Below are 56690 nucleotides of genomic sequence, written 5' to 3'. Positions count from 1 at the left end.
AGCTGCTTCCTGAAGCGACGGCTTTTTGTTGTACGTACTGCTGCGGTGTCATGGGGGCCGATTGTCCCATGCCGTGGCGGGGTGCCGGCACACAGGGGGTTGTTGCAGGGGCGACAGGCCGCCTGTCACAAAGTACGGGCAGCTATGTTTTTTGACGGGGATGCGTTGGCCGCCAAGCTTATAGCCGCTCCACCGCCCAATCACACCAGTTGGCCACGGCCGCATCGCCGGGCGTGGCGCGCTTTTCCAGTTCGGGCCAGCGGCGGTGGCAGGCATTGAGCACGCTCTGCAGCTGAAACAGCGCTTCGCGGCCCACCAGGGCGACCTCGGCCAGGCCTATGGCGTCGCCCTGCAACTGGGCCATCAGGTCCGCCTGGTGCTGGGGGTGCGAGCCGGCTTCCACCAAGGCCTTCTGCAGTGCCATCAGCCGTGCGTCGGCAAACGCGAACGCGCTGCTGGGGGCCATGGCCTTGAGCACGGGCGGGGGCAGGGCGGTCTTGAGCTCGTCCCATTTGATGAAGGCCTCGGCCAGCAGCCCGGCCTGGCGGGGCGCATCGTCGCCCAGTGGCATCAGGGCCGACTCGCGGGCCACCTCCTCCTGCAGCAGCGGCAAAATGTGCACCACCAGGGCGGCCGGGAACTTGCGGTGGTTGAGCCGCAGCACCAGCGACAGGCGCTGCGCCGGCATGTCCTCGTATTTTTCGTAGAAGCCGGCCACCACCTCGGCCAGCAGCAGGATGCGGCCCATGGGCGAGATATCGGCGCCCGCCAGCCCGCGCGGGTAGCCGCTGCCGTCCATGCGCTCGTGGTGCTCCAGCACGGCTGCCTCGGCCGCCTTGGGATAGGCGTTGGTGTCGCGCACCATGAGCATGCCGGTGATCGGGTGCGCCACCAGGTGCTTGCGCTGCACGCCCACCGCCTTGAAATCGGGGTCGTTCCAGGCCGGGTCCATGTGCAGCACGCCCAGGTCGTGCAGCAAGGCCGCCGCAGCCAGCGTGGCGCAGTCGCGCTCGGGCATGCCGGCCTTGAGCCCCAGGAACACGGCCACCATCATCATGCGCAGGCTGTGCTGGTATAGCTCGGGCCGTTTTTCCCGCATCACCGTGAGCTTGCAGGCAATGGGCCCCGGCAGCGCCAGCGAGCGCAGCGGCGCCAGCAGCCGCACGGCGGAGCCGATGGCCTCGGCCAGCAGGTTGGCCAGCAGGTCCTCGCCGGCCAGCTCCTGGCCGGCGGCGATCAGGGCCTCGGCCGTTACCGGGTTCTCGATGGACAGGTGCTTGTCGATGGGCTCGCGCAGCTTGTGCTGCACCAGGCGCTCGTACAGGCGGCTGTCGATGCGCGCGCCCTTTTCCACCAGCTTGATCCCGTTGTCGGTGTAGATGGCGGCACCGGCCACCACCGTGCGCTCGTCGGCCATGTCGGTCAGCGCGCGCAGGTAGTGGGGGCTGTCGCCCGTGTCCACATCGGTGGTCAAAAGGGGATCTGTCGTCGTCATGTAATAGCTACAAATTATTACTATCGACTATAAAACGACCAGGGTCCATCGCCCGCCTGAATTTGGCCAGATGTCAGGAAGTGAGCGTGGGCTTGACGCGGATCAATCCCCCCGTCATTTTGATTGAATCAGAAAGCGATCTGTTCGACGCCAATATCGCTGGGTCTGCGCAGTGCTTCCTTCATGAAGATGCTCATCGGCAGCGTACCCTGGTCCGAGCTGAACCAGCGCTTGTACAGCGTCAGCATGTCGCCGCCCTGGATCATGCGGCGCGTGACGCGGTCCACCAGCTCCTTGAACTTGGGGTCCTCACGGCGCAGGCCGATGCTGTAGGGCTCCACCGAGAGGCGCTTTTCCAGGAACTGGTAGTCGTCCATGGACTTGCCCAGGCGCGTCAGCGGGATCCAGATGCCCGCGTCGTCGGCAAAGGCCGCGTCGGCCTCGCCCTTGGCCAGCGCGTTCACGGCGTCCAGCGTGCTGTCCACCGCCACGTAGTTGAACTTGCGGTTGAAGGTACGCTCGTTGGCCTTGAGCAGGTTCTCGTTGGTGGTCTTGCCCTGCACGGCAATCTTCTTGTTCTGCAGGTCGTCCAGCGTCTTGATGCCCGAGTTCTTGCGCACCAGGAAGGCCGAGGATGCCACGAAGATGTGGTGGCTGAAGGCGATCTCCTTTTGCCGCGCCGCCGTGTTGGCCGTGCCGCCGCACTCCAGGTCCACCACGTTGTCCTTCACGTCGCTGATGCGGTTCTTGCCGTCCACCAGCAGGTACTTGAGCTTCAGGTCCGGGCGCTTCAACTCCTTCTTGATCTCCTCATAGATCTGCAGGCAGATGTCCACGGTGTAGCCCTGCACCTTGCCGCTCGTGGCGTCCTTGTACGAAAAGGGCAGCGACTTTTCGCGGTGGCCCAGGCGCAGCTCGCCCGCGCTGGCAATGCGCGCCAGCGTGTCTTCGGCCCAGGCAGGGGCGTTGGCCAGCAACAGGGCCGCCATCAGCGCCACGTGGCGCAGCATCGAAACAGATTTCATGGAAGGAAGAGAAGAAAAGGAGTCGGGTGGATGCCCGATGAAAAAAGGCGCCCGAAGACGCGCACCCCAAAGCATGCCTTGTGGGCATTGCATGGACCAGCCCCGCTGGTGCGCGGATTGTGATGGGGCTCGGGCAGGTTTGCCACTTTCTCGCTGCCCAGGCGTCGGCATTGCGCCACATGGCGGCCCGGTATGCCTGGCTCGCCGTTTTTTGTGGCGGCGCGGCACCTGCACCAGCCACTGCATCGGCAAAGCACTGGGAGTACCGGGCTACCGCATGTAACATGCTTGGCTGCGCGCATTTTTTGATTGACATGTCCTCCCCCCACGCCAATCACCCCGATTCCGGGGAGGGCCGCGCCGATCTGCCAACGCCGCACGAAGCCACACAGGGTACGAAAGAGGTCGCCAATGCATTTCCCGTCAAAAAGCCCCATCGCCGCGCAGGCGCTGCCTTTCGCCAGCCGGCCCCTGCTGCGCTGCCTGGCAGCGCCCCGCTGACCGACGGACAGGCAGGCGCTGTGGACCGGGCACCGTTCTCCCTTTCCTTGCTTGGCGCATCGGTCCGGCCCGCGGGGGAGCACGCCGATACCCTGGCGGCCGCAGCCACCCCTCGCGCGGCGCGGTCCGGCGATGCCGAGGCCGGGGCCGCCCTGGCTGCACTGGAGTTGGCGCCTGCCGCCTCAGCGCACGCCGTGCAGGACTCGGCCCACGCCATCCTGTCGTCCTGGCTGTCGCTGGAGGTGCTGGCCCCACTGGCCTACACCGACCCGGCAACGCTCGTCGGCGGCGACCGTGCGGCCATCGCCAAGGTCGATGGCGAACCCTTGCCGTGGCAGCGGGGCGAGCAGTCCTACAAGCCGCCGTTCCGGCTGTTCTACCTTGTCGTGCTGGGCGAGGTCAGCATGGAAATGTGCATGACCGACCTGCTGGCCTCGTTCGGCAAGGACGAGGAGACGCGCACCTTTCAAAGGCACCGTGCGCCCATCGCCATGGCCATCGTGGACCAGGACGGCCTGCCCGCTGGCCCTGACACCGTTTCCATCTCCAGCTTTGCGTGGGGCGTGCCTGCGGTGCTGCGCGGCAAGGCCGGCACGCTCGCACGCTGGCCCGATGCCGAACGGCTCCTGCGCGAGCAACTGCACCAGCGCCTCGTGCGGGTGGATGGCGGGGGCCGGCCCCTGCCGCTGGACCTGAAGGCGATCCACGACATCCATGCCTGGCTGTGCAGCACCCTGGGCCTGCGCCCCGACCATGTGCTGCCACCGAGCTTCGTGGCGCGGCTGTACCGCCACCCCAAGCTGGAGGGCGCGCCGGATTTGCCGCCCATCAACTCGTTCTACCTCGACGACCTGGCCAAGGCGCGCGCCATGGTGGATGCCGGGACCGCGCCCGAAACCCTGCTGCGCTACCTGTCCGTGCTGAAGCCAGCGTCGGCAGTCGATTTGCTCAAGGACACCGCAGGCATTGCCGCGCTGATTGCCCCCGCGCGCTTTCCGCCAGCGCGCTGGCCCAGCCGGGGCAGCCACCCGGTGGTGACGCTGCAGCAGGCAGCCGTGAACGCCGCGCGCAGCGAATTTGCTGGTGACAGGCAGGGCATCCTGGCGGTGAACGGCCCCCCGGGCACCGGCAAGATGACCCTGCTGCGCGACCTGGTGGCCCATTGCGTGGAGAGCCGCGCAGCCCGGCTGGTGGAGTTCGACGATCCGAACAAGGCGTTCATCCCGACCGGCCAGCGATTCCAGGTGGGCGATGGGGAGTTTCTCCACCTGCATGGGCTGGACCCGCGGATCAAGGGCTTCGAGGTGCTCGTCGCATCGAGCAACAACAAGGCGGTGGAAAACGTCAGCCGTGAGCTGCCCGCCGGCCGCAGCATCGAGCCCGGCCCCCGGTACTTTGCCTCCACCGCCAGGGCCTTGCTGTATGGCGAGGAAAAGAATATCCCAGCCGACCCCGCCGACCAGCCATGGGGTCTGATGGCCGCCGCGCTCGGCAACAGCCGCAACCGCCGGGATTTTCGCCAGCGGTTCTGGCTGCACGAGGACTTCGGCTTTGCCACCTACCTCAAGGCGGCACGCGGGCTGGACGTGTCGCGGCCGGAGCCCGCCGCAGAAGGCCAGGCGCCCCGCATGGTGGCGCCCCGCATCGTCGCGGCCGAGCGGCCGCTCAGCGGCGATGCGGCGCTGCAGCAGTGGAAACGGGCGCGCAAGTCGTTCATCGAGCTCAAGCATTCGGTCGAGGCCATTCTTGCCCGCCTGGAAGAGGCGCGGACACTGGCCCCCCGGCTGACCCGACTGCACGATGACATCAGCCAGCTGCACGTCAGGCACAAGGCCACCGCCCAGTCGCTGAGCACGGCGGCAGCCGCTTACGCCCTGGCCATCGAGGGCTCCAGCAAGGCCCGCGCCGCCGTCGTGGCGGCCGAGCGCGAGCTGCAGGCCCTGCAGGCGGCCCGCCCCGGCGTCTCGGCGCGGGTGTTCGTCTCGGAGGCGTTTCGGCGCTGGATGTCCGAGGCGTCTGCGCGCGAGGGCGTCCACCGCGAGGCCGTGCGCGCCGAAGCGCAGGTGCAGGCCACGCTGGAAACGGCAGCGCAGCGGCAAAAGGGATTTGCCGAAGAGCTGGGCATGGTCAACGCCCAGCTCGAAACCGCGCAGCGCGAGGAAGAGAATCTGGGCGCCATGCTCAAGGAGGCCTACGCCCGCATCGGTGACCGCTTCGTGGACGAATCCTTCTTCGACCGCGGCCATGAGGCCTGGAACCTGGCCATGCCCTGGCTCAACGACCAGATCCACAAGGAGCGCGAGAAGCTGTTCATCGCCGCGCTGGAGGTGCACAAGGCCTTCGTCACCGTGGCCGCCCACAAGATGGAGCACAACCTGGGCGTGCTGATGGCCGCCCTGCAGTCGGGCACCTTCCAGGACACGGCCAAGCGCCAGTTGCTGCCGGACCTGTGGTCCAGCCTGTTCCTGGTGGTGCCCGTGGTGGCCACCACCTTCGCGTCCGTGCACCGCATGCTGGGCGACCTGGCTCCCGCATCGTTCGGCTGGCTGTTGGTGGACGAAGCCGGGCAGGCCACGCCCCAGGCGGCGGTGGGTGCGCTCATGCGCGCCCGGCGTGCCGTCATCGTGGGCGATACGCTGCAGATCCCGCCGGTGGTCACCATCCCCGAGAACCTGGTGAACCAGATCGCCCTGCAGCAGCGCGTGGACCGCGGCCTGTGGTGCGCCCCCCAGGCATCCGTGCAGACCCTGGCCGACAGCGCCAGCGCCATCCAGGCGCGCTTCAGCACGCCCGACGGCACCCGCGTGGTGGGCCTGCCGCTGCTGGTGCGCCGCCGCTTCCAGGAGCCCATGTTCGGCGTGTCCAACGCGATTGCCTACGACAACCGCATGGTGCCGGCCATGGGGCCGGACAGCGTGGGCGATGTCGCCGACGTGCTGGGCCCCTCCGCCTGGTTCGACCCCGACACCAGCTCCACCGCCAGCGCCCCCAAGTGGAGCGCCGAAGAGGGCCAGGTGGTCATGCGCATGCTGCGCAAGCTGGCCCGCGCCGGCGTGCAGCACCCGGATATCTACGTGATCTGCCCCTTCCGCGTGGTGGCGCAGGAAATGCGCCTGCTGCTGCGCGCCGAACCCCAGCTGTTCGAGCTCTTCGGGGTCGATGCGCGCAAATGGCTTGACGAACGCGTGGGCACCATCCACACCTTCCAGGGCAAGGAAGCCGAGGCCGTGATCGCCGTGCTGGGCGCCCCCATGGCGGGCGAGAAGGGCGCCCGGCAGTGGGCCGGCGGTGTGCCCAATATCCTCAACGTCATGGCCTCGCGCGCGAAGTCGCGGCTGTATGTGGTGGGCTCGTGCACGGCCTGGGGCAGCGTGGGCCATTTTGCGGAGCTGGCCCGGCAGGTGCCCAAGAGGCCGTTCGCCTAATAAGGGCGGCAGCTTGCCTGCCTGTTCGCTTATTTTTCTTTTGCTGCCTCTTTGAGCGCCACCTGCACGGTGTGCAGCATCTCCTCCAGTGGCGAGGGTTCCTCCCCCTCGTACGACACCGCCGCGCCGAAGTCCTGGGCCAGTGCGCAGCTGACCATCATCACGCAGGCCAGGTCCTTCATGCGGCCACCCCAGCTCATGGTGATGCAGTAGTCGCGGCCATCGGCAATGGCGGCGAAGTCCTCGTCGTCCCCCACCACGTCCTGCGCCTCGCTGTAGTGGATCTCGAACCCCGGGCCTTCTGTGCCATTGAGCGTGAAGGGCAGAAAGCCCGAGTCGTCGAAGCGGGTGAAGTCCGGGTGCAGCTTAAGGTCGAACCCGAGCCGGTCCAGCGAGGCCTGCAGCGTGGCGCGGTCGGGAACGGACTGGCGTTGGATGAAGGCGAATTGGCTGTTGGACATGGGGCTTCCTTGGGGTGATGGAATGGTGGCGCCAAACGGGAGAATCACAATGCGCAATAGTGGTTGCCATCTTATGACGATGCCATCGCGCAATGGAAGGAGCCCGACGGCATGACCCTGGTGGTGCATGCCTTCGATGCGCGCGAGGGCGGGCGCTTTCGGGTCTCGCTCACCCGCGAAGAGCCCGGCCTGGCCGGCAAGACCTCGGCGCACACCGATACCTACCATGGCCACTTCAGGGAACTGGTTGTGGATCAGCAGGTGGTCGAGGTGATGGAGTTCGATACCACCAACCCCGACAGGCAGGGCTGGATGACTCTGATGGTGGAACTTTCGGACGAGCCGGGTGGCGTGACTTGGCTGGTCGCGCTGCACGAAGGCCTGCCGCCCGGTGTGGTGCCCGAAGACAACGAGGCTGGCCAAGCTGGCGGCGCTGGTCGCGGCAGGTTGAGCGCGAGCAGCGGCCTATGCGGGCATGCGCGTGAAGCAGGCCCTGCGCTGCAGCATCTCGTCGGTCTGGCGTGTGGCGATTTCCAGGTCGTAGTAGGTGTGCGGCTCCGGGGGCGGCGGCGAGGGGTAGATGGTCAAGGTGCCGTAGAACGCAGGGCACATGAAATCGCCCTTGAGCACCCACCGGCCGTAGGGAGGGCTGTCGGCCGGATCACCGGTCCAGTATCCCCAGAAGATGGCCAGGGAGCCGGTGGACGCCGTGCGGCGTGCCGCAAGCTGGTTGGCAGTGTCCGGCGAGAAGTCCCCCACCGTGCCGCTGCCCGTGCAGTCGCCGTTGGTGTAGGTCAACGCACCATAGGTTTGGGTGAACAGCGTGGTCTCCTGGCGCACCATGCGCATGACGCTGCGCTGGCTCAGGTTGCTGCTGACCACATGGCAGCCCTGGTGCTGCCAGTCGCCCGCGAGCAGGGCCACGTCCAGCTGTGGGGCGTCATCGCTGCCGCCGCCGCAGCCGGCCAGTGCGGCGGCGACGGCGATCAGCGAGAGGCAGGTTGCAAAGGCGGTGGGTGAAGTGGCAGGGAGCAGTGTGGTCATGGCAAAAAGCCCGATTTTGTGGGCCCGTCCGGTCCTTGAGAACCCTACTGGAGTAGGGGTTGGCGGCTGCCAGGCCTCGCCCTCAGCACTCGACGACGTTCACCGCCAGCCCGCCGCGCGAGGTTTCCTTGTACTTGACCTTCATGTCCGCGCCGGTCTGCATCATGGTCTTGATCACCTTGTCGAGCGAGACCACATGCTGGCCATCGCCGCGCAGCGCCATGCGGGCAGCGTTGATGGCCTTGATGGCGCCCATGGCGTTGCGCTCGATGCAGGGGATCTGCACCAGCCCGCCCACCGGGTCGCAGGTCATTCCGAGGTTGTGCTCCATGCCGATCTCGGCGGCGTTCTCCACCTGCTCGGGGCTGCCGCCCATCACGGCGGCCAGGGCGCCGGCAGCCATGGAGCAGGCCACGCCCACCTCGCCCTGGCAGCCCACCTCGGCGCCCGACAGCGATGCGTTTTTCTTGTAGATGATGCCGATGGCACCGGCGGTGAGAAGGAAGGTGGCGATGCCCTCCTCATCCGCGCCGGGCAGAAAGTTCACGTAGTACTGCAGCACGGCCGGGATCACGCCGGCCGCGCCGTTGGTGGGGGCGGTCACCACGCGGCCACCGGCAGCGTTTTCCTCGTTGACGGCCATGGCGTAGAGGTTCACCCAGTCCATCATCGACAAGGGGTCGCCCCGGGCGGCCTCGGACTGGGTGTTCAGGCTCTTGTGCAGCTCGGCCGCGCGGCGGCGCACGTGCATGGGGCCGGGCAGGGTGCCGGTGGCCGCGCAACCGCGCTGCACGGCGCCGGCCATGGTGTGCCAGATGGCCAGCAACTGGCGGCGCAACTCGGCGGCGCTGCGCCAGTGCAGCTCGTTGGCCACCATGATCTGATCCACCGCCATGCCGGTGGCCTGGCATTGGGCCAGCAAGTCGGCCCCGGTGCTGAAGGGGTAGGGCAGGCCGTTGCCGTGCCCGGCGGCACTGGGCCCCGATGCCGCTGCCGGGTTCAGCACGCGCTCGCCGGCCGCATCCGTCACGAAGCCGCCGCCCACCGAGTAGTACTCGCGCTCGGCAATCTTCACGCCGTTGGCATCCAGCGCATGGAAGGCCATGCCGTTGGGGTGCAAGGGCAGGCTGCGGCGGCGAAACAGCAGGTGCTCCTTCTCGACGAAGGGCACGGCGTGCTCGCCCAGCAGGGCCAGGCTGCGGCTGGCGCGGATCTGGGCGATGGTGGGCGCTATCTGGTCGGGATCGATGTGCTCGGGCTCGTGCCCGGCTAGGCCCAGCAGCACGGCGGTGTCGGTGCCGTGGCCCACGCCTGTGGCCGAGAGCGAGCCGAACAGCTCCACCCCCACGCTTTGCACCGCCGCCAGGCCCACCGTGGCCTGCAGGTGGCAGGCAAACTGCCGCGCCGCGATCATGGGCCCCACGGTGTGCGAGCTGGAGGGGCCGATGCCGATCTTGAAGAGGTCGAAAACGCTGACGGACATGGGGTGCTGTGCCTTCAATGGGATACCGGTGGGTTCGGTGAACAACAGCGACGGCCGCATGCCGCCAGCCCATACACAGAGAAGGCAGCGATGGCGCGGGTGGCGCCATCGCTGGCCGGTCGATCATGAACAAGACAACATGCGTCTTCGCACTGCCAGCACTCTTGGCGCTGGAGTGGGGGCGAGGCTAACCGCACGGCTCCGTGGCAGCCCACACGTTATCCCTGAGCGGTTCGACCGGGCACGGGGGGCAAGGCCGGTGGCTGCCGTCGATTGCTATTCCTTGGATAGCAACTTATTGATGCTCCACAATGGCCTGAGGCCATCACGGTGCGGCTTGACAAGGCGTCGCTGGCCCGGCTTGCCACCCATGAATGTTTCTTACAAAGCGCTTCTGTCTGCCCTGTGCGCCACCACCAGCGACATTTCCACCAGGGGTGCTGCTGCCGCCTGGCCTGCCGTGCCGGCCGCAGGGGGCTGTGGCCGCGCCAGCGAATGGGCGTGCACCGCCGGTGGTGCCACCTGCTGGCGGGCCAGGCCGCCGGCCATCCAACTGCACACCATGCGCCTGGCATCCGCCGTGTGGGCGGGGTCGCGCACGAACAGCTCGCACGAGAGGGTGCGGTGCCTGTGGCTGCCGGCCTCGCGCAGCAGGCGGTCGGCGGCGGCCAGTACCTGGGCCAGGCTGTGCTCCAGGCTCTGGGCGGGCGAGGGTGTTGCAGCGGTGTTCAGGCAGGTGATGCGCAGGCACAGCGAGGTGGGCGCGTGGCGCACGGCCACGCGCAGCCGGGCCGCCACGCGCGGTGCTGCCGCGCTTGGGCTGGCGGCGGGCGGGGCGGTGCTGCAATCGGTGGCCATGGCGTTGTGATTCGCGTCGCGTTGTGTTCGTTCCGTCAGTCCAGTGCGCCCAGGCGCCTGGCGCCCATGGCCACGCCCACGAGCAAGGCCACCAGCACCAGCATGGCGGCCACCAGGCTGGTGCCGTGGGCCACGAAGCCGATCAGCGCCGGGCCCATGAGCACGCCCGCATAGCCCATGGTGGCAATGGCGGGCACGGCCAGGCTCTCGGGCATGGCGTGCTGCCTGCCCGCGAGGGAGAACAGCACGGGCACGATGTTGGAACAGCCCAGGCCCACCAGTGCAAAGCCGGGCAGGGCCAGCGGCCAGGTGGGCGCCAGCGTGGCCAGCGCCAGGCCGGCGGAGGCGATCAAGGCACCCGCCAGCACCGCACGCGGCGGGCCGATGCGGCGCACCCAGCGGTCTCCGGTGAGACGCCCCAGCGTCATCGCAGCCGCAAAGGCGGCATAGCCCAGGCCTGCGCGCTCGGCGGGCATGCCCTGCACCTGGGTGAGGAGCACGGCGCTCCAGTCCAGCATGGCGCCTTCGGCCAGAAAGAGGATGAAGCACAGCATGCCGATGAACAGCACCACCCCCGTGGGGCGGGCGAAGACCGACCCACTTTCCATGTCGGGTCGGGCGAAGGCCGGGCTGCTCTGTTCTGTGCCCCGGGCCAGGAAGTGCGGCCCCGCCGCCGCCAGCAGCGCCAGCACCACAGCTGCCACTGCGCCGGTGGCCTGCCACAGCGATGCGCCCAGGCCCAGCAGCCCGATCACACCGCCGGCCCCCGCTACGCCGCCCAGGCTGAACAGCCCGTGAAAGCCCGACATCATGGGCCGGCCGCTGGCCCGCTCGACGAGGACGGCCTGGATGTTGCCCGCGCAGCCCAGCCCGCCGATGCCCGCGCCGAACAGGAACAGCGCCACGCCCAGCCAGGGCGCCGTGGGTGCCAGGGCCAGCAGCGGCAGGCTGGCGCAGACCAGCAGCGTAGACGCCACCAGCACCCGCCGGCAGCCCCAGCGCGCGCTGAGCGCACCGGCCAGCGGCATGGAGACGATGGAGCCTGCGCCCATGCACAGCAACAGCAGGCCGAGTGTGGCTTCGTGGATCGAAAGCCGCGTTTTGGTGAACGGCACCAGGGGTGCCCAGGCCGCCATGGCAAAGCCGCTGATGAAAAAGGCCACGCGCGTGGCGTGCGCCGCTGCCCGGCTGGCGGCCAAAGGGCGTGCCGGGGCCGTGGCAGAGATCGGTGCGGTGGTGCTTGCGCTGGAAGCCGTCATGGTGGGCAGGGGGAGGGCCAGTGTGGCGTCGTTGGATGGCGGGGCGATGGCGGTGCGCGCATGCCCTGGGCCGGCGGGAGGGCTTTGCACCGGTGCTGGCCGGGCGGGCCGCTGCGCAGGCATGTCGCAGGCCCGGCACATAATGAGCAAATCTAACCAGTTGTGTCCTTGCATGCGGCCAATGCTAAGAGACGGCTGTGCGGATGACTATCGACAATAATTCGTGGATTCATGAAATCAGCTCATGCCAAAATCGGGTTGTCCGCAACGGGCTCGCCCCGCCGCCTGCCGCCGCTGAACATGCTGCGCGCCTTCGAGGCGGCAGGCCGGCTGCTCAGCGTGACGCAGGCCGCGCACGAACTGTCGGTGACGCAAAGCGCCGTCAGCCACCAGATCAAGGCGCTGGAGGAATGGCTGGGTGTGGCCCTGGTACAGCGCGAGGGGCGGGGCCTGGCGCTCACGCCGCCGGGCGCTGCCTACCTGCCGGGGCTGACCAGCGCGCTGGACCTGATGGCCCGGTCCACCGCCGGCATCAAGCGGCCCACGCGGCGCAACACGCTGGCGGTGAATGCCACGTCGACCTTCGCCACGCAGTGGCTGATCCCGCGCCTGTCGGCCTTTTGCGCGCAGATGCCAGGGCTGGATGTGCAGCTCGTCACCACCGTAGGGCATCTGGACTTCGAGCCGGCGGACTATGACGTCTCCATCCGTTGCTTTGCCGATGGCGAGCTGGCGGTGCTGCAGCAGCGCACCCCCTGGCGCGGCATCCGTGCGGGTGCGTTTCTTCCCGATGTGCTGACCCCCGTGTGCGGCCCTGCGCTGCTGGCGGGCGCCAAGGCCATCCAGGCGCCACGCGATCTGGCGCGGCACACGCTGCTGCACAGCCGCTCGACCCCGCTGGTGTGGCAGCAGTGGCTGCGGGAGGCGGGCGCACAAGACATCCAGCCCGCCGGCGACCTGGTTTTCGACCATGCCCACCTGAGCGTGCAGGCCGCCATCCAGGGCCTGGGCGTGGCGCTGGGCAACCCGCGTTTTCTGGGCGAGGCGCTGGCCGGCGGGCTGCTGGCCATGCCCTTCCCGGAGCTGCTCTCGGGCGACAAGAAGTATTACTGGATGCTCTCGCCGCGGGCCGCGCAGGATGCGGCGTCGGTGGCGTTCTGCGGCTGGCTAGGAGGCGCGTAGCGCCAGACGGCGTTGCAGAAAGTACGCTGCGGCCGTGAGCAGCATCCATGCGATCAGCACATCCCAGAAAGCCATCACCAGCCATAGCGGCGCCAGCAGCGGGCCCGCGAGCGGGATGACGTAGAGCGTGAGCCGGTGCGTCCAGAAGCCTGGGGCCGACATGCAGGGCGATGAGAAGGGGTCGAACGTGCCGGGTGAGCAACCCAGTGCGCCCAGCATCTCCCGGGCCACCTGGTTGCCCAGGATGGGCGTGCCAAAGGCGATGCAGAACCCGACGAGCCCGAGCAACAGCGCCCAGAAGCCGGCACGTGCCGCCCAGCGGGCCATGTCGGCGCTGGTGACGCCGGGGCGGGCGGGCGGCCTGCTGCCAGGTGCCGCCGCTGCGGCGCTGGCGGCGTTGCGTTCAGCCCTGCGCAGGGCCACCAGGGCCAGAACCCACACGGCGATCAGCGCCCAGAAGTTGCGCAGCAGCACGAATGGGTAGTCGGCCACGCCCTCGGCCGTGAGGAAGGGGACAAGGCGCATGCCCAGTGCGTTGGACAGCCAGGAGCAACTGCGCAGTGCGGGGTCGGCATGCGGCTGGCAGTGCAGCAGCTCCAGTGTGCGCTCGGCCACCACGCCGCCCACAATGGCAAAGCCCAGGCAAAAGAGGATCAGCCCCCATTGGAGGATCTTGAAGAGATGCCTGTAAGACATGGAGCGGGCCCTCCCTCGGTAATGTGCAGGTGCCGCGTTCGCGGTCGTTCGGTAGGTCCGCGAGTGTGCCCGAGCGCGGGTGGAGAGGGCTACATCACCAGCGCCCGCCCCAGCATCACGCACCAGTCCCAGGGGTTGAGCCGGGGGCGCGTGTGCAGGCTGGCCCCTTTCAGGGCCTGCACCTTGTCCAGGATGCGCAGGCCGCCTTGCACCACCAGGCGCAGCTCCCAGCCGGCACGACCGGGCAGGCGGTGCACCAGCGGCGCGCCGCGCAGCATGCTGGCGCGGGCCCAGGCGGCCACCCCCAGGATGAGGCGGGCGTTCTCCGGCGTGCTGCGCAGCTCCAGCAGCTCGGCTTGGCAGGCTCCGTGGGCGGCGCAGTCCTCGCGCGGCAGGTAGTGGCGCCCGCGCGGGATGTCCACGCTCAGGTCCTGCCAGAAGTTGGCCAGTTGCAGCGCGGTGCAGATGTCGTCGCTCTGCGACAGGGCCTTTTCACCGTCCACGCCGTACAGGTGCAGCAGCAGCCGGCCCACGGGGTTAGCCGAGCGGCGGCAGTAATCGAGCAGCTCGGTGCGGTCGGCGTAGCCGTCGGCGTCGCGGGTTTTTTCCACGTCCTGGGCAAAGGCGCTCAACAGGTCGGCCAGCAGCGGCACGGGCAGGTGGTGGCTGACCAGCACGGCCTGCAGCGGCACGAACACATCGGCCCAGCGCGGCGAGGGGGCGTGGCCCTCGGCAATGGCCGAGAGGTCGGCGTTGAACGCGGCCAGATCGGTCAGGCGCTCGGCGGGCAGGGCATCGCCCTCGTCGGCAATGTCGTCGGCCGTGCGGGCGAAGGCGTAGATGGCGGCGATGACGGGGCGCAGGTGCGGCGGGCACAGCAGCGATGCGACGGGGAAATTTTCGTAATGCGTGACCGGCGGGGCCACCGCAGGGGCGGTGGATGGGGCGGCAGCGGGCGAGGTGCTTTGGGTGGGGTTCACGGCGTGGATTGTCGCTTGACAAGGCGGGGGCGTTCTCATAGATTACTAACCAGTCAGTCAGTAACTTGTTTTGTCAGTGTTAACCCTGAGCGCCCTGGCGGTCGTGGGGGAGGCGCTGGCCGACCTTCGTGTTGCCCTTTTCATTCATCGGATTTTCCATGCGAACACCCTCCGCCTCGCGGCCCATTCACCGGCCCTCCAGGTTTTTGTTGCTGGCGGCCTCGGCCCTGGTGCTGGCCGCCTGCTCGCGGCCGGCCCCGCCCGAGGAGCCGGTGCGTTCCGTCAAGCTGATGACGGTGGGCGTGGGAGCATTGCAGTCGCAGGTGGAATACGCCGGTGAGGTGCGTGCCCGGGTGGAATCGCGCCTGGGCTTTCGCGTGGCGGGCAAGATCGTGCAGCGCCAAGCCGAGCTCGGCCAGCGCGTGAAAGCCGGCGACGTGCTGGCCCAGCTCGACCCGCGCGACTACCAGCTGGCGGCCGATTCGGCGCGTGCGCAACTGGCTTCGGCCACCACGCAGCGCGACCTGGCGGCAGCCGACTACAAGCGCTACCAGACGCTGAAGGACCAGAACTTCATCAGCGGCGCCGAGCTGGAGCGCCGCGACGCGACCTTGAAGGCCGCGCAGGCCACGCTGGACCAGGCGCGCGCACAGCTGTCTTCGCAGGGCAACCAGGCCACCTACACGCGCCTGGTGGCCGACGTGTCGGGCGTGGTCACGGGCATCGAGGCCGAGCCGGGCCAAGTCGTCTCTGCCGGTACGCCGGTGGTGCGCATCGCGCAGGACGGCCCGCGCGACGTGGTGTTTTCCGTGCCCGAGGACAAGGTCGCCCAGATCACCGTGGGCTCCGACGTGGCCGTGCGCGGCTGGTCGGGCGGCGCCGAGCTGGCGGGCAAGGTGCGCGAGGTGGCGGCCAGCGCCGATGCGGCCACGCGCACCTTCCAGGTCAAGGTGGCCATCGAGGGCAAGGACGCCCCGGCCTTGGGCGCCACGGTGTATGCCCAGCCCAAGGCGCTGGGCCATGCCGGCGTGGTGGCCATCAAGCTGCCCACCAGCGCGCTGCGCCAGGAGGGCCAGTCCACGGCCGTATGGGTGTACGACGCGGCCACCAGCACCGTCAAATCCCAGGTGGTGCAGATCGCCACGGCCGACGGCAACGATGCCGTGGTGGCCGCAGGCCTGACCCCTGGCATGCAGGTGGTGGCCACCGGCGTGCACGTGCTTTCGCCCGGGCAGAAGGTCATGATCTACCAGCCCAAATCGAATGGTGCCCCTGCGACCAAGGCGCAGACGGCTGCCGGCAATGTGGCACTGCCCGCTGCTGCAGCGGCCCCCGCGCCAGCGGCGACGCCCGTGGCTGCGGCCCCTGCTTCCAAGTAAGGGCCCGCCATGAGCCAGATCCAACCAAAAGAGGGGTTCAACCTCTCCAAATGGGCGCTAGACCACCCGGCGCTCACGCGCTACCTGATGGTGGTGCTGATGCTGCTGGGCTTTGCCGCCTACTTCCAGCTGGGGCAGGACGAAGACCCGCCCTTCACCTTCCGTGCCATGGTGGTGCGCACCTACTGGCCCGGCGCCACGGCGCAGCAGGTGGCGGAGCAGGTCACCGACAAGCTCGAGCGCACCTTGCAGGAGGTGCCCTACGCCGACAAGATCCGCAGCTACTCCAAGCCTGGCGAGTCGCAGATCATCTTCCAGATCAAGGACTCGTCCAAGGCGGCCGAGGTGGCCAACGTCTGGTACACCGTGCGCAAGAAGATCGGCGACATGCGCTACACGTTGCCCTCGGGCATCCAGGGGCCGTTCTTCAACGACGACTTCGGTGACGTGTATGGCGTGATCTACGCGCTTGAATCCGAAGGCTTCAGCTACGCCGAGCTCAAGAACTTTGCCGACGACGCACGCCAGCAGCTGCTGCGCGTGCCCGACGTGGCCAAGGTCGAGCTGTTTGGTGTGCAGGATGAAAAGCTCTTCATCGAGATTTCGCAAAAGCGCCTTTCGCAGTTGGGCCTGGACATGAACCAGGTGCTGGCCCAACTGGGCCAGCAGAACGCCGTGGAAGGCGCGGGCGCCGTGCAGACGCCGCTGGACCAGGTGCAGGTGCGCGTGGCCGGCCAGTTCAATGCGGTGGAAGACCTCGCGGCCATGCCGATCCGCGGCCCCTCCGGCGCGCAGCTTCGCCTGGGCGACATCGCCGAGATCAAGCGTGGCTACGTGGAACCCACCGCCGTGAAGGTGCGCCACCAGGGCAAGGAAGTGATCGCCCTGGGTGTCTCCATGACCAAGGGCGGCGACATCATCGCCCTTGGCAAGGCGCTGCATGTGGCCACCGACCGCATCGGCTCCGCGCTGCCCGCCGGCGTGAAGCTGGTGAACGTGCAGGACCAGCCCAAGGCCGTGGCCACCTCGGTCAACGAATTCGTGAAGGTGCTGATCGAGGCCGTGGTCATCGTGCTGGCCGTGAGCTTCGTCGCCCTGGGTTTCCACCGCCGCCCCGGCAAGCAGCCGCTGTGGAAGCGCTGGTACATCGACCCGCGCCCCGGCCTGGTGGTGGGCATCACCATCCCCATGGTGTTGGCCGTGACCTTTCTGGGCATGTGGTACTGGAACATCGGGCTGCACAAGATCTCGCTGGGCTCGCTGATCATCGCCCTGGGCCTCCTGGTGGATGACGCCATCATCGCCGTGGAGATGATGGTGCTCAAGCTCGAAGAGGGCTACGACAAGGTGCGCGCCGCCACCTTCGCCTACGAGCTCACGGCCATGCCCATGCTCACAGGCACGCTGATCACGGCGGTGGGCTTTCTGCCCATCGGCATCGCCAAGTCGACCACCGGCGAGTACACCTTCGCGATCTTCGCGGTGACGGTGCTCGCGCTGGTCCTGAGCTGGATCGTCTCGGTCTACTTCGTGCCCTACCTGGGCACCCTGCTGCTCAAGGTGCCGGCCCATGTGGCCCACGCTCAGGAGCACCACGGCGTGGAGGCGGGCGGGCACGAAGTGTTCGACAGCCCGTTCTACAACTTCTTTCGCCGCTTGGTCACCTGGTGCGTGCGCCACCGCTGGATCACCATCGCCCTCACCGTGGGTACGTTTGCCCTGGGCATCTTCGGCATGGGCCAGGTGCAGCAGCAGTTCTTCCCCGATTCGAGCCGCCCCGAGATCATCGTCGACGTGTGGTTTCCCGAAGGCACGTCCTTCGCGGGCAACGAAGAGGTCACCAAGCGCGTGGAAGCGCGCCTGCTGGCCGAGCCGGGCGTGAACACCGTGAGCACCTGGGTGGGCTCGGGTGTGCCGCGTTTCTACCTGCCGCTGGACCAGGTGTTCCCGCAGAGCAACGTGTCGCAGTTCATCGTGGTGCCGCAGGACCTGAAGGTGCGCGAGAGCCTGCGCATCAAGCTGCCCGGCCTGCTGGCGCAGGAGTTCCCTGAAGTGCGTGGCCGCGTGAAGCTGCTGCCCAACGGGCCGCCCGTGCCTTACCCGGTGCAGTTCCGCGTGGTCGGGCTGGACCCGCTGGTGCTGCGCGAGCGCGCCGACGAGGTCAAGGCCGCGCTGCGCGAGAACCCCCAGATGCGCGGCGTGAACGACAACTGGAACGAGTCCGTGAAGGTGCTGCGCCTGGAGGTGGACCAGGCCAAGGCGCGCGCCCTGGGCGTGACCAGCCAGTCCATCGCCCAGGCCAGCAAGACCATTCTTTCGGGCACGCAGGTCGGCCAGTTCCGCGAGGGCGACAAGCTCATCGACATCATGCTGCGCCAGCCGCTCGATGAGCGCAACGCCATCACCGACATCGCCAACGCCTACCTGCCCACGGCCTCGGGCAAGTCGATCCCGCTCACGCAGATCGCCAAGCCCGTGTTCACCTGGGAGCCGGGCGTGATGTGGCGTGAGAACCGCGACTACGCCATCACCGTGCAGGGCGACGTGACCGAAGGCGTGCAGGGCGCCACCGTCACCGCGCAGCTGCTGCCGGGCCTGCGCGCCATCGAGGCCAAGTGGCGCGAGGCGGGGCAAGGCGGTTACCGCATCGAGGTGGCAGGTGCTGTGGAGGAAAGCTCCAAGGGCTCGGCCTCCATTGCGGCGGGCATCCCGATCATGCTGTTCGTCACCTTCACGCTGCTGATGCTGCAACTGCACAGCTTCAGCCGCGCGATGCTGGTGTTTCTGACCGGGCCGCTGGGCCTGGCCGGGGTGGCGGGCGCGCTGATCCTGCTCAACCGCCCCTTCGGCTTTGTGGCCCTGCTTGGCGTGATCGCGCTGATGGGCATGATCCAGCGCAACTCGGTGATTCTGATTGACCAGATCGAACAGGACCGCGCCAAGGGCATCCCCGCGTGGGACGCGATTGTGGAATCCGCCGTGCGCCGGCTGCGCCCCATCGTGCTCACGGCGGCCGCTGCCGTGCTGGCCATGATCCCGCTGTCGCGCAGCGTGTTCTGGGGTCCGATGGCCGTGGCCATCATGGGCGGGCTGATCGTGGCCACGGTGCTCACCTTGCTGGCCCTGCCGGCCATGTACGCCGCCTGGTTCCGCGTGAAGCGGCCCGAGGACGAGCGCGCCGCCCTGGCCTGAGAGGCTGCGAATCCCAGCCTCTGAGTACCCGCCGATGGCCATCCCCCTGCTGCTGGCAGGGGCCTCGGGGCAGGGTGAACCCTTGCACGCAATGTGCATGCGGAAATCGGTGTGCGCCGCTTCTCAGGTTAAAATCTAAGGTTGACCGATTTCACACAGGCGGCGGGCATAGCTTGCCGCCTGTTTGTTTGTTAGTTGTAGAACCGCGCGGGTGGCGAAATTGGTAGACGCACCAGGTTTAGGTCCTGACGGTAGCAATACTGTGCGGGTTCGAGTCCCGCCCCGCGCACCATCCATGTGAGACTTTGCGGAACACTGCGCTGCAGACAGCACGATCACATCCATAAGAGGAATAGCCATGTCCGTTACTGTTGAAACCCTTGAGAAGCTCGAGCGCAAGATCACGCTGAGCGTGCCCCTGACCGTGATCCAGACCGAAGTCGACACGCGTCTGAAGCGCTTGGCGCGCACCGTGAAGATGGACGGCTTCCGTCCCGGCAAGGTGCCCATGAACGTGGTCGCCCAGCGTTACGGCTATTCCGTGCAGTACGAAGTGCTCAACGACAAGGTCGGTGAAGCGTTTGCCGTGGCCGCCAACGAAGCCAAGCTGCGCGTGGCCGGTCAGCCCCGCATCACCGAAAAAGACGGCGCCCCCGAAGGCCAGGTGACCTTCGACGCCATCTTCGAAGTGTTCCCCGAAGTCAAGATCGGTGACCTGTCGGACGCCGAAGTCGAGAAGCTATCGGCCGATGTGACCGATTCGGCGATCGACAAGACCATCGACATCCTGCGCAAGCAGCGCCGCACTTTCGCCCAGCGCGCCCAGGGCGCCGCTGCCGAAGACGGTGACCGCGTGTCTGTGGACTTCGAAGGCAAGATCGACGGCGAGCCGTTCGAAGGCGGCAAGGCCGAAGACTTCCAGTTCCTGGTCGGCGAAGGCCAGATGCTCAAGGAATTCGAAGAAGCCGTGCGCGGCATGAAGACCGGCGAAAGCAAGACCTTCCCGCTGGCTTTCCCTGCCGACTACCACGGCAAGGACGTGGCCGGCAAGACGGCTGACTTCCTGGTCACGGTCAAGAAGATCGAAGCCGCCAACCTGCCCGAAGTGAACGACGCCCTGGCCAAGTCGCTGGGCATCGCCGACGGCTCGGTGGACGGCCTGCGCGCCGACATCAAGAAGAACCTGGAGCGCGAAGTCAAGTTCCGCCTGCTGGCCCGCAACAAGCAAGCCGTGATGGACGCCCTGGTGGCCAAGGCCGAACTCGACCTGCCCAATTCGAGCGTGCAGGCCGAAATCGGCCGCCTGCTGGAAGGCGCCCGCGCTGACCTCAAGCAACGCGGCCTGAAGGACGCCGACAAGGCCGAGATCCCTGAAGACGTGTTCCGTCCCCAGGCCGAGCGCCGCGTGCGCCTGGGCCTGGTGGTGGCCGAGCTGGTGCGTGCCAACGAACTGCAGGCCAAGCCCGAGCAGCTCAAGGCCCACATCGACGAGCTGGCTGCCAGCTACGAGAAGCCCGAAGACGTGGTGCGCTGGTACTTCGGCGACCGCCAACGCCTGGCCGAAGTGGAAGCCGTGGTCATCGAGAACAACGTGACCGACTTCGTGCTGGGCAAGGCCAAGGTCGTTGACAAGGCCGTGTCGTTCGACGAACTGATGGGCCAGCAAGGCTAAAGCCGGTGTTCGCCAGCCATCCTTGTGTGGGTGGCCCGGCGATAGCTTGCCGCAGGGGCTTGTGCTTTCATGCACAAGCCCCAATTCATTTCTGGGTACAGTACGTGCTTGCACTGGAGAAAACATGAGTTCACTGGATACACAAGCCCTGGGCATGGTCCCCATGGTCATCGAGCAGTCGGGACGCGGCGAGCGCTCCTACGACATCTATTCGCGCCTGCTCAAGGAGCGCATCATCTTTCTGGTGGGCGAGGTCAACGACCAGACCGCCAACCTGGTGGTGGCGCAGCTGCTCTTTTTGGAGAGCGAGAACCCCGACAAGGACATTTCGTTCTACATCAACTCGCCGGGTGGCAGCGTGACGGCCGGCATGGCCATCTACGACACCATGCAGTTCATCAAGCCCGATGTGTCGACCATGTGCGTGGGCTTTGCGGCCAGCATGGGCGCCTTCCTGCTGGCGGCCGGCGCCAAGGGCAAGCGTTTTTCGCTGCCCAACTCCAAGGTCATGATCCACCAGGTGCTGGGCGGCGCACGCGGCCAGGCCACCGACATCGAGATCCATGCGCGCGACATCCTGCGCACCAAGGACCAGATGAACCGCATCCTGGCCGAGCGCACGGGCCAGCCGCTGGAAAAGGTCAAGAACGACACCGAGCGCGATTACTTCCTCACGGCCGACGAGGCCAAGGACTACGGCCTGGTTGACCAGGTGATCGCCAAGCGCCCCTGATAAGGGTAGCGTGATCGGTCAGCGGCGTTGGTTTCCCTGAAAACGGGGGGCACCCGGCTTGCCTGGTGCCTCCCTCCTGTAGGCTTGGGTGGAGTGCGGTGCATTCCCGCCCTGGAAAGCAGGCAGTTTCCCGGGGAAACAGCGCCGCTTTTTATTTGGTTATCATCTCCCGACAACTTTCCGTAACAAGGCATTGCCCCCATGGCCGAGAAAAAAGGCTCCTCCAGCGAGAAAACCCTCTACTGCTCTTTCTGCGGCAAAAGCCAGCACGAAGTGAAGAAGCTGATCGCCGGACCGTCCGTCTTTATCTGCGACGAGTGCATTGACCTGTGCAACGAAATCATCCGTGACGAGCTGCCCTCCGGCGACCTGGCCAAGGACGCCAAGAGCGACCTGCCCACGCCCCTGGAGATCAAGTCCAACCTGGACAACTATGTCATCGGCCAGGACGTGGCCAAGCGCACGCTGGCTGTCGCGGTGTACAACCACTACAAGCGCCTGCGCCACAAGGACAAGGCGCACAAGGACGACATCGAGCTGTCCAAGAGCAACATCCTCTTGATCGGGCCCACGGGTTCGGGCAAGACGCTGCTGGCCCAGACCTTGGCGCGCATGCTGGACGTGCCCTTCGTGATGGCCGACGCCACCACGCTGACGGAAGCCGGCTACGTGGGCGAGGACGTGGAGAACATCGTCCAGAAGCTGCTGCAAAGCTGCAACTACGAAGTCGAGCGGGCCCAGCGCGGCATCGTCTACATCGACGAGATCGACAAGATCTCGCGCAAGTCGGACAACCCCTCCATCACCCGCGACGTGTCGGGCGAGGGCGTGCAGCAGGCGCTGCTCAAGCTGATCGAAGGCACCATGGCCAGCGTGCCGCCCCAGGGCGGGCGCAAGCACCCGAACCAGGACTTCTTGCAGATCGACACGACCAACATTTTGTTCATCTGCGGCGGCGCGTTCGCCGGCCTGGAGAAGGTGATCGAGAACCGCACCGAGGCATCGGGCATCGGTTTTGGCGCATCGGTCAAGAGCAAGAAGCAGCGCTCGCTGACCGAGGTGTTCACCGAGATCGAGCCCGAGGATTTGATCAAGTTCGGCCTGATACCCGAACTCGTGGGCCGCATGCCCGTGGTGACGGCCCTGGCCGAGCTCAGCGAAGACGCGCTGGTCGAGATCCTGACCGCGCCCAAGAATGCGCTGGTCAAGCAGTACAGCAAGCTCCTGGCCATGGAAGGCGTGGACCTGGAGATCCGTCCTGCAGCGCTCAAGGCCATCGCCCGCAAGGCGCTGGCGCGCAAGACCGGTGCCCGGGGCCTGCGTTCGATCCTGGAGCAGTCCCTGATCGGCACCATGTTCGACCTGCCCAACCAGAGCAATGTCGAGAAGGTCGTGGTGGACGAATCCACCATCGACGAAAGCAAGCCGCCGCTCCTCGTGTACCGAGAAGCGGCCAAGAAGGCCTGACATGTCCCCGTGGTGCCATGCAAGCCCCTTCTTGCATGCACCGCGCCTGGCTACGCCGCCATTCAACCCTTGTGCCAGCACGGCTGGGCACGGGGGTTGAAAATCCCCACATGTGGACCATATTCCACAGAGTTAACTGAGGATTTCCATGTCCGGACATACCCCCCTGCCAGCCACCCCCATTGACCTGCCGCTGTTGCCCCTGCGCGACGTGGTGGTGTTCCCCCACATGGTGATACCGCTCTTCGTGGGCCGCCCCAAGAGCATCAAGGCGCTGGAGCTGGCCATGGAGGCCGACCGCCGCATCATGCTGGTGGCCCAGAAGGCCGCCGCCAAGGACGAGCCCTCGGTGGCCGACATGTTCGACGTCGGCTGCGTCTCCACGATCCTGCAGATGCTCAAGCTGCCTGACGGCACCGTGAAGGTGCTGGTCGAAGGCCAGCAGCGCGCACTGGTGTCTTCCATCGAAGACGCCGAGACGCACTTCAACGCCACCGTGACGCCCGTGGAGCAGTCCGCCGAGGCCACCAAGCCCAGCGAGATCGAGGCCCTGCGCCGCGCGGTGATGCAGCAGTTTGACCAGTACGTCAAGCTCAACAAGAAGATCCCGCCCGAGATCCTCACCAGCATCTCCAGCATCGATGATCCGGGTCGTCTGGCCGACACGATTGCCGCGCACCTGCCGCTCAAGCTTGAGAACAAGCAGATCGTGCTCGACCTGTCGGACGTGAAGGCGCGCCTGGAGAACCTGTTCGAGCAGCTCGACCGCGAGGTCGACATCCTGAACGTGGACAAGAAGATCCGTGGCCGCGTGAAGCGCCAGATGGAGAAGAACCAGCGCGACTTCTACCTCAACGAGCAGGTCAAGGCCATCCAGAAGGAACTGGGCGAGGGCGAAGAGGGCGCGGACATCGAGGAGATCGAAAAGAAGATCAAGCTCGCCAAGATGCCTGCCGAGGCGCGCAAGAAGGCCGATGCCGAGTTCAAGAAGCTCAAGCTCATGTCGCCCATGTCGGCCGAGGCCACCGTGGTGCGCAACTACATCGACGTGCTCACGGCACTGCCTTGGGCCAAGAAGACCAAGATCAAGCACGACCTGGTGAATGCCGAAGGCGTGCTCAACGAAGACCACTTCGGCCTGGACAAGGTCAAGGACCGCATCCTTGAGTACCTCGCAGTGCAGCAGCGCGTGGACAAGGTGAAGGCGCCCATCCTGTGCCTGGTGGGCCCTCCTGGCGTGGGCAAGACCTCGCTGGGCCAGTCGATCGCCAAGGCCACCGGGCGCAAGTACGTGCGCATGGCCCTGGGCGGCATGCGCGACGAGGCCGAGATCCGCGGGCACCGCCGCACCTACATCGGCGCTTTGCCGGGCAAGGTGCTGCAGAGCCTCTCGAAGGTGGGCACGCGCAATCCGCTGTTCCTGCTCGACGAGATCGACAAGCTCGGTACCGACTTCCGTGGCGACCCGTCGAGTGCGCTGCTGGAGGTGCTGGACCCCGAGCAGAACCACACCTTCGGCGACCACTACGTCGAGGTGGACTTCGACCTCTCCGACGTGATGTTCGTCGCCACGTCGAACTCGATGAACATCCCGCCGGCCCTGCTCGACCGCATGGAGGTGATCCGCCTGTCGGGTTACACCGAGGACGAGAAGACCAGCATCGCCATGAAGTACCTGCTGCCCAAGCAGCTCAAGAACAATGGCGTGAAGGACGAGGAGCTGGAGATCACTGAGCCCGCCGTGCGCGACATGGTGCGCTACTACACCCGCGAAGCCGGCGTGCGCTCGCTGGAGCGCGAGCTGTCCAAGATCTGCCGCAAGGTGGTCAAGGGCCTGCAGCTCAAGAAGTACGAGCCGCAAGTCGTCGTCACCGCCGACAACCTGCCCGACTTTCTGGGTGTGCGCAAGTACACCTACGGCCGTGCCGAGGCGCAGAACCAGGTGGGCCAAGTGGTCGGCCTGGCGTGGACCGAGGTGGGTGGCGACCTGCTCACCATCGAAGCCGCCGCCATGCCCGGCAAGGGCGTGATCACGCGCACCGGCTCGCTGGGCGACGTGATGAAGGAATCCGTCGAGGCCGCCCGCACTGTGGTGCGCAGCCGCTCGCGCATCCTGGGCATCAAGGACGAAGCCTTCGAGAAGCGCGACATCCACATCCACGTGCCCGACGGCGCCACCCCCAAGGACGGCCCGAGCGCCGGTGCCGCCATGACCACGGCCTTCGTCTCGGCACTCACGGGCATCCCCGTGCGCGCCGACGTGGCCATGACCGGCGAGATCACGCTGCGCGGCGAAGTCACCGCCATCGGCGGCCTGAAGGAGAAGCTGCTCGCGGCCCTGCGCGGCGGCATCAAGACGGTGCTGATCCCTGAAGAGAACGTGAAGGACCTGGCCGAGATCCCGGACAACGTCAAAAGCGGTCTGGAGATCGTGCCCGTGCGCTGGATCGACAAGGTGCTGGAAATCGCCCTCGAAACCATGCCCGTGCCCCTGACGGACGAAGAGGTGGCCGTGGCGCCTGCGCCATCGACCGACAAGGCTGCTGCGCCTGCGGCAGATGGCCTCAAGCACTGATACCTGGTAGCGAAGCTGCTGGGTAAAAAGTCGATGGAGTGAAGGCATCGCAAATTTTTTGAGGGGACTTTCAGAGACCCCCAAAAAATGCGCTACAATTCACTCCATCGCAGCACACAACGTACTAAACGATGTACAATGTAAGGCTTCGGTAAAATGCGGGAATAGCTCAGTTGGTAGAGCGCAACCTTGCCAAGGTTGAGGTCGAGAGTTCGAGACTCTTTTCCCGCTCCATACATCGCAGGCTGCTCAGGCAGCCGGCAAACAAAAAGGATCCTTCGGGATCCTTTTTTGTTTTTCGCCATCCTCTGCGCTTGGTCATCTCCTTGCCTGTCGGCCGCTGCCGGGTGGCAGCTTCCTTTGCTCAGTCACCCCCGCGCAGTCGTTGCGCCTGCAGCGCTGCACGGCGCTCGCGCTTGCCGATGCGGGTGGCTCCATCGCCGCACGCCGAACCGCATCGCTCAGCCCCTCATACCGTCTCCAACTCCGATGCCTGCGCCAGCACGGCCTGGCAGATGCTCAGGGGCCACCCCATGTGCAGCGGGTGAAGCCGCGGACGGCGGTGATTCGCGCCCGGCGAGGATAGGTTCCTGCCGCAGAGGTGTCGCCGACCAGCACCGAGAAGTCCGACAGCTGTGCCGTGGCCTGGGCCTGCCAGCAGTCGGCGCCGGCCAGTGGGCGCGGCGGGACCACGTTGACCGCAGGTCGCGCAGAGTCGAGCTTGATGCGCTGGAAGTTGGCCCGAAAGAACGGGCCGGTGCCCTTGAATGTTTCCCGTCCGGGTCTGAATTCCAGTTCACCGCCATCGTTGGGCTCGAACCGCAGGATGCCGGTTGCCTGGAGTTGGCCTGTGATTTCCACGGACCCGTAGAGGCTGGCTCTGTCCAGGGAGACTTCCTGGGCCAGGCGCTTCGCGGGGGCGCAATTGGCGGTAGTCGCATCCCCTTGGGTGGCTACGAGCGTGTTGCCGCGAACCGACACTATCGCGAAGGCTGCAGGCATGCGGGCCACCAACTGGGCGGGGCGGATGGTGCAATAGTCGTCTTCGCTGCCTTTGCCGCAGATGAGGCGCACGCAGTGGTCCTGCGCAGCGGCTGGCTGCGCTGATGCGGCCCCCACCAGCAGCAGAACCAGAGCGCCGTGCAGGACCGAGGCGCAGAGCCTTGGCGAGTGTCCGCTTGTGGGCATGGTGGAAACCTCCGAAACAGCTTGCTGATCAGGATAGCGGAGCACGTTACTTGAAGGTGCTGCTCAGAATCACCCACTCGATTCCGTCGCCATCGCCGCCCACGTCTTCGTGCCTGGCAATGTTGATCGCGAGCTCGGGGCAGTCCTGGCCGTCACCCAGCCATTTCGTGTTCCGAAAACTGAGCTTCATCGCCTTGAACTGGCGCTTGAGTTTGGCGAAGCTGGTGTTGCGGTGCAGGTCCACGCCCTGGTACTTCAGCGTGCCGGCGAGGAATTCGATGTCCTGCACCTTGCTGCCGTCGTAGCGCACGCGGATGAAAGTGGATTTGTCGGCGGTGAGGAAGTCGTCCTCGTCGGGGTAGCTGCCGGGCTTGGGTGGCACAAAGCCCGCTGCGCCCATCGCCTTGCGCAGCGCTTCGCGATTCTGGCCCATGCTGACCTGCAAGGTGCCGCAGGTGATGCCCTGGCGCGGGACCAGTTGCCAGGAGGTGTTGGCTAGCATCCCCGTACCGCTGCTGCAGGGGGCGGTGGGTTGGGACATGGCGCTGCCGGCAAGCAGTGCAGTGCACCAGGCGAATATCTTCAAAAGGCGGAGCATGGAGACGCGGTCCTCGTTGTCGCATTCATGGATGGAGCCCCAGTCCCCGGGCGCAGGAGGGGCGCTGGAGGGCGAGCATACCTTCGAGCGCAGGTAACGTCCTACCCCGCGTGGCTGGCAAAACCCACCACCTTCCATTGGCCGTCTGCTGTGCGCCGAAGCGTGATGCCAAACAGGCAGGGGCTGCCCACGAATTCCACGCGCACCTGCGGTTCGTCGAGCGTGCGGCCGGCAGCCCATCGGCGCAACCGGTTGCCATGCGATTGGAATGGGAGGGTGTAGTCCAAGCGGGCGGGAGGACACAGCTGGCGTTGTGCGTTGGTCTGCAGTTGGAGGGGCGTCGTGCCGGTGGCGGGGCCGGCCAGCGTGCGCCCGAATGCCGCTGCGTAGTCGCGCTGCTCCACGTCGCGTACAAAGGCCTGGGCGGTGGCGATGGCCTCTGTGGGCAGGTGCTGCTGGTGCAGCAGCCACCAGAGCATTAGGGCGCCGGTCGCGGCGGCCAGCACCACGGCCAGGACAAGCTGCTTTTTCCAGGACGGCTTCAGGACGCCCACCAGTGCGTGACCATGAAAGGCCGCTGCTGCCCGGGGATGGACACCATGATGCTCCCGCGCCCGCACAGCGGGCCGCAGCGCTGGCCCAGGTAGCGGATGGCCACGGAAGGCACGGGCTGCGTGGCGCCTGCGGGCAGCACGGCCGCCGCGCCGCGCTCCAGGTGGGCGAGCACCACGAACTGGTCTTCGCCGTCCAGTGTTTGTGTGACCTGGTGGCAGGCTGGGCCGCCACCCCGGGCGGGGGCGGCGGCCTGCAGCAGCGCCGCCGCGCGCCGCCCGTCGATCAGGGCCATGCGCTCGGCCTCGGTCTTCCACTGCGTGGGTTTGGCGTGGGCCTGGCGACTGAGCTCGCTGCGGTCCAGCAGCACCGTGACGCCCTCCTGCACCACCGACAGGCAGTCTGCAGGCGCGCGCGTGCGCTGGGCCACGGTGCGGGTTTCGTCCACGTCGGTGCCCGCAGGCGGGCGCGCGGGTGGTGTGCCGTGGGTCTCCGTCCCTGCGCCCATGGTCAGCGCTGCAGCCAGGCAGGTGGCCCGCAGCCATGGGCTCCTGCTGGGGATGGGGTGCTGGTCGCGGAGTGCAACGCGGCGGGGTGGCGGTGTGGCGTCCTGGATCATGGTGGGGTTCAGCGGGACCCGCGCCGGTACGCCGAGGGCGTCAGTCCCAAGGCTTTGAGCAAGGCCGTACCCATGTGCGACTGGCTGGCGTAGCCCGCCGTGGCGGCCACGTCGGCCAGCGTACCGTGCGGTGCGTGCAGCAGATGCCGCGCACGTTGCAGCCGGCGCTCGTTCACGTAGGCGTGCGGCGTCATGCCGGTCAGCTGTTTGAAGTGGCGCAGAAAGACCAGCGGTGTGTGCTGCACCCGGGCGCTCAACGCCGCGAGCGACAGGTCTTCGTCGGGGTGGCCGATCTCGTCATCGATGCGCTCCAGCACGCGCGCGTACAGCGGTCGCAGTGCTGCTAGGGCCTGGGCGCTGGCCGGGGCCGCATGGACGGCGTCGAGCCCGGCCAGAAAAGCCTGCACCAACGCCTCCACCTGCCCGGGCGGTGCCTGCCGCACCAGCAGCCCGCGCAGTGCCAGGGCCTGCAGCAGCAGGGCAGGGGGTGCGGTGCGCTGCGGGCGGGTTGCGGGCTGCCCGGCATCCGCACGGGATGCATCCCAGCGGACCACCAGGTACTCGCCGCCCGTGGCCGATTCCGAGAACACATCCAGGCCCGGCGGCGTGAACGACATCGTGCCCACCCAGGTGTCGAAGTCCTCGCGCCGGTCGGTGCCTATGGCGTGAACGCCGCGCTGGCGCTCCAGCGCAATGCCGAAGGAGGCCCGCTGCGCATCGTCCCGTGCACTGTAGGGCGAGCGCGCGAGCAGTTCCACCGTGAAGGCGGCAGGACCCGGAGCGGCTGAAATTCCGTGATAGACGATGGAATGCACGGTGGGGATGATGGCAGCTTTCAACCAGGAGATCCATGTGAAGACCATAGGTCTGATCGGCGGCATGAGCTGGGAATCGACCGCCGAGTACTACCGCCTGATGAACCAGGAAGTGCGCAAGCGCCTGGGGCCGCTGCGCTCGGCGCAATTGCTCATCCACAGCGTGGACTTCGGCCCCATCGCCCAGGCCCAGCACGAAGGCCGCTGGGACGACGCCGGCGCCCTGCTGGCTGACAGCGCCCGCATGCTGCACGCTGCGGGCGCCGACGCCATCGTGCTGTGCACGAACACCATGCACAAGCTGGCCGGCACCATTGCCGCCGCCACGCCGCTGCCGTTTCTGCACATCGCCGACCCCGTGGGACAGGCTGCGCGACGGCAAGGGCTGCGCAAGCTGGGCCTGCTGGCCACGGCGTTCACCATGGAGCAGGCATTTCTCAAGGACAAGCTGGTGCAGGACTACGGCCTTGAAGTCGCCACGCCTGACGGGCCCACCCGCGCCGAAGTGCACCGCGTGATCTACGAAGAGTTGTGCCAGGGCATCGTGCGCGATGCGTCGCGCCTCTTCTACCAGCAAGCCATTGCGCAACTGCAGGCCCAGGGCTGCGACGCCATCGTGCTGGGTTGCACCGAGATATCGCTGCTGGTGCAGCAAGGCCACAGCCCGCTGCCACTGCTGGACACCACGGCCCTGCATGCGAAAGCGGCGGTAGATTTTGCGCTGCAGTAGCCGGCGGTTGGCAACGGTGCCTGCAAATTCGGTTAGAATCTGAGGCTAGCGGCGCGATAGCAAATCGGTTATGCCCCGGATTGCAAATCCGGTTAGACCAGTTCGACTCTGGTTCGCGCCTCCAGAATTCTTGAAGCCAGTATTGAAAAGCCCGCTATCGCATCGATAGCGGGCTTTTTTGTTATGGCCGTTTCTCGGCAATCCTCCCACCGGGCTGGATGGACGGGGTCGCTTTGTTGGGGGTTCGCATGGCAAGCCCGTGCCCGCGCTCACAGGGGCGCGAGTGCACCCACCAGCGAGGGCGTGAAGTCGGCACCGCCTTCGGGCTTGGCCCCATGGGCCCATGCCAGCAGGGCGGCGGGTGGCATGGGGCGCGCGAACAGAAAGCCCTGCAGTTCGTCGCACTCCATGGCCAGGAGAATGTCGCGCTGTCGCTCGGTCTCCACCCCCTCGGCCACAACACGCAGGCCCAGGGCGTGGGCCAGGCCCACCACGGCGGCCACCACGGCGCGTGCGTTGGTGCTGTGTTCAAGGTCTCCCACGAAACTGCGGTCGATCTTGAGCTGCCGGGCGGGCAACTGGCTCAGGTAGCGCAGGCTGGAGTAGCCTGTGCCAAAGTCGTCGATGGACAGGTACACGCCGATATCGCCGAGCCCCTCGAAGGTGTGCTGCACGGCCTTGATGTCCTCCATCGCCACGGTCTCTGTGATCTCGCACAGCAGCTGCGATGCGTCCAGGCCATGGTCCTGTAGGGTCTGCCCGATGCGGTCGACCAGGCCTTTGTCGCGCAACTGGTGTACGGACAGGTTCACCGCCACGCGCATGCGCAGGCCGTCGCGGCCCCACTCAGCGGTCTGGCGGCAGGCCTCGTCGATGACCCATTGGCCGAGACGGCCGATGAGGCCTATCCGCTCCGCCAGAGGAATGAACACGAGCGGGCTGACCATGCCGTGGAGCGGGTGATTCCAGCGCAGCAGGGCCTCGACACCGCTGATCTGGCCCCGCCGCCCGTCGATCTTGGGCTGGTAGTGCAGGGACAGTTGTCCCCGCTCCAGCGCATGGCGCAGGTCGCTCTGCAGTGCCAGCTGCTCCGACACGTCGGACACCATATGGGGCTCGAACAATGCGTAGCAGCTGCCGCCTGCGCGCTTGGCGGCGTACATCGCTGCGTCGGCATTGGCCACGATCTTGTTGCTCTCGCTGTGGCCCGGGTGCACCACGATGCCGATGGAGCAGGAGATCTCGATGCGCCGCCCCGATGCCTCGAAGGGCTGCGACAACGACGCCAGCACCCTTTGGGCCACAGAAATGCTGGCTTGTTCGTCGGCAACGTCGTTGAGCAGGATCAGGAACTCGTCGCCACCCACGCGGGCCACGGTGTCGCAGTCGCGGGCCTCGTCGCGCAGGCGCGATGCCGCCTTGCGGATCACGACATCGCCCACCGCATGCCCGAACGAGTCATTGATGGGCTTGAACCCGTCCAGGTCCACGAACAGCACGGCCATGCGTTCGACCACCCCGTCGTGGTTGCTGCGCTCCAGCCGGCGGGTGGCCTGGGCCAGGCGGTCCTCGAACAGCAGGCGGTTGGGCAGCCCCGTCAACGGGTCGGCAAAGGCGCGCTGCTGGAGCTCTTCGTTGGCGGCCTGCAGGCGTGCGTTGCTCTCGTGCATGGAATGCGATGCGCCTCGCGCGGCGCGCTGCAGCCTGGAATCCAGGATGGACGTGAGCAAGGTGACCACCAGCAGTGCGCCCGCAATCATTGCCACAGCCGTCTGCAGGCCGGGCCCACCCAGCTCGCCGGCAGTCAGGCAGACCGAGCCCGCCGCGAAGCTGGCGGCCGCCATGCCCAGGTAGTGCGTGCCGCAGATCGCCATGGCGAACACGAATGCCGCCGCCAACTGATAACCCATGCGCCGAGGCCGCTCCACCCGGCGCAGCAGCTTGAAGATGAGCAGCGCCAGCGTGGACGCGAGGAACGACACCAGCACCGACAGCGCCACCAGCGGCATGTTCCAGGTGATGCCGGGCGACATGCGCATGGCGGCCATGCCCAGGTAGTGCATGGCGGTGATGCCGCCGCCCATCGCCATGGCGCCGAGCAGGATGCGCAGTTTGTCGAGCCGCTTTCGGCTGGCCAGTTCCAGGGCCATGCCGGATGCCGCAACCGCCGCCAGCCAGGACGCGAAGGTCAGCCCCTGCGAGTAGCCGATGGGAATGGGCAGCTCCAGCGCCTGCATGCCTACGAAATGCATGGACCAGATGCCGGTTCCCATGACCAGCGAACCCGCAGCCCACCAGGCCAGGCCGATGCCGCGTTGCGAGGTGCGCACCCTGCGGGCCATGTCGAAGCTCACGTAGGAGGCGAACATGGCCATGGCCAGCGACACCGCCACCAGGAAGAGGTTGTAGCTCGAAGGCATGAACGCTGTCACGAAAGCTTCCGATCCCGATCAAAGATGCAGAAATGGCCTGACAGTGGGCAGGCCGGGCGAGCATGGCGCCCTCTCCAGTGCGAACCGTTTGGAACAAAGTTCTGAACACGGCCCGAACGACGGAAAGCGTAACTCTGTCGCATGGAAAAACCGTTAGAAAATGCAAGCTGACCATCTTCCCAGGGGTGTTCGCGCTGCGCTGTAGGTGAAAGGCCCGTCGGGCCGCTTCCGTCTGTGGATGGCTGATCGACAATCACACCATGCAATTCCAGCCCATTCTTGAAGAAATCGTCGAGACAGTGCGCCCTCTGCTGGGCGCACAAGGCCAGGTGGCCAACTACATCCCGGCGCTGGCGCGGGTGCCGGCGGCCCAGTTCGGCATCGCGCTGCGCACCTGCGATGACCAGGAGGCGCAGGCCGGCGACAGCGGTACACCGTTCTCGATCCAGAGCATCTCCAAGCTCTTTTCCCTGACCCTGGGGATGGGTGCTTTGGGCGACACCCTGTGGGACCGCATCGGCCGCGAACCCTCGGGCAACCCGTTCAATTCGCTGGTGCAGCTCGAGGCCGAGCAGGGGACGCCGCGCAACCCCTTCATCAATGCCGGTGCGATTGCCGTCACCGATCGCCTGGTCAGCCAGGGCGACGCCAAGGCCGCCATGCTGGAGCTGTTGTCCAGCCTGTGCAACGAGCCGGTGCACTTTGACGAGGAGGTGGCCGCCTCGGAAGCCGCCACCGGCTTTCGCAACATGGCGCTGGGCAACTTCATGAAAAGCTTCGGCAAGATCGACAACGATGTCGCAGCCGTGCTGGATGCCTACTTCCACCACTGCGCGGTGGGCATGAGCTGCCTGCAGCTTGCGCGGGCCACCGGCTACCTGTGCCGCGATGGCCGCCACCCGTTCAGTGGCGAGCAGCTGCTGACCGAGCGGCAGACGCGCCGCATCAATTCGCTGATGCTGACCTGTGGCACCTACGACGCGGCCGGAGAGTTCGCGTTCCGCATCGGCCTGCCCTGCAAGAGCGGCGTGGGCGGTGGCATCGTGGCGGTGGTTCCTGACCGCCTGAGCCTGTGCGTGTGGTCGCCCGCGCTCGATGCAACCGGAAACTCGCTGCTGGGCATGCACGCGCTGGAACTGTTCACCGCCAGGACCGGGCTGTCGGTGTTCTGATTGCGGACCCTCGGCACGGCCGCGCTGCGCAGCAGGCCAGTGAGGATGTCCTCCACGACCAAGGCCGCCGATCCTGCACACTGCACGCCGGTTCCGTAGTAGCATGGAACCGCCGCAGCACCAGCGGCTTCCTCCCCTCGTGACCATCACGAGTTCAAGCCCGCCTCCATACGGGCTTTTTTCCGGGTGGAGCATGGGCGACTCAAGCTCGATCTGCAGGCACCCGCCCCGTGCCGCGCAAGGCAGACGCAAATTTTTTGGCGCCGAAGTTTGCAAGCCCAAAAAATGGCGCTATAATTTGAGTCTTGCTGATGCAGACTGACGGTAACGACAGCAGCACAGTGAAATGCGGGAATAGCTCAGTTGGTAGAGCGCAACCTTGCCAAGGTTGAGGTCGAGAGTTCGAGACTCTTTTCCCGCTCCAGATTCAAAAAGGGAAGCTTAGGCTTCCCTTTTTTCTTGGTGTCGTGCAATGGCAGCTTCTGATGGCGCCATTGTGTGACCGGATGCGACAGGGCATTGCACACCCGCACGGCCCACGCTACGCTGCCATGCAGATCCGTGCCTTGCACGGCCGCCGTGGTCAGCCGGCGCCCCGATGGTGAAATTGGTAGACACTGCGGACTTAAAATCCGCCGCTTTCCTGAAAAGGGGCGTGCCGGTTCGACCCCGGCTCGGGGCACCAACACAAGCATTTCAATCTCCTTGGTCTTCCCTGCAATGGGGAAAATCGATTGAAATCATGGGGGTGCATCGGTTGGGATGCACTGGGTTTCCGTGCTGTGCGGAACACTTCTGAAGTTTCGTTTCCCGTTTTTTCCCACTTAACCGGCGCGGACACGGGTTGGTGCGCAGACCGGGCAAGGCGCCGGCCCGGTTGCTGGCAAGCAGTCACCGGCAGCCGTTTTCGATCGGATGGGAATACCCCATTGATGGCATGCAGGTTGTGCCGTACGCCCCATGCGCCGGGCTCAGCGCAATGGCTTCTGCGCCACGCGATCCAAATGGCCTTGGCGCCATGAGAAAATAGCGCTATCGTGGGGCTGAAAGGCTGCACCAGCGCCGACAAGGCTCCATCTTTCCCCCATTCCAGGGCAAGCCAGCAGGCATGAGGCTTGCCGACCCCGGCTACGGGCACTATTACGATTCAGTCATGTCAAGTTACAACGCACCCTTCGAAATCCACGTCCACGGCCAGGTCCAGCTGCGCGCCGATGCCAGCTTCGACCAGATCCAGGAGGCCTTGAAGCCCTTGTGGAAGTACGCTGGCGCGCGTTCTTTGGCCGATGGCGCTGCCAGTGCCTATGAAGAAGAGCCGGGCATCAAGTTCGACGCGCAGGAGCATTTGCTGCAGATGTGCTGGACCGTGCGCGGCGATGAGGACTTCCGCCAGTCGCTGGACGAGATGTGCATGAGCCTCAACGAGCTGTCCGAACTGGGCGCTGCCATCGAGGTCACCTTCTACGACGCCGACTTCGATGAAGACGAAGACGGCGAAGAGGGCGCCGAGTCGCGCGATGACTTTCTGATGCTCTTCGTGGGCCCCACGCCGGCCGCCATCATGCAGGTGCAGCGCGACCTGCTGGTGCAGGACGTGGTGAACATGATGGAACGCCATTTCGACGGCGCCGAGCTGGGTGGTGTGGTGGCCGAGATCGACAAGCTGTTCAGCCAGCGCTTCGATGCCCTGGTGAACTCGCTGGAGATCGGCAAGCCCCCGCGCGGCCCCGGTGGCGGCGGCTCGGGCGGCAGCGGCCATGGTGGCGGCGGCCGCCGCCCGCGCCACCTGCACTGAGCTCGTTCGTTGCACGCGCCGCGGGGGCGATCAGCAGGGGACTCCGGCTGTGGGCGGCTACCTGCGGCTGGAGAGTGAAGAGTCCGTTGCCGCCTTCCTCATTTCCATCGGCACCGCTCCTTTTCCGGCAGGTCCTCTGGCGGTGGTGCGTCATCTTTGTTGAAGTGAAAGCGCGTGACCAGGACCAGGTGGTGGTAGGTTGTTGAGCCATCGATGACCGGCTGTGCTGGAGGTGGGCCGAAAGGCGCCGATGCGCGAACCACCTTGAGCATGTGCTTGTCCAGCAAACGGTTCTTCGATGACTCCATGATCTCCACCTGCTCCAGGGCGCCGCTCCTGGCAACGGTGAGTCTAAGCACTCCTTTGCCATAGAGCTTCTTTCCATCTCGGCTCGGGAAATGGCGCGTGCCGCAGTCTTCCAGGCGCCGCATGGTTCCCTCGAAGAAGATCTTCATCTCCGGCGTCATTTGGGATGCGGGCGACACGTACAGGTTCGACGCCCCTTGCGTACGGCGTTCGATCTCTGCGAGGTGCCGTTGGAGTTCCCGCTTGCGGGAGGATTCTTCCATGCCCGCCAGATCGCTCTTGAGCTTTTTCATCAGCTCTGCCTGCTGTTGTTCCAGCTGCGCAATGTTTGTCTGAACGGAAGATGCGGTGGGTGGTGAAGACTCTGGGGAGGCCGTGGCGCTTGCCGAAGCCAGCAGCGTTACAAGCGCGACGGTGTGCAGAAATCGCATGGCTGATCGATCCATCTCGCGGGGGTGCAAAAATGCACTATAGCCCCTGGGCATTACTTCCTGGCCTGTGCCTCAAGGCTGCCGCCGTTCCTCGTTGCCGACAATTCTCACCCTATGACCGCCGCCGCATTGCCCTACCTGCAGTCCTACCCCGCCCCCCTGCAGCAGCAGGCCCGCGACCTGCTCGCCCAGGGCCGCCTGGGCGCGGCGCTGCTCAAGAAGTACCCCGAGGCCCATGCCGTGCGCAGCGACAAGGCGCTGTACGACTACGCGCAGGAGCTGAAAAGCCGCCACCTGCGCAATGCGGGCACCGTCAACAAGGTCATCTTCGACAACAAGATCCACGTGGTGCGGCATGCCCTGGGCCTGCACACCACCGTATCACGGGTGCAGGGCAATCGCCTGGCCACCAAGCACGAGATCCGCATTGCCGCGATGTTCAAGCAGGGGCCGGACGAGTTTCTGCGCATGATCGTGGTGCACGAACTCGCGCACCTGCGCGAGAAGGACCACGGCAAGGCCTTCTACCAGTTGTGCCAGCACATGGAGCCGCAATACCACCAGTACGAGTTCGACCTGCGCCTGTACCTCACGCATGTCGAGCACTCCGGCGAGCGGCTGTGGGGTGGGGCGCCTGCGTAACGATGTGGGCGAAACCGAGGGGGTGAGTTGCCGAGCGCTGGCGGGGCTCATACGGATTTGCATTTGATCGTATAGCTAGGCGGGAGCCGCAGACAGTGCTGTAGCACGGCAAGGCGAACCAACGACGCTATACGGTTAAAGGCAAATCCGTATCAGTTCATCCCCACTTGCAGCGCTCCTGGGCCGGCACGGGATCGGGCGCTGGTTTCTCGCTGTCGCGGTTGAAATCGAAGCCGGTGATCACCACCAGGCGGCGGTAGACCGGCGAACCATTGGCCATGGGCCTGGCCGGTGGTGTGCCGAACGGGGCCGAGGCATGCACCAGCTTGAGCATGTGCTCGTCCAGCGCCTTGTCCTGCGATGACTGCAGCACGTCTGCCTGGATCACCGAGCCGTCGTTGGCCAGGGTGATGCCCACCACGCCCTGGCCGTAGAGCTTGCGCCCGTCCTGGCTCGGAAAATGGCGTGTGCCGCAGTCTTCGATGCGCACCTTCATGCGCTCGTAGTAGGTCTTCATGGGCGCGCTCATCTTCGCGCTCGGTGATATGTACAGATCCCGGGGAAGGTTGGCGCGGCCTTCGATCTCCGCGATGCGGGCGCGCAGCCGCTGCTTTCGCACGGTCTCCGGCATCTCCGCCAACTGGCGCTTGAGGTCCTGGATCATCGCGCGCTGGGCTTTTTCAAGCTCCGCGATCTGTTCCTGTGCCAGGTCCTGTGGCGAGGGTGCGGAAGGAGGGGCCGTCTGCGCCACGGCGCAGGCCACTGCCAGCAGCGGCACGAGGGTCATGAGCCGTAGGGCTCGCAGGGAGATGGTCATGCCGGGTCGGTCGTCAAAAAGCGCCAAAAAATCCAACGCGCCTAGGCCGCGCTGTGTTCGGTGGTGTGAGATGCAATCGCCACCGTCTGGCAGCAGTCGGTGGGCAGGTCCAGCCAGCGCTGTGCCGCTGCCTGCAATTGGGGCAGGCCGCCGGTGGTGAAGAGCTGCGCCCGTGGCGTTTCTGCGGCGGCGGCTGCCAGCAGGCCGGCGCTTTCCAGCAGCCGCCGCGTCTGGCGTGCCACGGGTTCGCCGGTCTCGATGAAGCGCACCGCGGGGCCCACCAGCGTGCGCAGGTCGCGCTCGGCAAAGATGTAGTGCGTGCAGCCCAGCACCAGGGTGTCGATGGCACCGGCGCCGGTGCCGAAGGGGCCCATGGCGTCGATGTAGCGCTCGCACAGTTCCCAGGTCTCGGTGCCTTGGGGGCTGGCGGGCACGGGGCGGTCCACGCTGCGCTCGATGGCATGGGCCAGACCATCGCAGGGCTGCGTCACAAACTCGGCCTGGCCCTGCAGGCTGGCCAGCAGCTTGCCGAACTTGGCGCTGGTCAAGGTGCCGCGCGTGCCGATCACGCCTACGCGCCCGGTCTGCGTCACGGCCAAGGCGGGCTTGATGGCCGGTTCCAGCCCCACCAGCGGCAGGGCCGGGTAGCGGCTGCGCACCTCGTGGATGGCCGCAGCCGTGGCCGTGTTGCAGGCCACCACCAGCGCCTTGATGCCATGCTGCTCCAGCAGGTGGCGCGTGATGGCATGCGTGCGCGCGCCCACATAGGCATCGCCGCGCTCGCCATAGGGGGCATGCGCGCTGTCGGCCAGGTAGACGAAGCGCTCGTGCGGCAGCTCGGCGCGCAGGGCCCGCAGTACGCTGAGGCCGCCCACGCCGCTGTCAAAGACGCCGATGGGCTGTGAATTCGGGGAGGTCATGGCGGGATGGGACGGGGCGGGCGGTGGAAAAGAAAAGTGTGCCGAGCAATGTAACTCCACCACGCCTGCGGCGCACGGGCACCGGTATGAAAACCTGGCACGTGCCAAGAAAAATCCCCCGGCCGTGCCTGGTGCACTGCCGGGGGATCGTGGTCTTGGCCGGGCTCTTCAGCCGGCGCCGTCAGCCGGTCAGGCCGCTGCTACCTCGATACCCCGGAACTCGCCAGTGGCAATGCGCTTTTGCCACTCCGCCGGTCCGGTGATGTGGGCACTGGTGCCCCCGGCATCCACCGCCACCGTCACCGGCATGTCCACCACGTCGAATTCGTAGATGGCTTCCATCCCCAGGTCGGCAAAGCCCAGCACCTTGGCGGTCTTGATGGCCTTGCTCACCAGGTAGGCAGCGCCACCCACGGCCATCAGGTAGGCGCTCCGGTGCTTCTTGATCGCCTCGATGGCCACCGGGCCGCGTTCGGACTTGCCGATCATCGCGATCAGTCCGGTCTCGGCCAGCATCATCTCGGTAAAACCGTCCATGCGCGTGGCGGTGGTCGGGCCAGCGGGGCCCACGGCCTCGTCACGCACCGGGTCCACCGGTCCCACGTAGTAGATCACGCGGTTGGTGAAGTCCACGGGCAGCTTCTCGCCCCGGGCCAGCATGTCCTTGATGCGCTTGTGCGCGGCGTCGCGGCCGGTGAGCATCTTGCCGTTGAGCAGAAGCGTGTCGCCGGGCTTCCAGCTGGCCACTTCTTCCTTGGTCAGGGTGTCCAGGTTGACCTTCTTGCTCTTGTTGTAGTCGGGCGCCCAGTTCACGTTGGGCCACAGGTCCAGCGAAGGCGGGTTCATGTACACCGGGCCCGAGCCATCCATCACGAAGTGCGCGTGGCGCGTGGCTGCGCAGTTGGGGATCATGGCCACGGGCTTGCTGGCCGCGTGGGTGGGGTACATCTTGATCTTCACGTCCAGCACCGTGGTCAGCCCGCCCAGGCCCTGCGCGCCGATTCCCAGGGCGTTGACCTTGTGGTACAGCTCCAGGCGCATCTCCTCGACCTTGTTGAGCTTGTCGCCGCGCGAGGACTTGGCCTGCAGCTCGTACATATCGAGGTCGTCCATCAGACTTTCCTTGGCCAGCAGCACCGCCTTCTCGGCCGTGCCGCCGATGCCGATACCCAGCATGCCCGGCGGGCACCAGCCGGCGCCCATGGTGGGCACGGTCTTGAGCACCCAGTCGATCACGCTGTCACCGGGGTTGAGCATGATCATCTTGCTCTTGTTCTCGCTGCCGCCGCCCTTGGCCGCCACGGTGATGTCCAGGCTGGCGCCGGGCACGATCTGCGCGAAGATCACCGCAGGCGTGTTGTCCTTGGTGTTCTTGCGGTCGAACTCGGGGTCGGCCACCACGCTGGCGCGCAGGGTGTTGTCGGGGTGGTTGTAGCCGCGGCGCACGCCTTCGTTGATGGCGTCTTCCAGACCGCCGGGGAAGCCTTCCCAGCGCACGTCCATGCCGACCTTCAAGAACACGTTGACGATGCCGGTGTCCTGGCAGATCGGGCGCTGGCCGGTGGCGCTCATCTTGCTGTTGGTCAGGATCTGGGCGATCGCGTCCTTGGCCGCGGCGCTCTGCTCGCGCTCGTAGGCGCGCGCCAGGTGGGCGATGTAGTCGCTGGGGTGGTAGTAGGAGATGTACTGCAGCGCAGCAGCAACGGACTCGACGAGATCGTCGTACTTGATCGTGGTGGTCATCGTGTTTCTGTCGTGGGCGGAACGGGTGCGTGTCTGTGCACGCTGGCTGCCGCCTGGGACGGCGCCGAGCACAATTATCCCACCCGCGTGCTGACAGGGGGCTGGCACGGGAAATGGCCCGCATTCGCCGAGCCGCGGCGCAAAAGATAGGATGGTGCAACTCCACCATCTGGCGCCTTCACCCATGGTCTACGCCTCGACAGAACTTGAGTTTCTCGGTGCCCTTCTGGCGGTCGCAGCGCGTGAGGAAATCATGCCCCGCTTCACGCGCCTGTCTGCGGTAGACCGCCGGCAAAAGACCTCGGCCTTCGACATCGTGACGGAGGCTGATGAGTCAGCGGAGGCGGCCATCCTGTCGGCTTTGCGTGCACGGCACCGCAGTGGCGCTGCCTATATCGGGGAAGAATCCGCCGGGCGCGATCCTTCGCTGCTCGCCTCCATCGCCACGGCCGACCTGGCCTTCATCATCGACCCGCTGGACGGCACGAAGAACTTCGCCTCTGGCCTGCCGCTGTTCGGCGTGATGGCGGCCGTGACCGTGGCGGGCGAGGTGGTCGCCGCAGCCATCCACGATCCCGTGCGCGCGGATACGGCCTTTGCCATCAAGGGCGGTGGCGCGTGGATGGAATCGGCTGGCGGTGAGCGCATGGCGCTGCAGGTGGCGCCGCCGGTGCCGGTGGGAGAGATGGAATGCGTGGTGGGCACCAACTTCCTGCCGGAGCCGCTGCGCACAGAGGTCAACTCCCGGCTGTCGCGCCTGGGCATGAGCACCTGGTTGCGCTGCGCGGCGCACGAATACCGGCTCGCCGCTGCTGGCCATGTGCATGCCGTGTTCTACAACAGGCTCATGCCCTGGGACCATGCCGCTGGCTGGCTGCTGCACCGCGAGGCGGGCGGGTATTCGGGCCACTTTGATGGCAGCGGCTATCTGCCGTCGCACACCGCGGGCGGGCTGGTCTGTGCGCCTGACCAGCGCAGCTTCGACGCGGTGCGCGGGGCCTTGCTGGCATAGACCCCTTGGCAGGGGGCGGGGCCGGTTCAGGCGGGTTCGTCCTCGACCCCGGGCTCTTCGCTGTCTTCTTCGGGGTACATGTCGGCATCGACATCCACCAGGGGATCTGCGGGCAGGTCGCCGTCCGCGTCGTCTGCGGATGCGAGGGATTCCATGTGGTCGGGCAGGATGTCGCGCGCTTCGCGGTGCAGGCCGGGCTCGACGCTGGCGCGCTCGCCGGTGCCGTAGCGGTCGGTGTCCATCTCGGGGTCGGCGCTGTAGACGCCGGCGCTGTCGCTGCCCGAGTCGGACGCATCGCTGGGGCCCATGCTGTCGTTGCCGGTGGCGCTGTGGGTGGGCGGGAGGTTGTCGGCGTCGATGCCGAGCAGGCTGCTGTTGGCCATGGAAGTCTCCGATCTGGCTGGGTGCGCACCGGTCAACGGGAGTCGGCACGGCAATGGCGGTGCGGCCACTGTGGTGCCATGGTGCGCGCGCCCTGCGCTGCGCGGTGTAAGAACATGCCGACGATTGCTACCGATGGTCACGGGGACCGAAGGACTTAGCACTGGCGGGTCCCGCAAAAAAGCCAGCGTATGTCTGAAAAGGCGCGCGGCTCAAGCCAGTGCCCCCGCGCAAGGGCCGCCCCGCCGCGCTGGGGGCGTCCCCCTGAGGGGGAAGGCGCGAAGCGCCTCAGGGGGCATCACAAGCTCCCGATCACGGACGGCGTGAAGTCCACGGCACCGTCCGGCTTTTCGCCCTGCGACCAGGCGAACAGCGAATCCGCCGGCATGGGGCGGGCAAAGAAGAAACCCTGCAGTTCGTCACAGTCCATGGCCAGCAGGATGTCGCGCTGGCCGCTGGTTTCCACGCCCTCGGCCACCACGCGCAGGCCCAGCGCGTGTGCCAGGCTCACCACGGCGCTCACCACGGCGCGGGCGTCTTCGCTGTCTTCCAGGTCGTTGACGAAGCTGCGGTCGATCTTGAGCTGCTGCGCGGGCAGTTGGCGCAGGTAGTTGAGGCTGGAGTAGCCGGTGCCGAAGTCGTCGATGGACAGGAACACGCCGATGCGTGCCAGCCCTTCGAAGGTGCGCTGCGTGGCCTTGATGTCCTCCATGGCCACCGATTCGGTGATCTCGCACAGCAGTTGCGAGGCATCGAGCCCGTGAAACTGCAGCGCCTGCCCGATGCGCTCGGCCAGGCCGCTTTCGCGCAGCTGGTGCACCGACAGGTTGATGGCCACGCGCATGCGCAGGCCGCTGCGGCCCCACTCGGCCGTCTGGCGGCAGGCTTCGTTGATGACCCAGGCGCCCAGGCGCCCGATCAGGCCGAAGCGCTCGGCCAGGGTGATGAACACCATGGGGGGCACCATGCCGTGCTTGGGGTGGTTCCAGCGCAGCAGTGCCTCCACGCCGCTGATCTGGCCGCGCGTGCCGTCGATCTTGGGTTGGTAGTGCAGGGCCAGCTCGCCCCGGTCCAGCGCCTGGCGCAGGTCGTTCAGCAGCTCCAACTGCTCGGAGGCGTCCGAGCCCATGTGGGGCTCGAACAGCGCGTAGCAGCCACCGCCTGCGCGCTTGGCGGCGTACATGGCCGCATCGGCGTTGGCCACCAGCTTGGTGCGGTCGCCATGGTCGGGGTGCACGACGATGCCGATGGAGCAGGCGATCTGGACCTTCTTGCCCGACACCTCGAAGGGCCGCGACAGCGATTCGAGCACGCGGTTGGCCATGCTGACGCAGGCGGCCACGTCGGTCACGTCTTCCAGCAGGATCAGGAACTCATCGCCACCCACGCGGGCCACCGTGTCGCTCTCGCGCGCCTCCTGGCGCAGCCGGTCCGCTGCGCTGCGCAGAATCACGTCGCCGGCCGCATGGCCGAACGAGTCGTTGATGGGCTTGAAGCCGTCAAGGTCGACGAACAGCACGGCCAGCCGGTCTTCCACACGGTGGTGATTCGTGCGGTCCAGGCGCAGCAGGGCATGGATGAGGCGGTCCTCGAACAGCAGGCGGTTGGGCAGGCCGGTGAGTGCGTCGGCAAAGGCGCGCTTTTGCAGTTCGTCGTTGGCGGCCTGCAGGCGCGCATTGCTCTCCCGCAGCGAATGGGTGAGCTGCTGCGCCGTGTTCTGCAGCCGTGAGTCCAGGATGGAGGTGAACAGCGTGCTCACCAGCAGCATGCCGGTGGCGATGAGCACCATCGCCGTCATACCCGGGCCACCCAGCTCGCCGGCGCTCAGGCACACGGCGCCCACCGCAAAGCGGGCTGCCGCCATGCCGGTGTAGTGCATGCCGCAGATGGCCACTGCCATCACGAACGAGGCGGCCAGCTGGTAGCCCACGCGCTGGCTGGGCCGCACGCGGCGCAGCAGTTTGAAGATGAGCAGTGCCGAGGCCGAGGCCAGCACCGCGATCAGCACCGACAGGACCACCACCCGGTAGTCCCAGACGATGCCGGGGTTCATGTCCATGGCCGCCATGCCGATGTAGTGCATGCCGCTGATGCCGGCGCCCATCACCAGGGCCCCCAGTGCGAGCTGGGTGTTGCCAAAGTGCTCGCGGCTGGCCAGCTCCAGCGCCACGCCCGATGCCGCCACTGCCGCCAGCCAGGACAGCAGGGTGGCGCCGCCGGAAAAACCGATCTCGATGGGCAGCTTGAACGCCTGCATGCCCAGGAAGTGCATGGACCAGATGCCCGTGCCCATGACGATGGAGCCCGCCGCCCACCAGGCCAGGCCTACGCGGCGCTGCGCCGTGCGCACCCGCCGTGCCAGGTCCAGCGTGACGTAGGAGGCCAGCATGGCAATGGCAAAAGAGGCTGCCACCACGAACAGGTTGTAGCTGAAAGGCATGAACGTGTTCATGGAATGGACAAACAGGAAAAAGGCATTGGTTCTGGATAGGCAGGTTGCGCCCGCACAGGCGCGCCGTCAAGAGGGCGCGCCTGTGCGGGCGGCAGAACCTGTTCATGGTCTCTCGGATTGAACGCGTGCAGGCCGCAGGCAGAGCGGCACAGGCCATGCGGCTGCACACCCTGCTGCGGGCTCCCAAGGTTCAACCAGGGCAATGTGCCCGGCAAGAGGGGTATGGGGATGGGGCTGCTCCGCAGGCTTGCCGGGGGGCATCTGCAGTGCGGCCTGGGATCCATGGAGCGGCATTCCGTCACAGGCGACGCGCCCCGGAAAAACACCGTGAACAGGTTCTTTGTGGGACAAAGTGTACCAATTTGTTGCGAAATTTGTTGGAGTGGGGGCTCTAGGCCCGCAGCCCATGGGCGGGCATGGCGGCACAATCCATGGATGCTGTGCGCCCATCGGCGGCAGTCGCATTTCCCCGGAATCTGCCCATGCTTTCGGGTTGGTAAATGAGAATTGTTTTGTTTTGCCTTATGCTCCGGGCGCGCCGGGCTCCCCTCGGCCACCCCTTTTCTGCGGCCCGCCGCTGCCGCACCGGGCCGTGCTGGCCCATCTGACAGTTGTTTACCCTGGAGTACCGTTTCCCATGACCTCCCGTACCGAACGCGACACCTTTGGCCCCATCGAAGTGCCGGCCGACAAGCTGTGGGGCGCGCAGACGCAGCGCTCGCTGCAGAACTTCGACATCTCGGGCGAGCAGCAGCCGCGCGAGATCATCAAGGCGCTGGCCCAGGTCAAGCGCGCCTCGGCCGTGGTGAACCAGGCCCTGGGCCTGCAGGACGCCAAGAAGACCGAGGCCATCGTCGCCGCCGCCGATGAAGTCATCGCAGGCAAGCACCCTGGCGAGTTCCCGTTGGTGGTGTGGCAGACGGGCTCGGGCACGCAGACCAACATGAACGTCAACGAGGTGCTGGCCAACCGTGCCAGCGAGATTTTGGGCGGCGAGCGCGGGGACGGCCGCCTGGTGCACCCCAACGACGACGTGAACCGCAGCCAGTCGAGCAACGACGTGTTCCCCACTGCCATGCATGTGGCCGCTGTGGAAGCGCTCACGCACAAGCTGCTGCCCGCGATTGCCAAGCTGCGCGCCACCTTAGACAAGAAAGCCAAGGACTTCGACGGCATCGTCAAGATCGGGCGCACCCACCTGCAGGACGCCACCCCGCTCACGCTGGGCCAGGAGTTCTCGGGCTACGTGGCCCAGCTCGACCATGGCGAGCGCCACGTGCGCGCGGCGCTGCCTCACCTGTACGAGCTGGCCCTGGGCGGCACGGCGGTGGGCACGGGCCTCAACGCCCCCAAGGGCTACGCCGAGCAGTCCGCCGCCGAGCTGGCGCGCCTGACGGGCCTGCCCTTCGTCACCGCGCCCAACAAGTTCGAGGCCCTGGCCTCGGTGGATGGCCTGGTGCATGCGCACGGTGCGCTCAAGACCCTGGCCGCCAGCATGATGAAGATCGCCAACGACGTGCGCTGGCTGGCCAGCGGCCCGCGCAGCGGCATCGGCGAGCTCAGCATCCCCGAGAACGAGCCCGGCTCGTCCATCATGCCCGGCAAGGTCAACCCCACGCAGAGCGAGGCCGTGACCATGCTGGCCGCCCAGGTGTTCGGCAACGACGTGGCCATCAACTTCGGCGGCGCCTCGGGCAACTTCGAGCTCAACGTGTTCCGCCCCATGGTGGCGCACAACTTCCTGCAGAGCGTGCGCCTCTTGGCCGACGGCATGGTCAGCTTCAACGACCAGTGCGCCGTGGGTATCGAGCCCAACCGCGAACGCATCACCGAGCTGGTCGACCGCTCGCTGATGCTGGTGACGGCGCTCAACACCCACATCGGCTACGACAAGGCCGCCTTTATCGCCAAGAAGGCCCACAAGGAAGGCACCAGCCTGCGCGAAGCCGCCGTGGGCTCGGGCCATGTGACGGGCGAGCAGTTCGACCAGTGGGTGGTGCCGGGCAACATGGTGGGGCGTTGAGCGTGGTCACTTGTTGGCACGCATCACCTTGACCACGGCCGCCGCTTCCTCGTCTGCGTAGCCCGCTTCCTCGGCTTGGCGGAACAGCGTTTCCGCCAGCTCCGGCACGGCGGCGTGGATGCCGGCGTCGCGCGCGTGCTGTGCGATGCGGCGCGTGGCGTCGATGGAGATGCGCAGCGGGCTTTGCGTGATGGCGAAGTCGCCGCTGTGGATCACCGTGCCCTGGTGCTGCAGGAAGGCGCCGAACGAGGGCGCGATCTGGTTCACAAGCACGCCGTAGTGCTCGACGTCGAGGCCCTCCGTCTCGGCAATGCGGGCGCCGTGGAAGAAGCCCACGGTGGCGCCGTAGACATACGACAGCGTGGCGAAATCCATCGCCGAGGCGAGCGAGGGGCGCTCGCCCAGGAACGTGACGCCGCCGCCGAACACCTGCAGCACGGCCTGCGCGTTGTTGAAGGCCTGCTGCGCGCCCGACACGAAGACCGGCGTCGTCGGCAGCCCCATCTGCTCTGGGGCGGCCTGTATCGCGCCGTCCAGGTAGTGGGCGCCCTGGCTGCGCACCCAGCCGTCCATGTCCAGCGCCTCCTGGGGGCTGCCGGTGGTCAGGTGCACCAACGTGCGGCCCTTCAATGCCGCTCCCACCCCCGGTGACAGCAGGATGGCGTTGGCCACCTCGTAGTCCTTCACGCAGACCACGATCACCTCGCTGGCGGCGATGGCCTGCGCCACGTCCTGGTGCAGGGTGGCCCCCAGGCCCACCACCTCGGCGGCGTGGGCCGGCGAGCGGTTCCATACGCTCACCCGGTGGTCTGCCTGCAGCAGCAGTGCGGCCAGCTTCTTGCCCATGGTCCCCATTCCGATCACGGTCGTTTTCATGCCAATCCCTTTCGTTCAGTAGCGCCAAACCGCGGGCGCAAAGTGCTTCCGCGGCGGCCATTGAATAATCCGCAGGAACGCTTGGCCGGTCGCGCACGAACGGCTTTTTGGAGAGCACGGATGGACGAATCTGCATTGGCGATTACCCCCGGCCGCGCCGGCCTGCAGGTGGACCTGGTGGAAACGCCGGGCGGCGTGGTCGAGCTCAAGCCGATGGCAGATATGCGCATCCGCGTGCATTCGGGCGAGCCGGTGCAGGGCCAGTGCGGCGCGCAGCGCTTTGTCTACACGCGCGGCGACGTGGACATCGTCGCCGCCGGGCAGTCCGACATCTGGCATGAAGACGGGCCGGGCCGCTCGGTGGTGCTGCGCTTTGCGCCGGCACTGCTCGAACGCATAGCCCTGGAGGCTGGCCTGCCGCCCGGCCGCGCCGCCCTGGCGCCGCTCCACCAGTTCCAGGACGCGCACCTGGCGCACATCGCCTGGGCGCTGGAGGCCGAGCGCCAGGCCGGTTCGCCCAATGGTCGCCTATATGCCGAGAGCCTGGGCACGGCCCTGGCCGTGCACCTGCTGGGCCGCTACACGCTGGCCAGGAAGGCGCCGCCCAGCCTGTCCGCGGCGCAGCTGCGCCGGGTGGTGGACTACATCGAGAACCGGCTGGACCAAGACCTCTCGCTGCCGGTGCTGGCCGGCGTGGCGCACAGCAGCATGTCGCACTTCAAGACGCTGTTCAAGCGTTCGCTGGGCGTGCCTGTGCACGAGTACGTGGTGCAGCGCCGGGTGGAGCGCGCCCGCGCGCTGCTGCGCCAGGGCCAGTTGCCGGCCAGCCAGGTGGCCCTGGCGGCGGGCTTTGCGCACCAGAGCCACATGGCGCGCGCCATGCGCCGCGTGCTGGGGGTGTCGCCGGGCATGTTGCGCGCGCAGTAGTGTCCGCGCGCGGCTACTCAGGCAGCTGTCAATCGGTTCTGTGAACTGTTGCGGGTTCGCTGTGCGGCAGCGACTCCTGCTGCGCCAGCGCTTCGAGCTGCGCGAGGTTGTGCACCACGATGTCGCGCTGGTGGATGCCGATGATGCCCTCGCGCTCCATCCACTTGAGCTCCATGTTGATACGCTGGCGCGAGCCGCCCAGCAGCTGCGCCAGCTCGTCCTGCACCAGCGACAGACCGATGGCGCCGCGCGTGCCGGGCACGGCCGCGCGCTCGCCGAAGCGGCGCAGCATGTGCAGGAGTTGCTTGGCCAGCCGTGCGCGCAGGGGCAGGGTGGCCATGTCCTCCATCATCCAGTACAGATAGCGCATGCGCCGCGCCTGCAGGGTGAGCAGCGCCTCGCCGAACGAGGGGTGTTCGCGCAGCAGCTGGCGGAACACCGCCTCGGCCACGCTGAGCACCGTGGTGGGGCCATGCGCGTGGGCGTCGTAGGTGTTGGCGCCCTGGTGCAGCACCTCGGCCTCGCCGACCCAGATGCCCGGCTCCACATAGGCCAGCGTGACCTGCTTGCCCGAGGGCGTGGTGCGCCGAAAGCGGATGGCGCCGCTGGCACAGGTGAACCAGTCCGTTGCCGGCTTGCCCTGCTCGACGATCATCTTGCCGTGCGCGTAGCGCGTGACGCGGCCCAGGCGCAGGATGTCGTGCCTGAGCGAGGGCGTGAGCGCCGCGAACCACCGGCCGCGGTTGATGGCGTCGCGCTCTTCCAGGCTCAGGAAGGGGCGCTGCTGCGCGTTGCGGTCAGCGCCGCTGCTCAGTGATTCCAGCATGGTGATGGGCTGCTCGTGGGGGCGATGTCGATGGGGGTACCGATGGCGGCAGGAGGGACCGCTGTTTTTGCCGCGCTGCAGCAATTTTAGCCACCCACCACCCCAGCCGAGGCTCGGCGCGGCACCTTGGCGACACGGACTCAGGCTTTTGCCGCCGCCTTGCCGCGCGGCTTGTGCAGAAAGGCCAGCAGCCGCCGCTCCGCCGCGCTCAGCCCCCGGGGCGATGCCGCGCCGCCGGCGCGCTCCCACACCGACTGCATGCCCGGCCCTGCGTCGGACACCAGGCGCGAGCCCAGCTCCAGCACCGCCGGGTGCACGTACGACTTCTTGCACACGGCGGGTGTGTTGCCGAGCTGGCGCGCCACCTCGGCCAGGATGTCCCTGGCGCTGTAGGCCTGTGGCCCCGCCGGGCCCGCGCAGGCCAGGCGCGTGAGCTCCAGCGCCTGCACCGTGCCGTGCCAGGTGCGGAAGTCCTTGGCGGTAAAGCGCATGGCATCGGCGCCGGCCTTGTCGGCCCCGGTGATCTCGGCCAGGTAGTCGTTCACATCGCCCGAGCCCACCGCGTGGGGTTGTCCGTCATCGCCTTCGTACTGGAACAGCTCCTGCCCCGGCAGTTGCTGGCAGCGGCGCACCACGCGGGCCACGCGCTGGTCGTCCAGCGCGGCCTGCTGCGGCACGCCGCTCTTGCCCCTGAAGCTCAGTGTGAGCTTGCTGCCGTGCAGCCTGGCATGGCGTGTGCGCAGCGTGGTCAGGCCGAAGGAGTTGTTGCTGCTGGCGTACTCCTCATTGCCCACGCGCACGAAGGTGGTGTCCAGCAGGCGCAACAGCGTGGCCAGTACCAGGGTGCGCGAGAGGGCGTTGCCGCGTGCGCCGTCCTTCAGATCGCGCGCCACGCGCGCTCGGATGCGCGGCAGCGCGCGGCCAAAGGCCTGCATGCGGTCGAACTTGTGCTCGTCGCGCTGCCGCCGCCAGTCCGGGTGGTAGCGGTACTGCAGCCGGCCGCGCGCGTCCAGACCCGTGGCCTGCAGGTGGCCGTTGGGCAGCGGGCAGATCCACACGCTGGTGTAGGCCGGCGGTATCGCCAGCCGGTTGATGCGCGCCACCTCGTCGGGATCCACCACCCACTGCCCGTCGGGGCTGCGGTAGCGAAAGGCCTTGCCGCGCTTCACGCGCGTGAGGCCCGGCATGGCGGTGCTGACATAGCGCAGCCCACCGGGCAGGCGGGGGCGGGATGGGGTGGTCTTGCGTGGGGAGGAGGCGGGCGAAGGCATGCCCCGATCACACCGCGGCCTGCCGGGAGCGGCCGTAGGAGCCCGCTCGACACCGGCGTGGGACGGCGCCGCAGCCAGCTTGGGCGGCCTGCCCGTGGTCTATTTCGCCGCGCCCGCCACGGCGTGGCGGCAACCGAAGGACAGGTTCTCGCGCGCGATGTCGTCGCTGCCGCACTGCCATTTGCCGATGTCGCCCTGGCCCTTGCGCTTCTTCATCGTGGGCATGTAGACCAGGTGCTTGCCGTCCAGTGGCTCGCCCGCGCCGTCGGCAATGGTCAGGCGTACCACGCCATTGGCCGGTTCGATTGCCAGCGCCTTGAAGCCTGCCGGCAACTGCCCCGTCTGGGCCAGGCCGATGGCCGCCGCATTGGCAGGAAAGCTGCCGGTGTTGCGGTAGTGGTTCTCCACCAGTTGCAGCACGGGGCGCGCAGCCTTGTCCAGCAGGCGTACCTGGTCGCGGTGCGGGTTGGCGGGCTCGTCGCCCTGGTTCCACAGCGCCGCGGCCACCATGATCGCGAAACTGAAGGCCGACAGCGCTCCCAGCGCCACCATCGCCTTGAGGAACCAGCCCGGCCCGCGTTCCAGTGCCACGGCCTTCTGGATGGCGGTGTCGCTGGCGTTGCTGGAAACGACGAAGGTGCCCGTCATCGAGCTGTGCAGGCCGCGCTCGCCGAACAGGGCCGTGAGCACGCGGTGCAGCAAAAAGGGCACGGCCACCGTGAGCCCCAAGGTCAGCGTGTACTTGAGGAAATGCCGCAGCATGGAGCGCACCACGCCGGGCCGCTCGCCCGTGCGCGTGGTGACGCGCATGCCGAGCAGGCGCTTGCCTGGCGAGCCCCGGCCCATGGCGTCCATCAGCGCGGGGGAGAACAGGCCCAGCACCGCCAGTGCCAGCGCGGCCGGGTAGACGGCGTTCGGGGCTGCGTCGAATAACGGTCGGGCCAACACCCAGACCAGCACCATCGCGATGGGCAGGACCAGCATGAGGAACCCGTCGATCAGTGTGGCGCCCAGGCGCGGCAGGGTGCCGGGAAACACCTCGACCAATTCGGCCTGGTGTGCCTGCTTTTGCGCAGGCTTGGGGGCCGGGGCTTTGGCGTCAGGGAATGGGGCTGGGGCTGCACCTGCCTGCGTGCCAGCCACCGGCAGCGGCGCCTGGCAGCTGAAGCATTGGGTGTAGAAGGCGTGGTTTTGCCAGTTGCAGCGCGGGCATTGCATGGTGGTGCGGCAGGCCACAAGTCGATGGCCGGCAAGGGTGGGTCGAAGCGGCCGGATTATGCGGCGCACGCCCCGCCACCTGCAGCGCGCTGCGGCCACTTGTGGCCTGCACCACACACACTCACCCGAAAGAGTGAGACATTCCGCACAACTTGCGGAGTTACCTGGATGCCGCCAGCGCCTGTGCGATCCAGCTGTCGAAGGTGGCCTGGTGCGCGCGGATCCAGCCGTCCGCATGGCGCGTGAGGTCGGCGGGCCGGTTCTGCCCGTCGCGCATGGCCAGGTTCTGGGCGTTGATGTCGCCCACGGGCAGTTGCATCACCTCGAACAGCTTCGCTGCCGCCGGGTTCTGGTCGGTGAACTGCCGGTTGGCCACGATGCGCTGGTGGTTGGGGATGAAGCCGTAGTTTCTGCCATTCGCCAGGCGCGTCTCCAGAGCGGCCTGCTCGCCCGGCAGCGCGGAGTGCGGCACCTGCAGCCACACCACTTCCTGGCCGGGGCGCAGCACGCCGCTGACCCAGTAAGGCGTCCAGGTGTAGTGCAGGATGGGCTGGCCCTGCTTGAACCGGGCAAGGGTGTCGGCGATCAACGCCGAGTAGCTGCCCTGCACGTGGGTCACCGTGCCGGTGAGGCCGTAGGCCGTGAGTTGGTGCTCGATCACGCCCTCGCAGCCCCAGCCGGGCGTGCAGCCGGTGAGGTCGGCCTTGTCATCGCCGTTGGTGTCGAACAGGCGGGCGAGCTTCGGGTCCTTGAGCTGGTCGATGTGGGTGATGCCGTACTGCTCGGCCGTCTTCTTGTCGATCAGGTAGCCCTGCACGGCGTTCTGCGAATAGCTGCCGGTGCGCGAGAGTTTGGCGTCGCCACCCGCATTGCGGTAGAAGTCGGCGTGCAGCGGGTCCCAGTGGTTGGCCATGTAGGTGGCGTCGCCCTGGGCGATGGCCACGTGGGCGGTGGGGTACTCGACCTCCTTGATGGGCTGTACGGTGTAGCCCAGCTTTTCGAGCGCGCGGCCCACCAGCAGGGTCTGGAAGCTCTCTTCGGCGATGGAGCTTTGCAGGGGCTGCACGGCGATGCCCTTGCCGGGCAGGTTGGCTTGCGCGCAGGCGCCGCCTGCCAGGGTGAAGGCGGCAAGCACGGTGGCGATGCGGTGGTTCATGGATGCCATGGGTTCGTTTCCTCGTGTCGGGTGGGGGATCAGCGCAGGGCGGGCAGGGCACCCGGGCCTTGCGCGGCCCGGCGTGGCTGCACCAGGCGCGATGTGGTGCGCAACACCAGGCCCGCAGGGCCGGTGTGCCACCAGTGGCGCACGCCGCGGCGCGGCCGGCCCAGGGACTGGGTGATGCGGTCCAGCGTGATGGCCAGCAGCACGATGCCCAGGCCGCCCACGGTGGCCAGGCCCATGTCCAGCCGGCCGATGCCGCGCAGCACCATCTGCCCCAGGCCGCCCACGGCGATCATCGAGGCGATGACCACCATCGACAGCGACAGCATCAGCGCCTGGTTGATGCCGGCCATGATGGATGGCATGGCCAGCGGCAGCTGCACCTTCACCAGCATCTGCAGCGGCGACGCGCCGTAGGCGCGCGAGGCCTCGATCAGGTCGGGCCGCACCTGGCGCAGTCCCAGGTTGGTCAGGCGCACCAGCGGCGGCAGCGCAAAGACGATGGTGACCATCACGCCCGGCACGTTGCCAATGCCGAACAGCATCACCACCGGCACCAGGTAGACGAAGGCCGGCGTGGTCTGCATGGCGTCGAGCAGCGGGCGCATGAGGCGCTGGGCGCGGTCGCTGCTGGCCAGCACGATGCCCAGGGGCAGGCCGATCAGCACGCAGAAGGCCAGCGAGGTGAGCACCAGCGACAGCGTGACCATGGCCTCGGGCCAGATGCCCAGCAGCGCCACCAGGGCCAGCGACACCACCGTGCCCAGTGCGAGGGCCCGGCCCGCGAACTGCCAGGCCAGCAGGCCTGCCAGCACCACCATGGCCGGGGCGGGCAGGCTGGTGAGCAGGCCCTCGACCCCGCTGAGCGTGCCGTCGATGGGCGCGCGCATACTCTGGAAAAAGGGGCGAAAGTGTTCCACCGCCCAGCCAAGGCCCTGGTTGATCCAGGCCTGTACGGGCACGGAGCCGTCGAGCCACTGGCCGGGGTTCAGGCTGCTGGCTGCAGTGGGGTCGACCGTGCCCGCCAGGTCCGCAGCCGGTAGCGGAGCGTTGAGCCAGTCGGTGGACGCTGCGCCGCCGTCGCCGGCCTGCATGGAGGCCTGCCAGGGATCGATGAAGGGCGCGGGCTGCGGCAGGGCGGTGGCGGCATCGCCGGCCCAGGGGCTGGTTTCGGTCTGAAGGGGCAGGGATGCTTCCCGCGCCATGGCGGGGAGTGTTGGGTTCAGCGTGGTCTCGGTCATGCGGGGCTCCCGGTGGTGGCGGTCGATGGGGTGGTGGCGGCGGGAAGGGGCGGTGTGTCCCGGTCCAGAAAGCGCAGCAGCGTGGTCTTGCTGATGGCGCCGCGAAAGCGCCCATCGGCCTCCACCACGGGCAGCGCGCAGGGCGCCTGCGCCACCTGGCCGAACAGGTCGGCCACCGGCGCCTGCGCAGCGATGGGCTCCACCCCTCCGATGTAGGCATGCTGCAGCCCCAGCGGCCCGGTGTGGCCGCGCAGGGCCGCGCGCAGCGAGTCGGCCGACACGGTGCCCAGGTAGCGCCGGCTGGGGCTGAGCACGTAGGCGAAGTCGTCATCGTGCCCCTCGATCAGCTGCAGCGCCGCACGGGCGCCCCGGTCGCTGTGCTCGTTCACCACGGTGAGGCGCTTGCGCGCGATGTCGCCGGCCTTGAACACGGCGGCTGCGTCCACGCCGCGCACGAAGCTGCGCACGTAGTCGTTGGCAGGGTTTCGCAGGATCTCGTCGGGCGTGCCCACCTGCACCACTTCGCCGTCTTTCATGATGGCAATGCGGTCGCCGATGCGCATGGCCTCGTCCAGGTCGTGCGAGATGAAGACGATGGTGCGCCGGCGCACCTGCTGCAGGCGCAGCAGCTCGCCCTGCATCTCCGAGCGGATGATCGGGTCCAGGGCGGAGAAAGCCTCGTCCATGAGCAGGATGGACGGGTCGCTGGCCAGCGCCCGCGCCAGGCCCACGCGCTGCTGCATGCCGCCGGAGAGCTCGTCGGGGTAGCTCGCGCCCCAGCCGGCCAGGCCCACCTGCTCCAGCGCCAGGGCGGCCTGCTGCTGGCGCTCCGCACGGCCCACCCCGGCCAGTTCGAGCCCGAAGGCGGCGTTGTCCTGCACCGTCAGGTGCGGCATGAGGGCGAAGGACTGGAACACCATGCTGATGTCCTTGCGGCGCAGGGCGCGCAGCTGGCGCTCGCCCAGGGCGTTGATGTCCTCGCCTTCCACCAGGATGCGGCCGGCCGTGGGTTCGATCAGGCGGTTGAGCATGCGCACCAGCGTGGATTTGCCCGAGCCCGACAGGCCCATGACGACGAAGATCTCGCCGGCCGCGATGGTGAAGCTGGCGTCGAAGACGGCGATGGAATTGCCGGTCTGCGTCAGGATGTCTTTCTTGCCCAGGCCCTGGCGTGCCAGGTCCAGCGCGGTCTGCGGCGTGTCGCCGAAAACCTTGAACACATGCTCGATGGTGATTTGTTTGGCCATGGGGTGGGTCCTTCCTCGGTGGATGGCTGGTGGATCAACACGCCCGGCCACCTGCAGGTGGCCCAGGCTCGATGGAAGGCCGGAAAAGCGGAACCCTGATGCGGCAGCCGACCCGGCGCGCAGGCGCAGGGCACAAAGGCAAGGGGTGGGCACGGCAGGTGCCCGGATCGGCCCGGATGGCACGCAAGGTGGTGCGCAAGGGCCTCAGAGTCGGCGCGGCCCCGCAGGGGTGGCCGAACGCTGAACGATACATCAGGGCCGGAGATCCGGCCATGGCGTCGGAGGCTGCTGTCCGTCAACAGGTTTCAGCCGCCCCGACTGGGGGATTCGCCCTGTGAAAAGGACGAATTACCTGCGTTGCAGGTTGTAAAACACCGGTGAATTATATGTATTCAGTGCGTTTATGTCGGGAATGCGGGTTTTTACGACGGTGGTATAAGCGGGCGCACCGCGCGCGTTGCCCATGAAAAAAGCCCCGCCGGACCTGGCGGGCAGGTCCTTGCGGGGCTTGGTTGGCCGGGGCCGGTCAGTGCCGTGCAGGCGGTGTGCTGTGCGCCATCAGGCGGTCCGTCGCCGCGATGGCCAGCGCGCTCAGCAGGAACACCACGTGGATGATGGTCTGCCACATCAGCACCTTCTCGTCGTAGTTGGCGGCGTTGATGAAGGTCTTGAGCAGGTGGATGGAGCTGATGCCGATGATGGCCGTGGCCAGCTTGACCTTGAGCACCGAGGCGTTCACGTGGCTCAGCCATTCGGGCTGGTCGGGGTGGTCTTCGAGGTGCAGGCGCGAGACAAAGGTCTCGTAGCCGCCCACGATGACCATGATCAGCAGGTTGGAGATCATCACCACGTCGATCAGCGCCAGCACCACCAGCATGATGATGGTCTCGTTGAGCGCCGTGACCTCGAAATCGCTCTTGTAGCCGATGCTGGAAACCAGCTGTTTGAGCGCCGCCGTGTTGCCGAAGGCGGCCTCGATCAGGTGCACCAGCTCCACCCAGAAATGGAACACATACACCGCCTGCGCCAGGATCAGGCCCAGGTACAGGGGCAGTTGCAGCCAGCGGCTCGCAAAGATCAGCGAGGACAGGGGGCGCATGGGCGTGGGCTTGAGGGGGGGCTTGGGGGCGGACATAAAGGGGGTGGGGTAGGGGAGACGCGCGATTTTAGGGTGTCTCCCGCAGTGGCCTGTGACAGGACCTGTAAGCTTCGTGCCAGTCAGTGGCTTGTAAGTGCCGCGCAGGACAGTACCGGCCAAACCAATTCCATCAGACCCAGGAGACAACAAGATGAGTGCAGCATCCACCTCTACATCGGCAATCGAGTCCGTGCTGGTCGAAAACCGCGTGTTTCCGCCGTCGGACGCCATCGTCAAAGCCGCCCGCGTCTCCGGCATGGCCGGCTACGACGCCCTGTGCGCCGAGGCCGAGCAGGACTTCGAAGGCTTCTGGGCGCGCCTGGCGCGCGAGAACGTGCAGTGGACCCGGCCCTTCACCCGCACGCTGGACGAATCCAACGCCCCGTTCTACCAGTGGTTCGACGACGGCGAACTCAATGCCAGCGCCAACTGCCTGGACCGCCACATCGGCACGCCCACCGAGAACAAAGACGCGATCATCTTCGAGGCCGACGATGGCACGGTGACCCGTGTGACCTACAAGGAGCTGCTGGCCCGCGTGGGCCAGTTCGCCAATGCGCTCAAGGCCCACGGCGTGCAAAAGGGCGACCGCGTGCTGATCTACATGCCCATGACGGTGGAGGGCGTGATCGCCATGCAGGCCTGCGCGCGCATCGGCGCCACGCACAGCGTGGTGTTCGGCGGCTTCAGCGCCAAGGCGGTGCAGGAGCGCATCATCGACGCCGGTGC

45 protein-coding genes, 5 tRNA genes and 2 pseudogenes (2 of these 52 cut by a window edge) are annotated in these 56690 nt (G+C 67.0%); 22 read left to right on the top strand and 30 right to left on the bottom strand.

All coding sequences use genetic code 11. From position 1 onward, the window contains the following. From hpnD to QYL93_RS21295, 3 genes are all read right to left on the bottom strand, one after another. Window positions 1-52: the beginning of a presqualene diphosphate synthase HpnD gene (gene hpnD, locus QYL93_RS21305; RefSeq protein ID WP_305745527.1), read on the bottom strand. 788 nt of this gene lie to the left of the window's left edge; the window shows 52 of its 840 coding nt (coding positions 1-52); the start codon lies at window positions 50-52; the stop codon falls past the left edge of the window. A gap of 126 nt (window positions 53-178) precedes the next feature. After that, the gene (locus tag QYL93_RS21300; protein WP_305745526.1) at window positions 179-1495 is read right to left on the bottom strand and encodes an HD-GYP domain-containing protein; all 1317 of its coding nucleotides are present in this window, start codon (window positions 1493-1495) and stop codon (window positions 179-181) included. A 128-nt stretch (window positions 1496-1623) separates the two neighbouring features. After that, window positions 1624-2520, bottom strand: a complete 897-nt coding sequence (locus QYL93_RS21295) for an amino acid ABC transporter substrate-binding protein (RefSeq protein ID WP_305745525.1) — start codon at window positions 2518-2520, stop codon at window positions 1624-1626. 314 nt (window positions 2521-2834) lie between these two features. Here QYL93_RS21295 and QYL93_RS21290 point away from each other — a divergent pair, with 314 nt between their 5' ends. Further along, window positions 2835-6446, top strand: coding sequence for an AAA domain-containing protein (locus tag QYL93_RS21290; protein ID WP_305745524.1), 3612 nt, complete (start codon window positions 2835-2837; stop codon window positions 6444-6446). A 29-nt stretch (window positions 6447-6475) separates the two neighbouring features. Here QYL93_RS21290 and QYL93_RS21285 read toward each other — a convergent pair whose 3' ends face one another. After that, complete coding sequence (locus tag QYL93_RS21285; protein WP_305745523.1) at window positions 6476-6907, bottom strand: hypothetical protein; 432 nt, start codon at window positions 6905-6907, stop codon at window positions 6476-6478. Window positions 6908-6970: 63 nt separating this feature from the next. On the opposite strand from QYL93_RS21285, the pseudogene QYL93_RS21280 reads away from it, so the two are divergent. Continuing rightward, window positions 6971-7300: pseudogene (locus QYL93_RS21280) on the top strand (SRPBCC domain-containing protein); the annotation flags it as partial. Window positions 7301-7372: 72 nt separating this feature from the next. Here the strand turns inward: QYL93_RS21280 and QYL93_RS21275 are convergent. From QYL93_RS21275 to QYL93_RS21260, 4 genes are all read right to left on the bottom strand, one after another. Then, the gene (locus QYL93_RS21275) at window positions 7373-7951 is read right to left on the bottom strand and encodes a hypothetical protein (protein WP_305745599.1); all 579 of its coding nucleotides are present in this window, start codon (window positions 7949-7951) and stop codon (window positions 7373-7375) included. 82 nt (window positions 7952-8033) lie between these two features. Beyond that, window positions 8034-9434: an L-serine ammonia-lyase gene (locus tag QYL93_RS21270; protein WP_305745522.1), complete on the bottom strand. Its 1401-nt coding sequence runs from the start codon at window positions 9432-9434 to the stop codon at window positions 8034-8036. Between the two features lie 381 nt (window positions 9435-9815). Then, window positions 9816-10292 (bottom strand): hypothetical protein, encoded by a 477-nt coding sequence (locus QYL93_RS21265; RefSeq protein ID WP_305745521.1) that lies wholly within the window; start codon window positions 10290-10292, stop codon window positions 9816-9818. A 35-nt stretch (window positions 10293-10327) separates the two neighbouring features. Beyond that, window positions 10328-11551, bottom strand: a complete 1224-nt coding sequence (locus QYL93_RS21260) for an MFS transporter (RefSeq protein WP_305745520.1) — start codon at window positions 11549-11551, stop codon at window positions 10328-10330. A 231-nt stretch (window positions 11552-11782) separates the two neighbouring features. On the opposite strand from QYL93_RS21260, the gene QYL93_RS21255 reads away from it, so the two are divergent. Beyond that, the gene (locus QYL93_RS21255) at window positions 11783-12733 is read left to right on the top strand and encodes a LysR substrate-binding domain-containing protein (RefSeq protein WP_305745519.1); all 951 of its coding nucleotides are present in this window, start codon (window positions 11783-11785) and stop codon (window positions 12731-12733) included. Here the strand turns inward: QYL93_RS21255 and QYL93_RS21250 are convergent. Further along, entirely contained in the window at window positions 12719-13429 is a 711-nt protein-coding gene (locus QYL93_RS21250; protein WP_305745518.1) for a hypothetical protein, read from the bottom strand. The genes QYL93_RS21255 and QYL93_RS21250 overlap by 15 nt on opposite strands. 89 nt (window positions 13430-13518) lie before the next feature. After that, window positions 13519-14409 (bottom strand): squalene synthase HpnC, encoded by an 891-nt coding sequence (gene hpnC / locus QYL93_RS21245; RefSeq protein ID WP_305745517.1) that lies wholly within the window; start codon window positions 14407-14409, stop codon window positions 13519-13521. A gap of 158 nt (window positions 14410-14567) precedes the next feature. Here hpnC and QYL93_RS21240 point away from each other — a divergent pair, with 158 nt between their 5' ends. From QYL93_RS21240 to QYL93_RS21205, 8 genes are all read left to right on the top strand, one after another. Further along, complete coding sequence (locus QYL93_RS21240; RefSeq protein ID WP_305745516.1) at window positions 14568-15788, top strand: efflux RND transporter periplasmic adaptor subunit; 1221 nt, start codon at window positions 14568-14570, stop codon at window positions 15786-15788. A 9-nt stretch (window positions 15789-15797) separates the two neighbouring features. Further along, window positions 15798-18980: an efflux RND transporter permease subunit gene (locus tag QYL93_RS21235; protein WP_305745515.1), complete on the top strand. Its 3183-nt coding sequence runs from the start codon at window positions 15798-15800 to the stop codon at window positions 18978-18980. Window positions 18981-19185: 205 nt separating this feature from the next. Further along, window positions 19186-19272, top strand: a tRNA-Leu gene (locus tag QYL93_RS21230). Between the two features lie 66 nt (window positions 19273-19338). Beyond that, on the top strand, window positions 19339-20652 hold the full coding sequence (gene tig / locus QYL93_RS21225) for a trigger factor (protein WP_179679217.1): 1314 nt from the start codon (window positions 19339-19341) through the stop codon (window positions 20650-20652). Window positions 20653-20776: 124 nt separating this feature from the next. Further along, the gene (gene clpP / locus QYL93_RS21220) at window positions 20777-21385 is read left to right on the top strand and encodes an ATP-dependent Clp endopeptidase proteolytic subunit ClpP (protein WP_305745514.1); all 609 of its coding nucleotides are present in this window, start codon (window positions 20777-20779) and stop codon (window positions 21383-21385) included. Window positions 21386-21586: 201 nt separating this feature from the next. Next, window positions 21587-22852 (top strand): ATP-dependent Clp protease ATP-binding subunit ClpX, encoded by a 1266-nt coding sequence (clpX, locus tag QYL93_RS21215; protein ID WP_057200959.1) that lies wholly within the window; start codon window positions 21587-21589, stop codon window positions 22850-22852. A gap of 148 nt (window positions 22853-23000) precedes the next feature. Next, on the top strand, window positions 23001-25427 hold the full coding sequence (lon, locus tag QYL93_RS21210; RefSeq protein ID WP_057200958.1) for an endopeptidase La: 2427 nt from the start codon (window positions 23001-23003) through the stop codon (window positions 25425-25427). A gap of 158 nt (window positions 25428-25585) precedes the next feature. Further along, window positions 25586-25661, top strand: a tRNA-Gly gene (locus tag QYL93_RS21205). A gap of 285 nt (window positions 25662-25946) precedes the next feature. On the opposite strand, the gene QYL93_RS21200 is transcribed toward QYL93_RS21205, so the two are convergent. From QYL93_RS21200 to QYL93_RS21180, 5 genes are all read right to left on the bottom strand, one after another. Next, window positions 25947-26615 carry a hypothetical protein gene (locus tag QYL93_RS21200; protein WP_305745513.1) on the bottom strand — a complete coding sequence of 223 codons (669 nt, stop codon included), beginning with the start codon at window positions 26613-26615 and terminating at the stop codon, window positions 25947-25949. A 46-nt stretch (window positions 26616-26661) separates the two neighbouring features. Next, window positions 26662-27117: a hypothetical protein gene (locus QYL93_RS21195; protein ID WP_305745512.1), complete on the bottom strand. Its 456-nt coding sequence runs from the start codon at window positions 27115-27117 to the stop codon at window positions 26662-26664. 197 nt (window positions 27118-27314) lie between these two features. After that, window positions 27315-27767, bottom strand: a complete 453-nt coding sequence (locus tag QYL93_RS21190; RefSeq protein ID WP_305745511.1) for a hypothetical protein — start codon at window positions 27765-27767, stop codon at window positions 27315-27317. Further along, window positions 27755-28384, bottom strand: coding sequence for a hypothetical protein (locus QYL93_RS21185; RefSeq protein WP_305745510.1), 630 nt, complete (start codon window positions 28382-28384; stop codon window positions 27755-27757). The genes QYL93_RS21190 and QYL93_RS21185 overlap by 13 nt, the downstream gene beginning before the upstream one ends. Before the next feature lie 8 nt (window positions 28385-28392). Next, the gene (locus tag QYL93_RS21180; protein WP_305745509.1) at window positions 28393-29223 is read right to left on the bottom strand and encodes an AraC family transcriptional regulator; all 831 of its coding nucleotides are present in this window, start codon (window positions 29221-29223) and stop codon (window positions 28393-28395) included. On the opposite strand from QYL93_RS21180, the gene QYL93_RS21175 reads away from it, so the two are divergent. After that, window positions 29210-29929: an aspartate/glutamate racemase family protein gene (locus QYL93_RS21175; protein ID WP_305745508.1), complete on the top strand. Its 720-nt coding sequence runs from the start codon at window positions 29210-29212 to the stop codon at window positions 29927-29929. The two genes, QYL93_RS21180 and QYL93_RS21175, sit on opposite strands and share 14 nt — an antisense overlap. Before the next feature lie 50 nt (window positions 29930-29979). Then, window positions 29980-30053, top strand: a tRNA-Cys gene (locus tag QYL93_RS21170). Between the two features lie 145 nt (window positions 30054-30198). Here QYL93_RS21170 and QYL93_RS21165 read toward each other — a convergent pair. Further along, a complete protein-coding gene (locus tag QYL93_RS21165) occupies window positions 30199-32349 on the bottom strand; it encodes a bifunctional diguanylate cyclase/phosphodiesterase (RefSeq protein WP_305745597.1) in 2151 nt (716 codons plus the stop codon). Window positions 32350-32621: 272 nt separating this feature from the next. Here QYL93_RS21165 and QYL93_RS21160 point away from each other — a divergent pair, with 272 nt between their 5' ends. The 4 genes from QYL93_RS21160 to QYL93_RS21145 all read left to right on the top strand — a co-directional run bounded on the left by QYL93_RS21160 (window position 32622) and on the right by QYL93_RS21145 (window position 35328). After that, the gene (locus QYL93_RS21160; RefSeq protein ID WP_305745507.1) at window positions 32622-33533 is read left to right on the top strand and encodes a glutaminase; all 912 of its coding nucleotides are present in this window, start codon (window positions 32622-32624) and stop codon (window positions 33531-33533) included. A gap of 348 nt (window positions 33534-33881) precedes the next feature. Continuing rightward, window positions 33882-33957: transfer RNA gene (locus QYL93_RS21155), tRNA-Gly, on the top strand. Window positions 33958-34125: 168 nt separating this feature from the next. Next, window positions 34126-34218: transfer RNA gene (locus QYL93_RS21150), tRNA-Leu, on the top strand. A gap of 468 nt (window positions 34219-34686) precedes the next feature. Then, the gene (locus tag QYL93_RS21145; protein ID WP_057200943.1) at window positions 34687-35328 is read left to right on the top strand and encodes a DUF6806 family protein; all 642 of its coding nucleotides are present in this window, start codon (window positions 34687-34689) and stop codon (window positions 35326-35328) included. A 98-nt stretch (window positions 35329-35426) separates the two neighbouring features. Here QYL93_RS21145 and QYL93_RS21140 read toward each other — a convergent pair whose 3' ends face one another. Further along, complete coding sequence (locus QYL93_RS21140; RefSeq protein WP_305745506.1) at window positions 35427-36065, bottom strand: energy transducer TonB; 639 nt, start codon at window positions 36063-36065, stop codon at window positions 35427-35429. Between the two features lie 114 nt (window positions 36066-36179). Between QYL93_RS21140 and QYL93_RS21135 the strand changes: the two genes are divergently transcribed. Then, window positions 36180-36707, top strand: a complete 528-nt coding sequence (locus QYL93_RS21135) for a M48 family metallopeptidase (protein WP_305745505.1) — start codon at window positions 36180-36182, stop codon at window positions 36705-36707. 157 nt (window positions 36708-36864) lie between these two features. Here QYL93_RS21135 and QYL93_RS21130 read toward each other — a convergent pair whose 3' ends face one another. From QYL93_RS21130 to QYL93_RS21120, 3 genes are all read right to left on the bottom strand, one after another. Next, the gene (locus QYL93_RS21130; RefSeq protein ID WP_305745504.1) at window positions 36865-37524 is read right to left on the bottom strand and encodes a TonB family protein; all 660 of its coding nucleotides are present in this window, start codon (window positions 37522-37524) and stop codon (window positions 36865-36867) included. 41 nt (window positions 37525-37565) lie between these two features. Beyond that, on the bottom strand, window positions 37566-38444 hold the full coding sequence (gene murI, locus QYL93_RS21125) for a glutamate racemase (protein ID WP_305745503.1): 879 nt from the start codon (window positions 38442-38444) through the stop codon (window positions 37566-37568). 189 nt (window positions 38445-38633) lie between these two features. Then, on the bottom strand, window positions 38634-40187 hold the full coding sequence (locus QYL93_RS21120; protein ID WP_305745502.1) for a fumarate hydratase: 1554 nt from the start codon (window positions 40185-40187) through the stop codon (window positions 38634-38636). Between the two features lie 184 nt (window positions 40188-40371). On the opposite strand from QYL93_RS21120, the gene QYL93_RS21115 reads away from it, so the two are divergent. Continuing rightward, entirely contained in the window at window positions 40372-41199 is an 828-nt protein-coding gene (locus QYL93_RS21115) for an inositol monophosphatase (RefSeq protein ID WP_305745596.1), read from the top strand. Window positions 41200-41225: 26 nt separating this feature from the next. On the opposite strand, the gene QYL93_RS21110 is transcribed toward QYL93_RS21115, so the two are convergent. Both QYL93_RS21110 and QYL93_RS21105 read right to left on the bottom strand, forming a co-directional pair. Next, entirely contained in the window at window positions 41226-41582 is a 357-nt protein-coding gene (locus QYL93_RS21110) for a hypothetical protein (RefSeq protein WP_305745501.1), read from the bottom strand. Between the two features lie 296 nt (window positions 41583-41878). Then, complete coding sequence (locus QYL93_RS21105) at window positions 41879-44032, bottom strand: bifunctional diguanylate cyclase/phosphodiesterase (RefSeq protein ID WP_305745500.1); 2154 nt, start codon at window positions 44030-44032, stop codon at window positions 41879-41881. A gap of 637 nt (window positions 44033-44669) precedes the next feature. Here QYL93_RS21105 and fumC point away from each other — a divergent pair. Continuing rightward, window positions 44670-46055: a class II fumarate hydratase gene (gene fumC, locus QYL93_RS21100; protein WP_305745499.1), complete on the top strand. Its 1386-nt coding sequence runs from the start codon at window positions 44670-44672 to the stop codon at window positions 46053-46055. 6 nt (window positions 46056-46061) lie between these two features. Here fumC and QYL93_RS21095 read toward each other — a convergent pair whose 3' ends face one another. Beyond that, the gene (locus QYL93_RS21095) at window positions 46062-46931 is read right to left on the bottom strand and encodes an NAD(P)-dependent oxidoreductase (protein WP_305745498.1); all 870 of its coding nucleotides are present in this window, start codon (window positions 46929-46931) and stop codon (window positions 46062-46064) included. Between the two features lie 120 nt (window positions 46932-47051). On the opposite strand from QYL93_RS21095, the gene QYL93_RS21090 reads away from it, so the two are divergent. After that, window positions 47052-47858, top strand: coding sequence for a helix-turn-helix domain-containing protein (locus tag QYL93_RS21090; protein WP_305745497.1), 807 nt, complete (start codon window positions 47052-47054; stop codon window positions 47856-47858). Window positions 47859-47886: 28 nt separating this feature from the next. Here QYL93_RS21090 and QYL93_RS21085 read toward each other — a convergent pair whose 3' ends face one another. From QYL93_RS21085 to QYL93_RS21055, 7 genes and pseudogenes are all read right to left on the bottom strand, one after another. Next, entirely contained in the window at window positions 47887-48684 is a 798-nt protein-coding gene (locus QYL93_RS21085; RefSeq protein ID WP_305745496.1) for a Crp/Fnr family transcriptional regulator, read from the bottom strand. Between the two features lie 140 nt (window positions 48685-48824). Further along, window positions 48825-49955, bottom strand: a complete 1131-nt coding sequence (locus QYL93_RS21080) for a DNA topoisomerase IB (protein ID WP_305745495.1) — start codon at window positions 49953-49955, stop codon at window positions 48825-48827. 99 nt (window positions 49956-50054) lie between these two features. After that, window positions 50055-51173 carry an RDD family protein gene (locus QYL93_RS21075; RefSeq protein WP_305745494.1) on the bottom strand — a complete coding sequence of 373 codons (1119 nt, stop codon included), beginning with the start codon at window positions 51171-51173 and terminating at the stop codon, window positions 50055-50057. Window positions 51174-51333: 160 nt separating this feature from the next. After that, window positions 51334-52338 (bottom strand): glycine betaine/L-proline ABC transporter substrate-binding protein ProX, encoded by a 1005-nt coding sequence (gene proX / locus QYL93_RS21070; RefSeq protein ID WP_305745493.1) that lies wholly within the window; start codon window positions 52336-52338, stop codon window positions 51334-51336. Window positions 52339-52367: 29 nt separating this feature from the next. Then, entirely contained in the window at window positions 52368-53576 is a 1209-nt protein-coding gene (gene proW / locus QYL93_RS21065; protein WP_305745492.1) for a glycine betaine/L-proline ABC transporter permease ProW, read from the bottom strand. Further along, window positions 53575-54823, bottom strand: a pseudogene (gene proV, locus QYL93_RS21060) (glycine betaine/L-proline ABC transporter ATP-binding protein ProV); the annotation flags it as partial. The gene proW and the pseudogene proV, both read right to left, overlap by 2 nt. 526 nt (window positions 54824-55349) lie before the next feature. Next, window positions 55350-55958, bottom strand: coding sequence for a TIGR00645 family protein (locus tag QYL93_RS21055; RefSeq protein WP_305745490.1), 609 nt, complete (start codon window positions 55956-55958; stop codon window positions 55350-55352). A gap of 154 nt (window positions 55959-56112) precedes the next feature. On the opposite strand from QYL93_RS21055, the gene acs reads away from it, so the two are divergent. Then, on the top strand, window positions 56113-56690 hold the 5' portion of the coding sequence (gene acs / locus QYL93_RS21050; protein WP_305745489.1) for an acetate--CoA ligase. 1426 nt of this gene lie beyond the right edge of the window; only the first 578 of its 2004 coding nucleotides appear in the window; the start codon lies at window positions 56113-56115; its stop codon lies off the right edge, out of view.

This window comes from Acidovorax sp. A1169, assembly GCF_030704685.1.
In the GTDB taxonomy this organism is placed as follows: Bacteria; Pseudomonadota; Gammaproteobacteria; order Burkholderiales; family Burkholderiaceae_C; genus Acidovorax.
The sequence above is the reverse complement of the archived record's forward strand: the minus strand, read 5'-3'. Positions and strand labels throughout refer to the sequence as shown.

What these genes read in the sequence shown, in the direction of transcription:
- QYL93_RS21300 (WP_305745526.1), bottom strand. Translation starts at nt 1,495, where the DNA reads ATGACGACGACAGATCCCCTTTTGACCACCGATGTGGACACGGGCGAC.
- QYL93_RS21295 (WP_305745525.1), bottom strand. Translation starts at nt 2,520, where the DNA reads ATGAAATCTGTTTCGATGCTGCGCCACGTGGCGCTGATGGCGGCCCTG.
- QYL93_RS21290 (WP_305745524.1), top strand. Translation starts at nt 2,835, where the DNA reads ATGTCCTCCCCCCACGCCAATCACCCCGATTCCGGGGAGGGCCGCGCC.
- QYL93_RS21285 (WP_305745523.1), bottom strand. Translation starts at nt 6,907, where the DNA reads ATGTCCAACAGCCAATTCGCCTTCATCCAACGCCAGTCCGTTCCCGAC.
- QYL93_RS21275 (WP_305745599.1), bottom strand. Translation starts at nt 7,951, where the DNA reads ATGACCACACTGCTCCCTGCCACTTCACCCACCGCCTTTGCAACCTGC.
- QYL93_RS21270 (WP_305745522.1), bottom strand. Translation starts at nt 9,434, where the DNA reads ATGTCCGTCAGCGTTTTCGACCTCTTCAAGATCGGCATCGGCCCCTCC.
- QYL93_RS21265 (WP_305745521.1), bottom strand. Translation starts at nt 10,292, where the DNA reads ATGGCCACCGATTGCAGCACCGCCCCGCCCGCCGCCAGCCCAAGCGCG.
- QYL93_RS21260 (WP_305745520.1), bottom strand. Translation starts at nt 11,551, where the DNA reads ATGACGGCTTCCAGCGCAAGCACCACCGCACCGATCTCTGCCACGGCC.
- QYL93_RS21255 (WP_305745519.1), top strand. Translation starts at nt 11,783, where the DNA reads ATGAAATCAGCTCATGCCAAAATCGGGTTGTCCGCAACGGGCTCGCCC.
- QYL93_RS21250 (WP_305745518.1), bottom strand. Translation starts at nt 13,429, where the DNA reads ATGTCTTACAGGCATCTCTTCAAGATCCTCCAATGGGGGCTGATCCTC.
- QYL93_RS21240 (WP_305745516.1), top strand. Translation starts at nt 14,568, where the DNA reads ATGCGAACACCCTCCGCCTCGCGGCCCATTCACCGGCCCTCCAGGTTT.
- QYL93_RS21235 (WP_305745515.1), top strand. Translation starts at nt 15,798, where the DNA reads ATGAGCCAGATCCAACCAAAAGAGGGGTTCAACCTCTCCAAATGGGCG.
- tig (WP_179679217.1), top strand. Translation starts at nt 19,339, where the DNA reads ATGTCCGTTACTGTTGAAACCCTTGAGAAGCTCGAGCGCAAGATCACG.
- clpP (WP_305745514.1), top strand. Translation starts at nt 20,777, where the DNA reads ATGAGTTCACTGGATACACAAGCCCTGGGCATGGTCCCCATGGTCATC.
- clpX (WP_057200959.1), top strand. Translation starts at nt 21,587, where the DNA reads ATGGCCGAGAAAAAAGGCTCCTCCAGCGAGAAAACCCTCTACTGCTCT.
- lon (WP_057200958.1), top strand. Translation starts at nt 23,001, where the DNA reads ATGTCCGGACATACCCCCCTGCCAGCCACCCCCATTGACCTGCCGCTG.
- QYL93_RS21200 (WP_305745513.1), bottom strand. Translation starts at nt 26,615, where the DNA reads ATGCCCACAAGCGGACACTCGCCAAGGCTCTGCGCCTCGGTCCTGCAC.
- QYL93_RS21195 (WP_305745512.1), bottom strand. Translation starts at nt 27,117, where the DNA reads ATGCTAGCCAACACCTCCTGGCAACTGGTCCCGCGCCAGGGCATCACC.
- QYL93_RS21185 (WP_305745510.1), bottom strand. Translation starts at nt 28,384, where the DNA reads ATGATCCAGGACGCCACACCGCCACCCCGCCGCGTTGCACTCCGCGAC.
- QYL93_RS21175 (WP_305745508.1), top strand. Translation starts at nt 29,210, where the DNA reads ATGGCAGCTTTCAACCAGGAGATCCATGTGAAGACCATAGGTCTGATC.
- QYL93_RS21165 (WP_305745597.1), bottom strand. Translation starts at nt 32,349, where the DNA reads ATGCCTTCGAGCTACAACCTCTTCCTGGTGGCGGTGTCGCTGGCCATG.
- QYL93_RS21160 (WP_305745507.1), top strand. Translation starts at nt 32,622, where the DNA reads ATGCAATTCCAGCCCATTCTTGAAGAAATCGTCGAGACAGTGCGCCCT.
- QYL93_RS21145 (WP_057200943.1), top strand. Translation starts at nt 34,687, where the DNA reads ATGTCAAGTTACAACGCACCCTTCGAAATCCACGTCCACGGCCAGGTC.
- QYL93_RS21140 (WP_305745506.1), bottom strand. Translation starts at nt 36,065, where the DNA reads ATGCGATTTCTGCACACCGTCGCGCTTGTAACGCTGCTGGCTTCGGCA.
- QYL93_RS21135 (WP_305745505.1), top strand. Translation starts at nt 36,180, where the DNA reads ATGACCGCCGCCGCATTGCCCTACCTGCAGTCCTACCCCGCCCCCCTG.
- QYL93_RS21130 (WP_305745504.1), bottom strand. Translation starts at nt 37,524, where the DNA reads ATGACCATCTCCCTGCGAGCCCTACGGCTCATGACCCTCGTGCCGCTG.
- murI (WP_305745503.1), bottom strand. Translation starts at nt 38,444, where the DNA reads ATGACCTCCCCGAATTCACAGCCCATCGGCGTCTTTGACAGCGGCGTG.
- QYL93_RS21120 (WP_305745502.1), bottom strand. Translation starts at nt 40,187, where the DNA reads ATGACCACCACGATCAAGTACGACGATCTCGTCGAGTCCGTTGCTGCT.
- QYL93_RS21115 (WP_305745596.1), top strand. Translation starts at nt 40,372, where the DNA reads ATGGTCTACGCCTCGACAGAACTTGAGTTTCTCGGTGCCCTTCTGGCG.
- QYL93_RS21110 (WP_305745501.1), bottom strand. Translation starts at nt 41,582, where the DNA reads ATGGCCAACAGCAGCCTGCTCGGCATCGACGCCGACAACCTCCCGCCC.
- QYL93_RS21105 (WP_305745500.1), bottom strand. Translation starts at nt 44,032, where the DNA reads ATGAACACGTTCATGCCTTTCAGCTACAACCTGTTCGTGGTGGCAGCC.
- fumC (WP_305745499.1), top strand. Translation starts at nt 44,670, where the DNA reads ATGACCTCCCGTACCGAACGCGACACCTTTGGCCCCATCGAAGTGCCG.
- QYL93_RS21095 (WP_305745498.1), bottom strand. Translation starts at nt 46,931, where the DNA reads ATGAAAACGACCGTGATCGGAATGGGGACCATGGGCAAGAAGCTGGCC.
- QYL93_RS21090 (WP_305745497.1), top strand. Translation starts at nt 47,052, where the DNA reads ATGGACGAATCTGCATTGGCGATTACCCCCGGCCGCGCCGGCCTGCAG.
- QYL93_RS21085 (WP_305745496.1), bottom strand. Translation starts at nt 48,684, where the DNA reads ATGCTGGAATCACTGAGCAGCGGCGCTGACCGCAACGCGCAGCAGCGC.
- QYL93_RS21080 (WP_305745495.1), bottom strand. Translation starts at nt 49,955, where the DNA reads ATGCCTTCGCCCGCCTCCTCCCCACGCAAGACCACCCCATCCCGCCCC.
- QYL93_RS21075 (WP_305745494.1), bottom strand. Translation starts at nt 51,173, where the DNA reads ATGCAATGCCCGCGCTGCAACTGGCAAAACCACGCCTTCTACACCCAA.
- proX (WP_305745493.1), bottom strand. Translation starts at nt 52,338, where the DNA reads ATGGCATCCATGAACCACCGCATCGCCACCGTGCTTGCCGCCTTCACC.
- proW (WP_305745492.1), bottom strand. Translation starts at nt 53,576, where the DNA reads ATGACCGAGACCACGCTGAACCCAACACTCCCCGCCATGGCGCGGGAA.
- QYL93_RS21055 (WP_305745490.1), bottom strand. Translation starts at nt 55,958, where the DNA reads ATGTCCGCCCCCAAGCCCCCCCTCAAGCCCACGCCCATGCGCCCCCTG.